The organism is Blautia sp. MSK17_66 (assembly GCF_020538025.1).
In the GTDB taxonomy this organism is placed as follows: Bacteria; Bacillota; Clostridia; order Lachnospirales; family Lachnospiraceae; genus Blautia_A.
Map to the genome: position 1 here is coordinate 1 of NZ_JAJBNQ010000011.1, position 57,671 is coordinate 57,671.

Here is a 57,671-nt window from a genome sequence, read left to right on the forward strand (position 1 = left end):
TTAAGAATTTTCGAGAATCGTATGTGTTTCACTGTTTAGTTATCAAGGTTCTTTGTTTCGCCATCTCTCGACAGCTTATTTATTTTATCACGTTCATTTTGTCTTGTCAAGAACTTTTTTAAGTTTTTTCAAAACTTTTTAATGAACTTTTGTGTAATTCGTTGCTCATCAGCAACTCGTTTATTCTATCGCATTCTCATTTGAATGTCAAGAACTTTTTTATTTTTTTCTGATTTTATTTTACATTCAATTCAATGAATCCCAGAAAAAAATCCGCCTCATCTCGAAGCGGATTTAAGTATATCATCGTTATTTTTATTCGTCAAGAGTTTTTTAGAAGATTTTTGTAAAAATTTGGATTAAGGGATCATATTGATATATCACACTCAATAAGCTGTCCTTCTCAATCAGTTCCAGTGATGTCTTACCAATCTCTGTACTGCACAATACCGTCAGGATCAGGAACAATATCCATATAAATACCAGACCCTTCACAAACCCAACCAGCCCTCCGGTCAGTTTATTTGCCGTTTTCAGAATCGGGAGTCCTGCGATCAGATTCAGTATATAGACCACTATCCTGATTCCAATGGTTGCCAATATATATGCCAGCACATAGGAAAGCCCGTTTACAATCGTTCTTGCAAGATACCCTGAGACATATTCCGTCAGAGTATTCACCGAGAGCTCGGCATAATTCTCTGTATTGTTATTTTTTTCGATATTCTTTCTCAGAATCTCCGGAAGATTAAGTCCATCAATAAACTGCGAGGAACTTTCCATTTCATTTTCCAGATCACTGCTCTGCTTCTGTACAAAATCCGTACACGTTTCCTGAATCGTACTGTAAACAGGAGTTTCGCTTATAAGGAAATCATTTATATATGGATTGATTGCCCACGCAAGCGACAATGACAGAAATACAAAGAAAAACGAAACAATTTCTCTGATAAATCCTCGTCTGTATCCCATCCATATAAATAAAATCAATATAAGTAAAATTACTATTCCAAACCAAGTCAGTTTCATCTGCTGCCCCTTACTTAAATTTTATCACATTGACGCCGTTGTCCAGCACAAGCATGTATTTGTTCCAGCCAATCTTAAAGAAGTTATTGATAGTACCGTCAATCGTTCCATTATAGCGCTCTGATCCGCGACTGTTCATCACACAGAGCTGAGAGCTGTTGTACATAAGGATACAGCCATCACTCATCTTGATCGTTGTATAAGGAACATTAAATTCCTTCTCAAACCGAAGAGTTCCATCAATACCATACACCTGCATGGTATATTGTTTATCTTTCTTTCCGCTCTTAAACACAAGTCCGATCGTATTTTCATCAAAAAATGTACTTACGATCTCTTTCTTGACTTCTACAGTTGTACCTTCCTTCGGAATCTGTGTCCCCGAATAGATGGTAAATCCATTATCCTTAAGAGCTGCCGACCTGGTACTGTCAAGATATTCTATCTGAGGGATCACAACACCCTCATAAGTATAACCGCTTACAATACGGTCGTCCTCACTCTGACCTATATCACCGAAATTATAAAAAGCCACATAGCTGGTTGTCTGGCTGCCCTCGACAAACTGGTACGTCACCATCATAATATCACTGTTATCAGATATTGCAACATCCATAGGATATCCTGGATCCGCTACATGCGTCTGATTTTCTGCGATCAGAGAACCATCCGGACCATAAAAATTAATCCATGTTGCGTCACCGCCATCCAGGATCGCAGCCACCATTCCCTGCGATGAAACCCTCGCCTTGATTATATTATAGGATGTTGTTATACTGCCCGTCTCTCCATCCTTATCAAAAATCTCGATCAAAGTCCCATCCTGATCTGCCACAACAGCTCTGTCTCCCTTAATGTCTGCAACAGGATTTTTCATTTCATACAGAACACTCCAGTACGCTTCCATACTGCTGTTTACAAGAGAGGCACCGTCCGGACTATATCGCAAAATCCCGTTCGCCATCTCATCATAACCGGTAGAAACCACATCTTCCTGTTCACTCGTCTGAAGGATCTCATAGTCATGATAACTTCGTTTCTCTACATAAAAATAAATCAATATCGCAACAGCCGCGACCGCGCCGACCATGATCACTGTTTTTTGCGGTATGATTGATTTTTTCCTTTTTCGTTTTCTTCTTAGATTCTTTAGGATATTCGCCATTTTAACCCTTACCTTATGTAATCATCTATTTTTTGTTACATGCAGATTATAGCAAACTTTTTAAGGCAATACAATTATTTGTCCCGGATAAATGATCTCATCCTCGGAAATCCCATTTGCCCGGCAAATCTCCGTGACTTTATCCATAGTCCCATATTTTTCAATGCTTATCTGGTACAGGGTATCCCCCGGACGAATCGTATAGGACTTCTGTGTCTGTGCCGCTGCTGTCTCTGTTTCCGTATTCTTCCTGCTATTTTCAATTCTTCTTCTCGCTTTTCTGGCATCGGCTTCCTCCTTATATATCTGTTCTTCTTTCTCTGAAATACCGACTGTCGGAACAGCTGTCGGATCTGCCGTAGGTGTTGGTTTTGGAGTTTCAGTCGGTGTCATTTTGTCTGCAGATACAGTGTTTTTTGGCACTACTGTCAAAGCCGGCGTAACCTTTATTTCCTGTCTGAGATTCGCTGAAGCCGTCTGTATCTCTTCCTCCGGCTTCTGTCCCGCCTGATGATTCCGGTAAAAACGTGCCCCTGCTACCACAAGCGTCAATGCCAGACATGCAACCGCGGCATAAGAAAAAACAGAAGTTTTCTCTTCTGTTTCTTCCGTATCTTCTTTCTTCTTTTTCTGAATAAGTGAACGAAATGCCTTGACAGCATCATCCTGAACCGTTTCCTGCTCTTCTTTCTGTAATTGTGGATTTTTTTCCAGCATATAGTTCTGCATCTGGATATTTTTTTCGTAATAAATGTAGTATCCGCTCTGTCTTACGAGGAAATTATTTTCATAACGAAAGAAAGCTTCCTCCTGTTCTGCCGTATCCAGAAGCATCACTATCTTTTCTGCTCCAAACTGTTTCCTGTGTACTTTCTGGATCAGTTCCGAGGCCTCCATAGAAAGCGACTGACATGCCAGAAACCAGCCCACAATCTCCTGTCCTTCAAAATATTTTTCCTGTTCTTCATGAATTGTCTGCCACATATTCTGCGTGATCTCAATATGCTCTTCGCTGATCTCTTCCCCTTCCGTCAAAAGAGCTCCTCTGATAAATACCACGCCATTTCCAGACCGCCACCGGGCTTCACCGAGCAGAATCGCCAGACAGCTCCCATTTTCTTCGTCACGGCCCTTCGTCTGTGCAGCCCTGTGCAGGAAGGTATATACATAGTCCTCAATATAGATTCTGTAATCCCCGCTGACAAGTCCTATCTGACGTATATTCTTAGGCAGTTCCCATTCTGTGGTTCCATCTTTCATCTCCTGCTTTTCATCTTTATAGATGACCTCTATCATATCCAATCACCCCTTCAGGCATCAGAATAGCATATCCACACCGCAGATTTTATCGTAATATAAAACCTTTTCCCCAAAATTTAACGACATATTCTGCACCTGCATAATTCTTCGCAGACACGGATACAATGAAACAGAACGTTACCGCAAACCAGACAAGAGGAATCCTTATGACTTTTTATATTAATGCCAGGCAGACCGACTCTGTCTGTAAAATCTCCGGCTCTCTCAGGCAGTGCATTCTCCATTATCGGAATAACTGGTCAGAACTTGTCTTTCTCTGTATAGGAACCGACCGTGTCACAGGAGACTGTCTCGGTCCCTTTGTCGGGCAAAAACTCAGTAGTTATTCCGGAACAGTTTTTTCTGTCTATGGGACACTGTTCCAGCCTGTTCATGCCTTAAATCTTACAGATATATACCAGCACATCCAGACGCACCATCCAAATGCTCTGATTATCGCCATAGATGCTTCTCTTGGCGAAAAAAAGCACCTGGGCTATGTGACCATTGCAAATGGTGCACTTCACCCAGGTGCTGCAATTCATAAACAGCTTCCGTCTGTAGGCCATATTCATATTACCGGAATCGTCAATGTCTCAGGCGTGCTTGAGCAGCTTACACTGCAGACAACCCGTCTGTCCACTGTAATCTTCCTTGCAGATAAAATCGTACAGGGAATTCTGGAGTCGATTCCTTTATCCAAAACAGATTTTAAACAAATTCTTTAACCTGTTTGTAGATGCCTTCTCCATCCAAGCCGTATTTCTCAAGAAGAGCCACAGCCGGTCCGGATTCACCGAATCTGTCATTTACACCAATACGTTTTACCGGTACAGGAGCTTTCTCTGCAAGACACTCGCATACAGCACCGCCAAGTCCGCCAATAATAGAATGCTCCTCTACTGTGACAACTTTTCCGGTTTCTTTTGCTGCTGCAACGATCAGTTCCTCATCAAGTGGTTTGATGGTATGGATGTTGATAACCTTTGCCTCAATTCCATCTGCTGCAAGTTTCTCTGCCGCTTCAAGAGAAGCTGCCACGCAAAGACCATTTGCAACGATAGTAACATCCTTACCCTCTCGAAGAACGATACCTTTACCCATTTCAAATTTATAATCAGGATTATCATTGATCACCGGCACTGCCAGACGACCAAATCTCATATAAACTGGTCCCTCATGCTCATAAGCAGCTTTGACCATAGCCTTTGCTTCAATGTCATCTGCCGGAGACATAACAACCATTCCAGGAACAACTCTCATAAGTGCAAAATCTTCGCAGCACTGATGAGTTGCACCATCTTCACCAACAGAAATTCCGCCATGAGTTGCACCGATCTTAACATTAAGATGCGGATATCCTACAGAGTTACGAATCTGCTCATAAGCACGTCCTGCTGCAAACATGGCAAATGTGCTGGCAAAAGGAACCTTACCGGTAGCTGCAAGTCCGGCTGCGATTCCTACCATATTACATTCTGCGATACCGCAGTCGATATGGCGTTCCGGAAATTCCTTTTTAAACATTCCGGTCTGAGTAGCTGCAGCAAGGTCAGCATCCAGAACAACAAGATTCTCATGTTCTTTTCCAAGTTCCACCAGAGCCGCACCATAGCTTGCTCTTGTAGCAATTTTCTTTACTTCTGACATAATGCTTCACCTACTTTCTCCAGATCTTCCATTGCCTGCGCATACTGCTCATCATTCGGAGCCTTGCCATGCCATCCGGCCTGGTTTTCCATGAAGGATACACCTTTACCCTTAACTGTCTTCATAATGATTGCTGTAGGCATTCCCTTGACTGTTCTTGTCTCGTCAAATGCAGCCTTGAGCTGATCCATATCATTTCCGTCTTCAACATTGATCACATGGAAATTAAATGCCTCAAATTTCTTATCGATCGGATACGGAGAGCAGACTTCATCAATTTTACCATCAATCTGAAGTCCGTTATTGTCCACAATCACTACCAGGTTGTCCAGTTTACGGAAGCCTGCAAACATAGCCGCCTCCCATACCTGACCTTCCTGAATCTCACCATCTCCCAGGAGAGTATATACTCTGTAAGCTTCATCGCTGAGTTTTGCAGAAAGTGCCATACCTACTGCTGCGGAGATTCCCTGTCCCAGAGAACCACTCGTCATATCAACACCCGGGATATGTTTCATATCCGGATGTCCCTGCAGATAAGATCCAAGATGACGAAGTGTCTTCAGATCTTCTTTCGGGAAATATCCTCTCTCAGCCAGTGCAGAGTAAAGTCCTGGTGCTGTATGTCCTTTGGAAAGTACAAAACGGTCTCTGTCTGCTTTCTTAGGATCTTTCGGGTCAATGTTCATTTCCTGAAAATACAGGTATGTGAATAAATCTGCTGCTGATAAAGATCCGCCCGGATGGCCGGCTTTTGCAGCATGAACTGCGGTCACGATGTCTTTGCGGACTTCGTTCGCAATTTTCTGAAGTTCTAATTTCTCCATGATCTAATTCTCCTTTTATTAGTTTACGACAGACTCATGCTACAACCAATCTCAGCATTCGTCAAGCAATATATATCATCGCCAGTATTTTAGGGATATTACCTATTAACAGTTACTCACCAAATACTGCTTTGTAGTCTTTCTGGAATTTCTCGATTCCTGCATCTGTCAGAGGATGTTTGGTCATCTGCTCAAGAACCTTGTATGGTACTGTTGCGATATCAGCGCCTGCCAGAGCACATTCTGTTACATGGATCGGGTGACGAACACTTGCACAGATGATCTGTGTTGTGATTCCGGCTACCTCGAACATTTCAACGATCTGACGAATCAGCGGAAGTCCATCTGTAGAAATATCATCAAGTCTTCCAAGGAATGGGGATACATATGTAGCACCTGCTCTTGCAGCAAGTAAAGCCTGATTTGCAGTAAAGATAAGTGTTACGTTTGTTTTGATTCCTTCTTTGGAAAGAACTTTAACTGCTTTCAGACCTTCTACTGTCATAGGAATCTTAACTACCATGTTTGGATGGATTTTGGCGATCTCACGTCCTTCTGCGATCATTCCCTCTGCATCTGTTGTGGTAGCTTTTACTTCACCGCTGATCGGTCCATCTACGATTTCTGTAATTTCTTTGATTACTTCATTGAAATCTCTTCCCTCTTTGGCGATCAGGGACGGATTTGTGGTAACGCCACAGATAATTCCCATATCATTTGCTTTACGGATATCCTCTACATTTGCTGTGTCAATAAAAAATCTCATGATTATATTCCCTCCTGAATTCTGCGTTTTTGCTAACATCGCTTTGATGATTTCATTATAACAGATAGTTTTTTCAGGTCAAGGATGGGCAAAATTATTAATAATTTTTCTATTAATAATTTTACTTTTTATTAATACTTTTCCGCGGAAATCCCGTGCTTTTTGTATAAATCTATGCACAGTTTACGGTTTTTTCACGCTTTCCACAGCTGCAAGCCAAAAATTATTAATAATAATTTTATTCAGTATATTTATTTTTTCTTATTTTACTGGCTTTGAAATACCGGAGGTTTTTGCATAAGTTGTCGTTTTGCGGGCGATCAGCTTCGGTGTGTATTCAATATTATAAAGGCTTGTCGGCTGAAGCCCCGTGTAAAACTGATCATTTGTAGTAATCTTTCTTATGATGATATCACAGGCATCTCTGCCCTTAAGTGCGACAAAATGATCGATCGTCGTCAGGGAAAGTCTCCGGATACTGGAATAAAAAATATCATCACATCCGATTACAGAGACATCCTTTGGAACACGTATTCTGGACTTCTCCAGTGCATCAATAGCGCCTATTGCCATCATATCATTCTGTCCGGCAATCGCGGTGAACTGCTTCTGTTCCCTGAGAAGCTCCATCGTAAGCTGATATCCCATGGAATATTCCGAATCCATTCGCGGCATCCTCCGGTCTATCGACTCATCTGCTGCCTTGATCAAAACATGACCGCCAAGTCCTTCTTTTTCGTATTCTTTTACAAAACCATCGATTCTTCTGGATCGCTGCCACTGCCTTCTGGTCAGCGGTGGTGTGATAAATGCCACATCTCTGTGTCCCAGATCCAGAAGATGTCTCGCCATCAGTCTTCCCACCATTGTGTTATCCTGATTGATCGCATCCACGGTTGTTGTCTTTTCTTTGTTGCTGATGATGACCAGTGGAATTCTTCTTGCCAGTTCTTCTACTTTTTGCTGGAAATCCGGATGAGGATTGCAGGCATAAATGATCCCCTGCGGTTCTATATTTCCGATCATCCTCAGATATCGCTCTTCCAGTCTGGCATCTCGCTGCGTATTGCAGATAAAGACGCCATATCCCTTTTCGTTTGCCACGGACTCGATTCCCTGAAGCAGTAGAACATAATATGGACTGGTAAGGGTCGGACAAAAAACAACGATCAGTTTTTCTTTTTTGCTGTTGTTCTTATGTTTTCGATGTGGCAGTTCATATCCCAGTTCTCTGGCAGCACGTTCTACCTTCTCAATGGTTTCTTCTGAAAAAGAAACATTATTTCTGCGATTAAGAATCATGGATACCGTAGCCTGAGAAACCCCGGCTTTTTCTGCCACCTGGGAGGAAGTCACCTTTTTTTTCGCCAAAGTTCATCCCCTCTTTCTGTTATCAAAGCTGCACTCTGCCCTCCAGTGCGCGGAGCAGTGTCACTTCATCAATGTATTCCAGATCTCCGCCCACCGGTACGCCACTGGCGATCCTGGTAACTTTGATTCCTGTAGGTTTGATCAGCTTGCTTATATACATTGCTGTCGTTTCGCCCTCCAGACTGGAGTTTGTCGCAATGATCACTTCTTTTATATCGTCCTTCTGCAACCTCTGCATCAGTTCCCTGAGGCGGATATCATCTGGCCCGATTCCAAGCATCGGTGAGATTGCACCGTGAAGCACATGATATACTCCATCATACTTGCCGGTCTTCTCATACGCAGCCAGATCCCTTGTATTCTCCACTACCATAATCGTGCCGGAATCCCTCTTCGGATTGCTGCAGATCGGGCAAAGCTCCTGATCTGTCAGCGTGCAGCAGTTCTTGCAGTAGCAGACCTTCTCTCTGGCTTCCGTGATGGAAGACGCCAGCTGTCCCACCTGGTCCTTCGGCATATTCATGATATGAAAAGCCAGCCGCTGTGCAGACTTCGGTCCAATCCCCGGCAGATGGGAAAGCTGTTCTATCAGCTTATTGATATGTGTGCTGTAATATTCCATCAGAACGGAAGGCCTCCGCCAAGGCCTCCAAGGCCTCCTGTCAGTTTTGACATTACTGCTGCGGATTCCTCCTCTACTTTACGAAGCGCCTCGTTTGTAGCAGCCACGATTAAATCTTCCAGCATTTCGATATCGTCCGGGTCTACAACTTCTTCATCAAGCTTAACTTTGGTAACCTCACGTTTACCGGAAATTGTCACCTCTACAGCTCCACCGCCCGCAGTTGCTGTGAATTCTTTTTCTTCCAGTGCCTTCTGATTCTCTTCCATCTGGCGCTGCATTTTCTGAGCCTGTTTCATTAAATTGTTCATGTTGCCAGGCATACCCATGCCCGGAAATCCTCCACGTTTTGCCATAACTTTTATTCCTCCATATCATTTTATTTTAGTCTTCCAGGTGTGAACCCGGTTCTTCTTCTATCTGAACATCCATATGGATATTTTCGCGGATCGCCTGATCCACTGTAATCTGAGACAGATTTGTCTGCTGATGATCTTCTGCCACAAGCATATGCAGTTCAATGCTTTTACCCAATTGTTTCTCTATGATTTCCTGTAATTCCTTCTTCGCATCAGAATCATCCGGATACAGCCGTCCTAACGGAGTCTGAAATTCCACATACAGCACCGGTTCACCGGTTTCCCCATTGTACTTTGGCACAGACTGCAGAAGTGCCTGCTTGAATGCTGCCGTTGTCTGACCAACGATCACCTTCCATCCTGCCACGATCTTCTGCAGATCCTCCGGTGCCGCTTTCTGAGGTGGTACTACCGGTTCCTTCCGCATTTCTGTCACGGACTCATCGCCGCTTCGGACAACCACCTGCTGAACCGGCCGCTCATCAATTCTCTGCTCCAGTACCCGAATACGATCCAAAACAGAATCAAGATTTGTCTCCATCGCCGGCCGGCAGAGTTTGATCAGAGCAATTTCTACCAGAACACGTTTCTGTGTGGCAAATCGAATCTGATTTGAGAGTTCAGAAAAAACACGGATATACCGCATAAGTGTATCAATGTCCGTCATCTCACTCTCCTCTTTAAGAAGTCTGAGATTCTCAGACGAAACATCAATTGCTTCCTCCGGATTGTCGGAAGTTTTGACCAGAAGAAGATTTCGCATATACCATGTAAAATCTCCTACAAACTGGCTCAGCTCCCTTCCTCCTACGATAAGCTCCTCCAGAATACGGATCGCCGCGGTTACATCACCGGTCAGAACCTTCCTTAAAAGCTTACTGAACACTTCGGTGTCTACAGCTCCCAGAACCTCCAGAACTTTATCATAAGTCAGTGTCTGGCCCAGATAGAAAGCAATACACTGGTCCAGAAGACTCAGGGCATCTCGCATGGAACCATCACCGGCCTTCGCCACATAGCGAACCGCCTTTTCTTCTGCTTCCACTCCTTCTGCATGAAGAAGTTCCGTCAGTCTGTCTGCGATTGTATCGATTGAAATCCTGTGAAAATCATATCTCTGGCATCTGGAAAGAATCGTGATCGGAATCTTATGCGCCTCCGTCGTAGCCAGTATAAAAATTACATAGGAAGGTGGTTCCTCCAGTGTCTTAAGCAGGGCATTAAAGGCTCCCGTAGAAAGCATATGCACCTCATCGATGATATACACCTTATAATTCCCCTCTGTAGGACGATAAGTCACTTCCTCACGGATCTCACGGATATTATCCACGCCATTGTTGGATGCGGCATCGATCTCAATCACATTCATGGAAGTTCCTGCCTGGATTGCTCTGCACATCTCACATTCGTTGCAGGGACTTCCATTGACAGGATGCTGACAGTTCACTGCCTTCGCCAGAATCTTCGCCACCGTTGTCTTACCGGTACCTCTCGTCCCGCAGAACAGATAGGCATGTCCGATACGGCTGGCATTGATCTGATTTGTCAACGTTGTCACAATGTGATCCTGCCCTTTGACATCAGCAAAATTATCAGGTCGGAACTTTCGGTACAGGGCAGTATAACTCATAAATAACTACACTCCTTTTCCAGCCTGGCATATTCTTTTACCACCGTTTATCCAGGCATTAAACCGCCGCAGGAAAACTCCCGCGGCGGCAGTTATTCGTTACTGTTTACTCTTTGTCCGGCAGTGATCAGTCTCCAAAGCTGATACCGATCTGCTTGGCAGCTTTAACGATCTGATCCTTAGGAGAAACCATCTTGAGCTTGCCTGCACATTCTGCAAGTGGGATTCTCTTGATCTTGCCATTGATGATGCCAACCATAATGCCATATTCCTCATCCAGGATAGCTTCTGCCGCACCTGCGCCGATTCTTGTAGAAAGAACTCGGTCATACGGACACGGCTCACCACCACGCTGAATGTGACCCGGAACTGTTACACGGACTTCACTTCCGATAACCTTGTTGATCTGATCTGCGATCTCATAAGAAACGGACGGATATTTCTTCGCTCTTTCTTCGAGTTTCTCTTTGTATTTCTTCTTCGGAAGTTCTGCATCCTCCCTGGAGATCGCACCTTCTGCTACTGCAAGGATCGTGAAGCGTTTGCCTTCCTTATTACGTTTGTCAATTGCAGCACATACCTTCTTGATATCATACGGAATTTCAGGAATCAGGATAATATCTGCACCACCTGCGATACCTGCATGAAGGGTCAGGCTTCCAACCTTATGACCCATAATCTCCACAATAAATACACGGCCATGAGAAGTTGCTGTTGTATGGATACAGTCAATTGCGTTTGTGGCAATATTTACTGCGCTCTGGAATCCAAATGTCATATCTGTACCATAGATGTCATTATCAATGGTCTTTGGAAGATGAATGATATTCAATCCCTCTTCTCGTAACAGATTGGCTGTTTTCTGTGTTCCGTTTCCTCCAAGGATGACAAGACAGTCCAGGCAGAGCTTATAGTAAGTCTGCTTCATAGCCTCAACCTTATCCAGACCTTTCTCATCCGGCACACGCATCAGCTTAAACGGCTGACGGGAAGTGCCAAGAATAGTTCCTCCTCTTGTCAGAATACCGGAGAAATCTTTTGCAGTCAACATACGGTACTTGCCGTAGATCAGTCCTTTGTATCCATCGTCAAAGCCGTAAACCTCCAGGTCATCCACTGTATTAGACAGAGCCTTCACAACACCTCTCATTGTGGCATTTAAAGCCTGGCAGTCACCGCCACTTGTTAACATTCCGATTCTTTTGATCATAGAACAGTTCCTCCTCATAGCGCATGATTTTTTATCTAAAGTAGATTTTACAGTTATTTATGGAATCAGTCCAAAAAAGCATCTGCAATCTGTTTTCTATTATATAATACTTTGCCCCCTCTTGACAAGTATACAAAAATCGTCTATACTTAAGTTCCGCGCAGCCGGGGAGATAGCGGTGCCCTGTACCTGCAATCCGCTACAGCAGGGGTGATGCCAATCTGAGGCTTGTCTCCTGTGGGGCTGCCCTTTATAAGTGGCGTTGACGTTTGGGTCTCACGCAACAGGACTCTGTGAACCGTGTCAGGGCAGGAATGCAGCAGCACTAAGCAGAACCTCTTGTGTGCCGTGAGGGTGCCTGGGCCGAGTTAACTGTAGAGGTAACGTCCATGGGAACATTTCGAAGTGCGGCGCGCGGAAAAGAGAGAATTTTTTATACTCCGGAGACAGATTGTCCCCGGAGTATTTTTTTACTGGCAGATTTCTGCTACCACCTGATTGATAAGTTTGCCGTCTGCCTTACCTTTAAGGTCACCCATGACAGCTTTCATGATCTGTCCTTTGTTCTTTGTTGCAAGAACTTCTGCAAATTTTTCTTCGAGATATGTCCTGATTTCTTCTGCACTCATCTGCTGCGGCGCATATTTCTCGATTACATCATATCTTGCCTGATATTCCGCACGGAGATCGTCACGGTTTTCCGGACAGGTATCGAGCTGTTCCTTAACTGTTTTTAATTCTTTGAGGATCACACGGTCAACCAGTGCTTCAGGCACATCCTCGCGGCACCCTTCATCAATAGCAGCCTTCTTAACTGCTGAGATCAGAGAAGATACTGCATCCTTTGTTGTTTTGTCCTTTGCCTTCATGGCTGCAACCATGTCTTTTCTTAATGCTTCTACTGTCATTTTCATTTCCTCCTCGTTTATTACATGATATGACCGCCATCCGGCACACTGCCCCGGCGCTCACTCTCTGTTTTATCATAGCACGATTTCCGCAAAAAACAAGTTCTACTGTTTGCGGCTCTGTATCTGCTGTATCTCCTGTTTCGCAAGCATTTTACGCTGTTTTTTCTTTTCACGGAGTTCTTTAAAAAAATCAGACAGCATTGCAGAGCACTCTTCCTGAAGTACACCTCTGGTCGTCTTTACCTGATGATTAAATCCCTCCACTTCCAGAAGATTCAGAACAGAACCTGCACATCCCGCTTTGGGATTCATGCTCCCGATCACCACTTCATCAATCCTTGACTGTACAAGTGCACCCGCACACATCTGGCATGGTTCCAGCGTTACATACATGGTGCAGCCTTCCAGCCGCCAGTCACCGAGCTTCCTGCTCGCTTTGCGGATCGCATTCAGTTCTGCATGAGATAATGTATTTTTGTCCGTATTTCTCCGATTATATCCCCTTGCAATAATTTTCCCCTCAGACACGATCACACAGCCGATCGGAACTTCTTCCAGTGCTCTCGCTTTCTTTGCCTGACGGATTGCTTCTTTCATAAATTTCTCCTGCTCTGTCAACACCTTCTCCTCCTTTTTCCGTTATCAGTATAAAGAAATCCCCTTGCAAAATCAACGTCAAATCACTAGAATAAATTATCAGAGTTCTGAATCGGAAACGGTCTCATTTTTAAAATGCCAGAAGTTCTGATTCCAAAATTATCATCTCAGAAAGAAGAGAAAATTATGCCACATATACATGGTCTGAACAAAACTACCCTGCTTGATTATCCCGGCCGGGTCGCCGCAACCATATTTCTTGGCGGCTGCAATTTCCGGTGTCCCTTCTGCCAGAACAGCCCGCTTGTCCTGCACCCTTCTACCGAACCGGAAATTTCCGAAGAAGAAGTTTTAAATTTCCTGCAGAAGCGAACCGGTATTCTGGAAGGAGTCTGCATCTCCGGAGGAGAGCCCACACTCAGTGCAGATCTGGAGCCCTTTGTACGCAAAATCCACGAAATGGGATATTCTGTCAAACTGGATACCAATGGATCCCATCCTGAAGTTCTGAAAAATCTTGCCGAGAAAAATCTTATCCAGATGGCTGCCGTGGATATCAAAGCCTGCCCCCAAAATTACCCTTCCCTGACAGGTCTTCTTCACCCTGACCTGGATTCTGTACAGCAGACAGTTGACTTCCTGCTGCACGGAAATCTGGACTACGAATTCCGCACCACGGTTGTCCGTGAACTGCACAGCGAAGATGATTTTTATAAAATCGGAACCTGGCTGAAGGGTGCCAGAGCCTACTATCTCCAGGCTTACAAAGACTCCGATGAAGTTCTGCAGCCTGGATTCAGCAGCTATTCTCTGGAAGAACTGGAACATTTCCGCAGCATTCTTCTACAAACCATCTCAAGAGTTGAAATTCGGGGCATCGACTGACCGGTACCAGTAGCCTCCCTTTCCTTTTGGGACCTGGATATCTCGGCTCTCTTTGAAATAAGAAAAGCCAAACATATTTGCCATAAAACCTTCCTGCTGATCATATGCTCCCGGAACACCAAGCATCCACTGACCGTCGCGAGTACAGCATAAAAGCAGATGACCGAAATTATGATAGCCATACTGCAGAAAACGATTGTTTCGAAGCATGCAGACACGGCGTCCAAGACGGCAGAGTTCATCTATAGTAATCCTGCGGCATTCTGTCATCTCGCCATCACCAAACGCCTCACAAGGTACACCAACAGGTGCGGGCTCCGGACGGCCCGGTTCCGGCTTGTGCGGCGGATATTTTTGCGGTTTCAAAGGCTCCGGACACTCTGTCATCTCAGATTCCTGCACAGACTGTGTATGAACCTGTTCATCCTCCTTTGCAGGCTCTGTTTTCTGTTCCGCCTCTTCCGTCATCTCCTGGAAATCCTCCGGCCGGATCGGTCGGTCATCCCACTCCGTTCCAAAAAATCCGCCACTATCCAGAATGAGGATCATCCCGTTCATATCACCAAGCGGTATCTTTCCATGCCCGACTGCCATTGTCTGTGTTTCCAGAAGACAATCCATTCTGCCGGCTTCTGTTCGGAATTTTCCGATTCTGCTCCCTTCCAGCAGTCCCTTTCTTCTCACAAATCCATAGACAGTACACTCCATACCCGCGATCAGGCCTGGGCATCTCAGATGAACCTCCATCAGGCACACTTGTTCCCTGGCTTCTACTTTTATGAAGCCACAGTTATTTCCTTTTTTTCCTTTCTGATACTCATATACATACGCCACAAAGCGCTGGTATTTTGCCAAACCAGAACCTCCCGGATTTGCTCATCACTTATGTATATGAGCTTACAGCTCCCAATATACCCTTCTCACTTTCCCCCGATGATCCGTCTTTCAGTCCACTGTGCATACGCTGCATAAATCCAGTTTCTGAGAGCCTTCTTCATATTCATACGCAGCATTTCCTGATTTTCTCCGTATCCGATGCATCCTGGAAATTCCGGATAAAACCCCGTATAACCTTTCACCGGATCTTTTCGCACCTCATAGGGATCCTCCCACAGATTTTCTGTCACCATCTCCAGATCTATTTCTCCATATTCCACCATCTCATACAGGCCATCCAGAACATAATCATACGGTTTCCTGGAATCTGGATCCTTTCCCTGTTTTCCGATTCTGTTCAGTTCTCTGCCTATATCTCCGTTTCGTATCCACTCTGCATAAAGTCCATCAAACTGTTTTTCTTCAAGCTCATACTCTTCTTTCATCAAATCCAGATAATGTATGGCATCTTTATGCGAAATTTTTCCACTCTGGATCATCCCACATAAATATGATAATTCGTTCTCTTTTTCTGTCCCCATACCGTCCTTCACTTCCTCCATCAGCTCAGTTGTATCGTTTTATATGCTATATTTTTTCTACTTCAGGATAAACAATAAATGTTTCTCTATTACGAAACATTATAAAAGAATTCCTCATTATCATCAATACACAGATATTTCTTTATTGCGAAATATTATCTATGAGGAAAACAAAATGCAGAAAATAAGACCCGACCTGGACATCGGCAGAAACATCCAGCAGGTGCGTTATCTTAATGGATTCACGCAGGATCAGGTAATTGCCCGTCTGAATCTCATGGGAATTCCCATCTCCAAGAGCACTTACGCCAAGCTAGAAACAAACCGGATGAACATCAAAGTCAGTGAACTCCTTGCACTCGCACAGATTTTTCACTGTGATGTTGGTGAATTTTTCAAAAATCTTTTATAATTCTTCTGTTTATTCCTCATATAGACTTTCTTTTTTCTCAGCCCATTTCGTGCTGTTCTCTCGCAATATTTTTCCATTATTACAAAAAACTAACGTGCTTATTCCACTGACATCTAATCGTATCTCTGCAAAGCGTTTTTGCTTTATTGATACATCATGAAACACTTTCATTCCAAATACAAAAAGGAACCTCTTATTCAAGAGATTCCCTGGATAAACAAAGAAAAAACACCGAAAACTCTATTTCAAAAGTTTTCGGTGCCCCTGCCAAGTAGTCGAAGTGACAGGATTTGAACCTGCGACCTCTGCGTCCCGAACGCAGCGCTCTACCAAACTGAGCCACACTTCGTTATTTATTTTTCCTACGTCGCTCAACGCAAGACATATTATATTATATGGTTTTTGAATTGTCAACAGTTTTTTGAAAAAAAATAAAAAATTTCTATTTTCCAATTTCTTGCAAGAATTTCCGATATACGCTATATTATAGATAACAGGTTCACTGTAACATTCACTCACAAAAACCAGAAGAACCCGCCCACTTATGGCGGACGGAAAGAGGATCCACTATGATAGATGTAAAAAGTATCAGCACTCACTGCTCAAGAACAGAATTTGTCGGAACTGCTGTCCTTGACACGATTGGTCTGGTCATCTCAGGAATCGATGATACCTTATTAAAAGAAATGAATATAGGAACGAAATATCATACCCTCGGACTTTTTAGTTCCCGAACCGGTGCGGCCGGACAGATCACTGCAATTGACGATGCCGTAAAAGCAACCAATACAGAAGTCCTGTCCATAGAATTTCCAAGAGATACCAAGGGCTGGGGCGGTCACGGCAACTATATCGTGATCGGCGGCAATGATGTTTCCGATGTGCGTCACGCAATCGAACTCGGCCTTGAACTCACTAAGAAAAACGCCGGTGAGCTTTATATCAGTGATTCCGGTCATCTGGAGTTTACATTTTCTGCCAGTGCCGGTGCAGCTTTGCAGAAAGCTTTCCACGCCATTCCCGGGGAAGCCTTTGGCTTCATGGCCGGATCTCCGGCTGCTATCGGCCTTGTAATGGCTGATACCGCAATGAAAGCGTCCGCAGTAAGCATCACCTGCTACATGACTCCAAGCATCGGAACCAGCCATTCCAACGAAGTTATTCTTGGAATTTCGGGTGATGCAAGTGCTGTCAAGGCAGCTGTCCTTGAAGCGCGTCAGGTCGGTCTGGAACTGCTCATCGGAATGGGAAGCTATCCGGAAATCCCCGGAGTGCCATATCTTTAATACAGACCCCAAAATCTTTCTGACTGAATATAAAGAAAAAAGCCTGTGCCCTGAGATCTACTTGTCCAATCGTCAAGTAGTCCCGGAGTACAGGCTTTCTTATTGTAAATTCATATTAGTTCAGCTGGTAAACATCCGCATACTGTAATCCAAAGCTCAGAGCTTCGCTGTGACTGCTGCAGTAGATATCTACATGGCCATACGGAGTTCCAAGATCCTCTACCGTATAAACATTTCCGTTGATAAGGAGCTTTGTTCCAAACGGTACACCTGCCATGGCTACAGTACGTCCTGCCACCGGCATAGTTCCACTTGCTGTTGCATTTCCTGCTGTTCCGCAGCAGGTTGCACAGTTACAGTAAGCTGTAAGCTTAAAGTTTCCAAGATAAGTTCCCTGACTGGAGTCAGATGAAGCAGAATCAGATGAACTGCTGTCAGATGAAGAATCATCGCTGGAATCAGAGGAATCCTCTGTAGAAGAATCATCGCTGGATGTATCCTCAGATGCGTCTGTGTACTGACTGTCATCATCAATAGTTCCTGCTTCTTCATCATCAGAATAGCTGTCATCAGAGCTTTCGGAATCAGAATCATTCTCTGTATAGGAAGCATCAGAAGACTCGTCCTCGGTATAAGATTCATCACTGGAAGTATCTTCGTCGGGTTCGGAAGAATCTTCACTATAAGACTCCTCTTCGCTTGCCGCTTCCTCAGCTGCTGCCTGTGCTGCAGCTTCTGCTGCCGCCTCTTCTGCTGCTCTCTCCTGCTCAGCCTGCTCCATCAGAACTGCGATATCGTTATCAGCGCTGCTCACCTGAGCCATAAGAACCTCTGCCTCTTCCTGGTTTGCACTGATCTGGTTTACGTAGGAACTGATGTTATCACTTGTTGTTGCAACAAGATTCTGAACTTCCTGCTGCTTGGAGCCTTTCTCTGCAAGCATCGTGTTAATGGAAGCAGATTCATCCTCAACCTTCTTCTGCTGCTCGGCAATATTCTTCTGAGTTGCTTCGTATTTCTCAAGCATATTTCTGTCATATTTGGAAAGCTCGGAAATGCTGTTGGCCTGATTCAGGAGTTCAGAAAGACTTCCTGCAGAGATCAGTGCCTCAAACATTGTTGTACCGCCCTTCTCATATATGTACTGAATACGGTCAGACATTGCTTCCTTCTGCTTGATCGCTGCCTTCTGTGCACTGGCAAGGGCAACCTTGACTTTATTCAGCTCATCTTCTTTCTCAGCGGCCTGTGTGCTTAACTGAGAAATACTTTCTGTCAGTTCATTATATTGTGAATTCAGTTCTGACAGGTAGGATTCGAGTTCCTGTTTCTTACTCTCCAGACCACTGATGTTTGCCTGAGTCTGATCAAGTCCTGCCTGTGCTTCCTGCTTCTGAGCCTGTGCTGCGGCTATCTGATCTTCTGTAGAAGCGAATACGGTTGTCCCCATAGAAGCAGTCATTGCACATGTTATCAGCAGTGAAAGAACTTTCTTACTTTTCATATAAACACCTCGTAATTTTTTTGTACACTCAGTATAACACATTTTTTCATAAAATCAACACTTTTATTTAATCTTTGTAACATTCATGTAACATTTTCAATAAAAGGTCGCGATTTTACCACATATCTACTATATGTATTACAAAAAAATTACGCTGACTTGAAATTCATCTTCAGACAATGCCACCGTGTTTATTCTGCGACAGCTTCCTCTACTTCCTCTGCCTCTTCTGCTGCCAGAAGTTCCTGGTATTTCTCCAGAATCAGACCCTGGATGCGATCCCTTGTCTGTGAGTTGATCGGATGAGCGATGTCACGATACTCTCCGTCCGTTGCCTTGCGGCTCGGCATTGCGATAAAAAGGCCCTTCTCTCCCTCGATCACCTTAATATCATGTACCACAAACTCATCATCTATTGTGATCGATACGACCGCTTTCATCTTTCCTTCTTTTGCAATCTTTCTCACACGTACATCTGTAATATTCATTGTATTGCTGCCCCTTTCACCTTTCATACGCACGCATTGCCTTATATTTTGTATTTATTTTATAATGCGTACCTTTCATTCTTTTCTACAACGATTCTGACCTTTCCGTCTTCTGCGCTGTAGCAGGAATCTGCCTTGATCGTATCGCGGCTTTCCACGATACAATTCTCCAGCCGCACGTTATCTCCCAGATAAACGTTGTTAAGAATCACAGAATTCCTGATCACACAGTTGTTGCCGACATAGACATCCTTGAACAGTACAGAATTCTCGACCGTACCATTAACAATGCATCCACTCGCAACAAGACTGTTCTTTACGACCGCTCCCGGATTATATTTTGCCGGTGGCAGATCGTCGATCTTTGTCTTGATCGACGGTTCCTGTCTGAAGAAGTAATTCCGAATCTCCGGCTGCAGAAATGCCATATTGGTTCGATAATATGCCTCTGCGGTAGAAATATTGCTCCAGTAGGAATCTATCTTATAGCCGTAAATTCGTTTGAGGTTTTTGTAACGAATAAGAATATCGTTTACAAAATCATGTCTGCCTTCCTGGGCAGCCCGCTCCAGCAGTTCGATCAACTGTCTTCTCCGGATAACATAAATACCGGTTGAGATCGTATTATAATTGGATACGATCGGTTTCTCTTCAAATTCTTCAATCCTGAAGTCGTCATTCATGCGGACTACACCAAAGCGTTCCACTTCACTCTGATCTCTGCAGGTTGTGCAGACAACTGTAATATCCGCACGTTTGGAAATATGGAAATCCAGGACTTTGTTGTAATCCATCTTATAAATACAGTCACCGGATGCAATGACTACATACGGCTCATGGCTGTTTCTGAGGAAAGTAAGATTCTGGTAAATAGCATCTGCCGTTCCCTGATACCACAGACTGTTGTCCTTGGTGATCGTAGGTGTAAATACAAACAGACCTCCCTGCTTACGTCCAAAATCCCACCATTTGGATGAACTCAGATGTTCATTCAGAGACCTTGCATTATACTGAGTCAGAACGGCAACCTTCTGTATATGCGAATTTGCCATATTGCTCAGTGCGAAATCTATACTGCGGTAACTTCCGGCTACCGGCATTGCTGCGATTGCTCTCTTGTCCGACAATTCCCGCATGCGGCTGTTATTGCCTCCTGCAAGGATAATCCCGATTGCCTTCATGACTGCTCACCATCCTTTGCTCTGATCACCTGTCCACTCTCAAGAATTCCTTCCGGATAATCCTCTGCTGTAGTAATTCCTGAAATTGCAGTGTTTCTTCCTATCTTAACATTGTCCGGTATGACACTCTGTTCTCCGATCGTAGCAAGTCCAAATGCGTAAACAGCAGGTTTAAATACATTCTTTGCTTCTTCTCCGCATCCAACAACAGTATTATTGCCAATCGTAACGTCCTCTGCTATGATTGCCCTGTCCAGAACAGAGTTCTCTCCGATCACAGAATTCCGCATGATAATGGAATCTCTTACTACCGTTCCCTTTCCGATCACAACATTCGGTCCGATCACGGAATGATATACTTCACCATAAATCTCCGTTCCCTCTCCGATCAGACAGCAGTCCGTCACTGCATCTTCTGCAATGTACTGCGGCGGAATGATATCTCCCCTTGTATAAATCCTCCAGTATTCTTCATACAGGTTAAACTCCGGAACAATGTCGATCAGTTCCATATTCGCTTCCCAGTAGGAACCCAGAGTTCCTACATCCTTCCAGTAGCCATTATACTCGTAGGCAAAAAGTCTCTGCCCTTTGTCTTTACAGTAAGGAAGGATATGCTTACCAAAATCACAGTTACTCTGTGCTTTCAGTGCCAGCAGAGCTTCCTTCAATACCGGCCAGCTGAATATGTAAATTCCCATGGAAGCCAGATTACTGCTCGGCTTCTCCGGTTTCTCCTCGAATTCCCTCACACGTCCCTTCTCATCCGTCACCATAATCCCGAATCGGCTTGCTTCTTCCATCGGAACAGGCATACATGCAATCGTAATATCCGCTTTATTTGCCTTATGGAAATTCAGCATTATCTCATAGTCCATCTTATAGATGTGATCCCCGGAAAGGATCAGCACATAATCCGGATTGTACTGTTCCATGTAATCAAGATTCTGGAAGATTGCATTCGCTGTTCCGGTATACCATTCACTGTTGTCACTCCGCTCATACGGAGGAAGCACAGTCACACCGCCTTCATTTCGATCCAGATCCCACGGGATTCCAATTCCGATATGTGTGTTCAGACGCAGTGGCTGATACTGAGTCAGAACTCCCACTGTATCAATGCCTGAATTAATACAGTTACTCAGCGGAAAATCTATGATACGATATTTTCCCCCAAAGGCGACCGCTGGTTTTGCTACTTTAGCTGTCAATACTCCAAGTCTGCTGCCCTGACCGCCCGCCAGAAGCATGGCAATCATTTCTTTCTTGATCATGCACTCACCTCTTGTTATATTTGATTTCCTAATTATATCATATCTCCCCAGATTAGTGAACATTATTTACAATTTTCTTGTATTAATTTTATTTTTTTTATATTTATTGCACACCTTTTCTTTATTTTCCGAACCATCTCTCATTTTTCCATGTGAATTATGCACAATTTCTCAATTTTTACGCCGTATTTTTTCTATCATCAAAACTTGGACTTTTCATTTTTATCTACAAGAGGTATAATATTTAAAAATAAGAAGTAACTCTTCAGCAAAAATAAGGAGATTTTTATTATGTATCAGATAGACTTTCACAAACCAATCGCCGTCCATTTTATTGGTATTGGCGGAATCAGCATGAGCGGACTGGCCGAAGTTCTCCTGGAGGAGGGCTTTACCATCTCCGGTTCCGACTCTAAAAAAAGCCCGCTGACCACCCTTCTTGAAAGCAAGGGTGCAACTCTCTACTATGGACAGCGTGCTTCCAACATTAAGGATTCTGTTGATGTCGTTGTCTATACAGCAGCAATCCATCCGGACAACCCTGAATTTTCCTGTGCAAAGGAAAAAGGAATCCCAATGCTCACCAGGGCACAGCTTCTCGGACAGATCATGCGCAACTACGATACCCCGATCGCTGTATCCGGAACTCACGGAAAGACTACCACCACTTCCATGATCTCTCATATTCTTCTTAAAGGAGACTGTGATCCTACCATCAGTGTCGGCGGTATCCTTCCGGCAATCGGAGGAAACATCCGTGTCGGTAATTCAGAGACCTTCCTTACCGAAGCATGCGAATACACCAACAGCTTCTTAAGCTTTTTCCCAAAGATCAGTATTATCCTCAATATAGATGCTGATCATCTGGATTTCTTTAAGGATATTGATGACATCCGTCATTCTTTCCGCAGATTTGCTGAGCTTCTTCCGGCAGACGGCGCACTGATCATCAATGCCGACACTCCGAAATACGAGGAGATCATAAAGGAGCTTCCATGTAAGGTCATCACCTACAGTCTGGAGAAAGAAGCAGATTACACTGCCGACAATATCACTTATGATGAATTCGGACACGCTTCCTTCCGTGTGCTCCATAACGGCTGTCCAATCGGAACCTGCTCTCTCAAAGTTCCGGGAATCCACAATGTTTCCAACGCACTGGCCTCCATTGCCTGCGGACAGCTCCTTGCTCTTTCTGATGATGTTATTTTTGAGGGACTTAAGAGCTTTACCGGAACAGACCGAAGATTCCAGTACAAGGGACAGATCGGCGGAGTCACGATCATTGATGATTATGCACATCATCCGACTGAAATCGAGGCAACTCTCCACGCTGCAAAGAATTATCCACATAAAAAAATCTGGTGTGTATTCCAGCCGCATACTTATACCCGTACCAAGGCTCTCCTTCCTGAATTTGCCAAAGCTCTTTCCCTGGCAGACCATGTTGTCCTTGCGGACATCTATGCAGCCAGAGAAACGGATAACCTTGGGATTTCCTCCGCTGATCTCCAGAAACTGATTGCGGATCTTGGTACTCCATGTGAATATTTCCCAACCTTCGATGAAATCGAGAACTTTTTACTCGAGAATTGTACACAGGGTGACCTGTTGATAACTATGGGGGCCGGAGACGTTGTAAATATTGGAGAACAGCTTCTCGGAAAGTAAGTTATCCACATTATCCACATGCTTATGCACATTTTTAATGCCACATAGCATGTGGATTTTTATTACTCTTTGTCGTTTACATAAGTGTATATGTAGCCAGTTCAAAATCCTTTATTTTATGCGTTTTTTCGACATTTATCCTGGTTGCAGATAATTTTATTACTGTTTTTCTTTCCACATTATCCACATTATCCACATTTTATTGTGGAAATCTTTCGCAGCAAAATACCCTATTCTCATTTGAAAAAGGTTGTGCTATAATCCAATTGTTCCAATCTGCCGTTGTTTTGACGGCATATAACCGGAATTTTCTTAGAAAGTGAGCGATATTTCATGGCAACGATCACATTACAGAACTCCTCCCTTATGGAGGTCACGATTTTATCGAACACATTTATTGACAATTATATGCCGGAGGCAAATGGAGAGTTCGTCAAAGTATATATCTACCTTTTACGTTCACTCTCCAATGCTCCGGTTTCTTTCAGTCTGGAGCAGATGGCAGATCGTCTGTTGTGTACCGAGAGAGATATTCTCCGTGCACTGAAATACTGGGCAAAGCAGGAGTTGATCGCCCTTGATTTCACAGACAGCAATAAACTCTGCGGTATCGTGTTGCTCTCTCCCGACGGACAGAAGCAGACAGTTTCTTCTGTTTCCGCCTCCCGGGAAACTGCTTCCGCAGCAGAACAGCCGGCAGTTTCACCAGCGTCAGTGTCAGTTTCCGCTCCTGAAACTTCCACAGACGAAGCCTCTGTTAAGCAGAAGCAGGAACTGACGCCTGACCGGATCCGTGAACTGAAACAGAATGAAGAGATCATTCAGATTCTTTACATTGCCGAACAGTATCTTGGCAAGACCCTGACTCCTACCGAAAGCCAGAAGCTGCTTTTCTTTTATGACGGACTGGGGCTGAGTGCAGATCTTATCGAGTATCTCCTTGAGTACTGCGTCAGTCATAATCATAAGAGCATCCGTTATATTGAGAAAGTTGCCATTGCCTGGGCAGAAAACGGAGTCACCACCGTTGAGCAGGCAAAACAATCCTGCTCCCGCTATAGCCGGGAATACTTCGCTATTCTTAAAGCACTGGGGATCACTAACCGTAATCCTGTTGAGACAGAGGTTACACTTATGGATACCTGGCTTAAAACCTACGGTTTTTCCATGGAGATCATTCAGGAGGCATGCAGCCGCACTGTACTCCAGACCGGCCAGGCGAGTTTCCAGTATACAGACAAGATTCTTGAGGGATGGAAGAAAAAAGAGGTCAGAACTCTCGATGATATCCGCTCTCTGGACAGTGAACATCAGAAACGCCGCCAGAACAAGAAAAATGCCAGGAAACCGGCCGCACCTGCTTCTAATAACCGTTTCAACAATTTTCAGCAGCGAGAGTATGATTTTGATGAATACGAAAAGCATCTGCTGAATCAATAGACAGAACGTAACTGTTCACTCCGTTCACAGTAACGACAGTACTTATCTGATTTTCAAAGGAGATAACGTGGCTTTACAGAATTTTCAATATGATACCATCATGAGAGAATACAGCCGTCGTCAGTCTGAGGTACAGCGTGCCCTGGAGGAACGGCGCAGGGAAGCATATTCCAAAGTTCCAAGACTTTTGGAGATCGACCAGGAAGTGGCATCTTTGAGTGCCCGCAAGGCTCGTGCCCTGCTGCTCGGACAGCCTGCTTCGATCGAAGAACTGCGTCAGGAAGTCGCCGCACTTGCCAAAGAGCGGATCTCTCTTCTTAAGGCAAACGGCTTTCCTGCCGATTACCTGCGACCGCATTATTTCTGCCGCGAATGCCAGGATACCGGCTATACTGACGGACACCGCAAGTGTTCCTGTTTCAAAAAAGCCGAGATCGAGCTTCTTTATACACAGTCCAATCTCACAGAGATTCTCAAAAAAGAAAATTTTGAACACTTTTCTTTTGACTGGTATTCTGATACAATAAAAAATGAAGCAACAGGATTAACCGCCCGCCAGACAGCACAGCGGGCCTATGACACCGCCTGGAATTTTGTGCAGGACTTTGATTCCCGTTTCCAGAATCTGTTTTTTTACGGCAGCACCGGCGTCGGGAAAACCTTTCTTTCCCACTGCATCGCCAATGCACTTCTGGAAAGTTCTCACTGCGTTTTGTATTTTTCTGCGTTTGACCTGTTTGACAGCATGGCTCAGACGGCTTTTTCCAGAAAATCCGAGACAACTCCGGGCGAGAATTTCATCCTTGACTGTGATCTGTTGATCATTGATGATCTGGGCACAGAGCTTACCAACAGCTTTGTATCCTCTCAGTTATTTTTATGCATCAACGAGCGTATTGCTCGACGTAAATCAACGGTCATTTCAACCAATCTGACACTGGAGGATTTTTCATCCACCTATTCCGAGAGAACTTTTTCCCGGATTGCAAGTAACTATCAGATGGTGAAGCTGATCGGCAAAGACATCCGAATACAGAAAATATTTTTAGGAGGAAAATAAAGATGGCACAGTTAAACAACAAGGAGCTGACTACACTTCCGGTGGGAAGACTGGGACTCATCCCTCTGGAAAGTTGTCGCCCCCTTGGCGAAAAGGTCAATGAATGGCTTGTAAAATGGAGAAACGAAAGAGAACATGAAGAGATGAGATCTTTCGCATTTGAAGGATATCAGCGCGATTCCTATATTGTCAATGCCAAAACACCTCGTTTTGGTTCCGGTGAAGGTAAAGGTGAAGTCAACGAATCTGTTCGTGGTGATGATATCTATCTTATGGTGGATGTAACAAACTACAGCCTGACCTACCGCATCAGCGGATTCACTAACCTGATGTCACCAGATGACCACTTCCAGGATCTGAAGCGTGTGATTGCAGCTATCGGCGGTAAGGCACGCCGTATCAACGTTATCATGCCATACCTTTATGAGAGCCGCCAGAGCAAGCGTACCGGCCGTGAATCCCTGGACTGTGCTTCTGCACTTCAGGAACTGACCGGCATGGGCGTAGAAAACATCATCACCTTTGATGCACACGATGCCCGTGTACAGAACGCTACACCTCTTCACGGTTTTGAGACCATCCAGCCTGCTTACCAGTTTATCAAGGCTCTTCTCAAACATGAGGAAGGACTCCATATCGACAACGAACATTTCATGATCATCAGCCCGGATGAGGGAAGCATGAGAAGAGCGATCTATCTTGCCAACGTCCTTGGTGTGGACATGGGTATGTACTACAGACGACTGGATTACACACGCAAGGTAAACGGACGTCACCCGATTGCCGCTTACGAATTCCTCGGACCAAAGCTTGAAGGCAAGGATGTCATCCTTATTGACGACATGATCTCCTCCGGCTACAGTATTCTTGAGATTGCATCTCTGCTCAAGAAACGTGGTGCAGGAAGAATCTACATCTGTTCAACCTTCGGTTTCTTCACAGATGGCCTTGAGAAATTTGATGATGCGGCAAGAAACGGAATTTTTGATAAGCTTCTTACTACCAACCTTATCTATCAGACTCCGGAACTCCTGGCAAAACCATACTATATCAGCTGTGATATGAGTAAATACATCGCACTGATCATTGACACTCTGAATCATGATATGTCTATCAGTCATCTGTTGAACCCTGCTGACCGAATCAAACGCTGTGTTGCAAATTATATGGCTCAGAGCGAAGAAAAATAATTACCACTTATTTTTCCTGCTATAAAGCGAAAAAACTCCCCATAGAAAAGATGCATAAAACATCTTTCCTATGGGGAGTTTTATTGTTATGCTCCTGCCTCATCCTGCCGCTCATTCGACTGTTTCTTATCAGCAAGCTCCTGAATTACAGACATTGCCAGATTCAGGGAATCTATTTCTATCTCCTCTGCAATCGGAAGATATGTATAATCCTCAATTTCCTGATATTCTTCCATACGGTTTGACAGAAGCGTTTCTTTTTCTCTGATCTCGTCATCGAGATTCTCTTTGCCTGTCTGCAGGCGGTCATGCCGGTCAAGGAACCTCTTCTTGACTCTCCTGCACTTCTCAAGTTCACGGATCGTTTTCATGTAGAAAAACATCTCCAGAAGGAAAAGACAGATTCCTCCGGCTGCAGTTACAGCTGCCAGCATAGTTTCTTTAAAATGAATTCCAAAAATCAATGCACCTGCCAGGAACAGGATAATTGTCATACAGATTCCTGCGTTCTGTATCTGATTCTTACGCTCAAGGGTATGGATATGTTCCTCTGTCAGTCCTTCTCCATGAACTCCCTCCAGTTTTCGAAGAGAATCCTCCTTTACACGCATCTCCGTTCTCTGCTCTTCCAGTTCATGGATTTCTCTGTTCAGCTGTTCAATGGAACGACGCAGCTTTTGTTTTTCGGCAAGATCTTCTTTATTGCGACGCTCCACCTGCACCTGATATCCCTTACGTGACATCTTGAGCATCTGCAGGATCCGTCCAAGGTCTTTCTGCTGTGCATCCTGCATCACTCTTCCATTTACAAGAACAGATGCATTCAAAAGTGCCTGAAGGCCATGATACAGTGCCTTCCCCTCTGCCACAGGTCTGTGTCCAGGGTCTTTGAATCTTTCAATGTAATCACCGATCAGGGTTCCTCTGTACTGTTCCTTCAATTTCTCGATATCATATGCCGGACGGGATTCATCCAGAACCTCCACAATGTTTCCCATTGTTTTGAGACGTTCTGCCAGAAGAAGGCTTCCCGGAGAACGCGTTCCCTGTATGATAACATGGTATATATTCTTTCCACCGCGCTTCATGATCTCATTACGCAGCATTTCTTCCAGAGTATACTGTGTGACACCCTCTTTGACCGTCAGATAAAGGTTCTGATAAGAACGAGAAGCAAATGGTACAAAACGTGTTCTGACGGTACCCTGATCATAGGTTCCTTCTATATAACCATGTTCTCCCAGATCGTTTCTGTCAACAGGCTCCAGCGCACCCGGATACAGGCACCAGTCCTTAAACAGATTCTGATGCTGATGTCGGTGCCCCAGTGCAATATAGTCAAATCCACCCTCTGCCAGTTTACGGGAATCCAATGGTATATGCTGCTCATCTCCTCCATGAGCCATCAGAACATGAAATCCTCTTTTGTCAGATTTTTTCCAGTCATCATACAGTGCTTCATGAATCTCCCGATGTTCATAGCTCAGTCCATATACATAGATATTCTGATCCGGAATTTCAATGCAGGTTCGATTTTCTTCCTTAAAAAAAGATACATTCTGATTCCATTGAAAGGTCCGATAAAAAGAATTTTCCCTGATGTAGTCATTGTCTCCTGCCATAAGAAAAATTCTGGTATTCGGAATCGTGGCAAAAAGGTCATTTATCTCTCTCAGCTCACTCAAAAGCGGCTGTCGGTGAAAGAGATCTCCGGCTATAAATAGCAAATCCACCGGGCTTTTGCGTATTGCTGCAATTACCCGGCGGAATGTTTCCCAGATTTCTTCTTCCCGCTCGCGACTCCACGGACAGCCTCTGTCAGGCACTGCTCCAAGGTGTACATCTGCAAGATGAATAAATCTTATCATTTAATTATTACTCCTTATAAATCACAATTATTTACAGTTCTCGGGAACGGAATCACATCACGGATGTTGCCCATTCCTGTCAGATACATTACACAACGCTCAAATCCAAGGCCATATCCGGAATGACGGGTAGAACCATATTTGCGAAGATCCATATAGAACTGATACTCCTCAGCTTTGAGTCCAAGCTCTTCCATACGGGTTCTGAGTTTCTCATAGTCGTCCTCTCTCTGGCTTCCTCCGATGATCTCACCGATTCCCGGAACGAGGCAGTCCATAGCAGCAACTGTCTTGCCGTCTTCGTTCTGCTTCATGTAGAAGGCCTTGATCTCCTTCGGATAATCTGTGACAAATACCGGTTTCTTAAAGATCTGCTCTGTCAGATAACGCTCATGCTCTGTCTGAAGATCGCATCCCCAGAATACCTTATAATCAAATTTGTCGTTGTTTTTCTCCAGAATCTCGATTGCTTCTGTGTAAGTTACGTGTCCGAATTCTGAGTTTACCACATGGTTCAGACGATCCAGAAGACCCTTGTCAACGAAGGAATTGAAGAAATTCATTTCCTCCGGAGCATTCTCAAGTACATAACGGATCACATATTTGAGCATTTCCTCTGCAAGATCCATGTTGTCATTCAAATCTGCGAATGCACACTCCGGCTCGATCATCCAGAACTCAGCTGCATGACGTGTGGTATTGGAATTCTCTGCTCGGAAAGTCGGTCCAAATGTATAAATATTGCGGAATGCCTGTGCATAGGTCTCACCATTGAGCTGTCCGCTTACGGTAAGGTTTGTCTCTTTGCCGAAGAAGTCCTGGCTGTAATCTACGGTACCATCCTCGTTCAGAGGCGGGTTCTTCATATCCAGTGTAGTTACCTGGAACATCTCACCTGCACCCTCACAGTCGCTTCCTGTGATCAGTGGTGTGTGTACATAGACAAATCCCTTCTCCTGGAAGAATTTGTGGATCGCATAAGCACACAGAGAACGTACACGGAATACTGCCTGGAAGGTGTTGGTTCTCGGTCTTAAATGTGTCATTGTTCTTAAGTATTCCAGAGTGTGGCGTTTCTTCTGAAGCGGATAATCCGGAGCAGATGCACCCTCTACCTGTACTTCCTCTGCCTGAATCTCAAACGGCTGCTTTGCCTCCGGTGTCGGAACCAGAGTTCCCTTAACGATGATGGCTGCACCGACATTTAATTTACTGATCTCAGCAAAGTTTGCCATTGTATCATGATATACAATCTGAAGTGTCTCAAAATAGCTTCCATCATGAAGGACAATAAATCCAAATACCTTGGAACCACGGACGCTGCGAACCCAGCCTCCTACTGTCACTTCCTGATTCATATATTCTTCTCTGTTCTTGTAAATTTCTCTTACAGTTGTAAGCTTCATAATCTGTTACCTCTCTGTTTTTTTCAATTCTCATCCAATTGATTTCTAGTATAGACTATTCACCAGATTACTGCAAGAAGTAAATACGAGAGATCACGGGTTTTTATTTCCATGCAAGCATATTCTGAAGTTTATATCCGTCTGTCATATCATAAGAACTGATTCCATTCTCTGTGACAAGATAAAAAGTATCACTGATATAAACACCTCGCAGAGATCGGTACTCACTGGTACTGAGCGTATCATCAAACAGTCCGCTCAGTGCAGGATTCAGATATGCATCCGGCTCAAATCCCTCCTCCTCACTGTAGGAAAGCAGTCCGTAATAATACTGTTTATCTGTATCATAATAATCTCCTGCAGCGGAGTTTTTATACATTCCATATGCAAAACCAAACAGATTCCTGCCCGGTGATACAAGGATTGCACGATAATTCGAGAGTGCGTCGCAGACAGATACATTTTTGAGAACGATTCTGTCTATTTCTTTTACATCCGAAGGATCTGAGATATCAAACATAGAACATTTCAGCCCTTCTGTGCTGCCTGTATCCGGATCTGTCTCCCATCCAATGCCAAGCAGTCTGTTTTCCCCATAGAAATGCAGGTACTCAGAGAAACCTGTGATCTTGAGTTCACCGAGAATTTTGGGACTTTCCGGATCAGAGAGATCGGCAGAAAACAGAGGATCTGTATTTTCATATGTGACAAAATATCCTGTTTTTCCCATAAAACGAGCCGATTTAATCTCCTCATTTTCTGCAAGATTTTCAATCTTTCCAACGGTTTTCATATCTTTATCAAGGACGTAAAGGCCGTTCGTCCTGTGATATTCACTGTAGTCCTTGTTCCATCCTGCTGTTGTTGTCACTACCCGGAGATGTCCGTCATATTCATCCATAGAGAAATTATTATTAAGTTCTCCGGAAACGGAACCTGTACCTCCCTCTGTAAACACTCCGTCCTCATAACCGATGCGGATAATTTCTGTCTGCAGACTGCTGTCGTCCGATATATTCCAGCCGGGAACCGCAGAATAAATATTGTTTTCACTTACATAAAAAGTATCCGCACCGCTGATAACTGCCATGCTGTCTGAAACCTGATCTGGCTTCTCGTCCGCCACAGAAGAAACCACCAGATAATTTTTGCCATTGTAGGTATAATCCGTTGTATCTTCCGGCACCGGCAGATAGATGTGATCATACGCTATATAATCATCACCAATTCTTGGAATATACTTCACTTTTGCATCTGCACCTTCCGTGGTATCCGGTGCATATGAGGTGAACAGATAGAGATTGTTTCCGTTTCTTCTGGATGAGAGATAGCTTCCATCCTGCTGGCAGCTTCCAGTCTTCTTCGGATTCTCACGATCAGAAAGATCATAAGTATCAACGGAAACCGTCGTCACCGGTACACTGTAGCTGGCACGTACCGCGTCATCCGAAGAAAGCTTTACCGTTCCCCTGTATGTGATATAAGTCTCCTGCTGATGGATTACCTGAAGGCTGTCACCATTCAGATACATCTCCATATAATCCGCATTTCTGTCACCGGTAATCTCACTGACCAGTTTCATGGAAGCAGCATCAACAATACGAATATCTCCTTTGCTGTCCATTGCATAAATATAAGTTCCATCTGTCTTGACAATATCTGCCTCGTCCACATTTTCTTCCTGTGTATTGGTAGAAGAATGATCAGCGGCATCCATTTCGTCATATGTGTATCCAGGATCCATATTTCCGGTATCTTTGGAAGCCTCATTAGCAGCTACAGAACCTGTTGTACTGTCACTGACTGCCTCTGCATCATATTCCACAAGATCGCCATCTGTGGATAGGATCCGTGCACCATCAGAAGCAGACCAGTCTGAATTCTCACTCTGCCATTTATGCAGAATATTATACAGAGATTCATAACTCTCAATATGTGCAAGACCGGCAACCGGAGGTATCTCCTTCTTCTCTGATGCTGTACTTTCTGTGCTTTCTTCACCTGCATCCTGCTTCGAGGAAGTAGTATCTTCTGAAGTATCTTTTGGCTCTGTCATATTCTCTGGAGATGCTGTCTCTTCGCTTTCCTTCTCAGAAGGATTTTCTGTTTTTGTATCTGCACTGTCCTTCTCTGCTTTCTCTGTCTGTTTTTTTGCCCCTGTCCCCTGGTTTATAAGCATTGGCGTCACACCAAATGCCACCGCGCCGACCACAATAATCGCCGCCGCTGCCGCTATCGTTTTCTTATGCTTCATTATTTGGTGTTCCGGCTCCGCTTTCTCCGTTAGTGGTTCTTTTCGGATCGAGCTTTTCCACTCCGGAATTTCTTCTTCATGAGAGTTATTCACCGGGGGCTTTTCCCCTGTGCTGTGCTCTGTGGATTTCTTCCGTATGTTTTTCCACTTCCTGTCTTCTGCCATTTATTCTGCTCCTTTCTGATATATTTCCCTTATATGATACGTTTACTTTGTTTCATTTATTTTACCATATCTTTCCTGCCCGTCTGTAAAATTTGTTACGAACAAAGTATTATTTCCAGGCAAAAAGGACTCCGGCCTGTTCTAAGCCGAAGTCCCTCTTTCTAAGATCATTTGTAACTGTTCAATATCCTCACAGTTATGATCATTTATTATTATAATGTTTCAATGAATCGCATAAATGCATTTCTGCCTTCCTGCGTGCATTTGTATACACCGGCATCTTCAAGAACATGTGTAAAGACAATTCCTACTTCTTTCTGAAGGATTTCATGGATATTATCCTTGTTGATATCCTTGTACTTCGGCAGAAATTCTGTTGCCCAGGCAGCATGTTTCTCAATCTTTTCGTTGGAAGCGATATCCCTGCCCTCAAGAATATATTCTTCCAGAAGTTCCAGTTCTTCTTTCAGTCTTGCCGGAAGAACCGCAAGTCCCATAACCTCGATCAGACCAATGTTTTCTTTCTTGATATGATGATACTGTGCATGCGGATGATAAACGCCAAGCGGATGCTCGCTGGTTGTGATATTGTTTCTCAGTGTCAGATCAAGCTCATACATATCACCAACTTTACGTGCGATCGGCGTGATCGTGTTGTGCGGTTCTCCATCTGTCTCAGCAAAGATAAATGCCGCCTCATCTGTGTACCCTCTCCATACCTCCAGCACATGAGCTGCCAGATCTACCAGACGTTCTGAATCTTTGTGGCGGATACGAAGTACAGATAATGGCCATTTAACAATTCCTGCCTCCACGTCTTCAAATCCCGGAATGGTCACATGCTTCTCGATCGGTGCTTTTGCCATAGCAAACGTATAATGTCCGCCCTGGAAGTGATCATGACTCAGAATAGAACCTCCAACGATTGGAAGATCTGCGTTGGAACCAAGGAAATAATGTGGAAAGAGCTTTACAAAATCAAACAGCTTGATAAATGTATTTCTCTCAATCTTCATTGGAGTATGCTTACTGTTAAATACGATGCAGTGTTCATTGTAATATACATACGGCGAATACTGGAATCCCCATGGTGTGTCATTGACAGTGATCGGAATGATTCTGTGATTCTGTCTTGCCGGATGATTGACACGACCTGCATATCCTTCGTTTTCCGGACAGAGAAGACATTTCGGATAGCTGCTTGTCCTTGCATTCTTGGCCGCAGCGATCGCTTTAGGATCTTTTTCCGGTTTGGAAAGATTAATGGTAATATCGATATCTCCGTACGGACTTTCTACTTTCCATTTCTGGTCTTTTTTTACTCGATAACGGCGGATATAGTTACTGTCCTGACTCAGTTTATAGAAATAATCTGTGGCCTCCTCCGGGTTTTTCTCATACTTATCCCAGAATTCCTTCTGAACCTGTGCCGGGCGCGGCATCAGGCAGTTCATCAGTCTTGTATCAAAAAGATCACGGTAGACAACGCTGTCTTCTGTCAGATTCCTCTTTACCGCTTCATCCAGAAGCTCATTCAGAGTTTCTTCCAGATCTACATCAGTCGGTTTTTCTTCCGGCTCTGTAAATTCATCCTCGTGAAAAACATCAAGAAGAAGATTGATCGTGTAACTGCGCTCACACTCCGGTGTGAGTCCTGATTCAATTCCATACTGCACAAGTTTTGCAATACTGTTACTTAACATATGGTTGTCCCCCTGTCATTTTATATTTTTTTATAACTGTTCAGTACTCTCACAGTTACCACCTTCTGAACAGCTACATTTTTCGTATGACTTTCCGTTTATTTTTGCTCAAGATAAGTGATAAACATGTTTCCCGCATTCTTGAACAACGCAGTACTGTCGTTCATTCCATACGGCTTCACCTCTCCTGTAGACGGATCAAGTAAATAAGTATTGTACTGATCATATCCGACGATCACAACACTGGAATCTGATCCTGTTCTGGCTATCACAGCACGCTGTGCGCTTACCTCATAGAGTACATTTTCCAGAGAACATCCGGTCAGATCAGTAACTTTGGCACTGTCACCCAGACCATTCTGAAGATTCTGAACATCCAGAGACGCGGTACGGATGATCTCCGGAATATCTGTTGTGTTCAAGGTGATCTGTGTCTTCATATTTCCGCGCTCCCAGACATACTGCTGTGCACGGTTCAGTACAACTCCTGTCTGTTTATCAGCACGCTGAACTGCCTTTGCCGGATCGGTCCAGACGCTGTCCAGTCCACCTCCTGCATATACATAATAGACTTCCTCGACCGAGCTCTTGTCCACCTGAATATCTACTACCTTTTCTCCTGCGTTCCTTACCTTGGCATAAAGGATAAGAGGTTCCTCCGAAGACGGTGAATCTTCAAAGGTAAGCCGCACTATAACCCCCTGACGGCTTGAACTTGTCTGTTCCACACTGGTCTTATCTGTCGCAGCAGTGCTGTTATTCATAATATTGTCTTTTTTGACACCTTTATAAATATCACCGGACTTCTGCACAAGAGTAAATTCCATCAGAGTAGTACCAACGGTCACTCCTGCTACATACAACCCATCCTGATGATACTCTTTTTTTACTGTACCGTCAAAACCTTCTATCCTGAACGTAGTGATTCCGTCAATCATATATCCGGTTGCGTTCGGCAGTGTGTCGCCGTCCAGAACGATTCCATAAATCAGATCCTCATTCATGAAACCAAGAAGATCCAGTTTCTGAGATGCTTCCGGAGCAATTCTGCGTCTTTCCATCGTGTCAAAATCAATAAACTCAATCTGTCCGGCATAATCTCCGCTTTCAGATTTCCATGCCGCATGTGCATTCGTAACAGAAACACCAAAATCATCACTGTCAATATGATCTGCCAGAACTTCATAGGTATTTTCATCAATATTGATCTGATAAAGATTTCCTGCGATCATGATAAACAGCTGTCCGCTCTGATTTACATAAGACAGAGTTCCAAGGTCTTCCTGCAGAAACTCAAAGGACTCTGTGCATGGAATAAATACCTGTTCTTCTATTGCGCCCTGATCATTGTTATAATGATAAATTCCAACACCACTGTAACCTTCATGTGCACCACGATTCATGTAGCCATAAACCATAAAGTCCACATCTCCATTGTTCTCCACACTCAGAAGCTTGATATCATGCTCAACTCTCGCATCCCGGAAATCACTCTCTGTATCCCTGCGGAATGTAAATATTTCTACAAACTTACCTGTATCCGGTACATAACTCCAGAGATCTCCATTCTGCGTAAACGCTGTCACGCTTCCGTCTTCATTTGTAAGATAATCTACATCTTTGCTTCGAACTCCCAGAAGAAGTCCACTGTTGCTGATCACAGAAAGAGATGGATCAAAAATCTCGGATGCAGACCGCTTAAAATCAAGCAGTCGGATTCTTGTCTCGTCATAACGCATTCTGTAAAAATCTGTCACAAGATAGTACTCTGTATTTCCATTTTCATTCTGTGCAGATATTTCATATTCTATGGAAATGCTCGCAGTCGTTTCATTGATATCCTTGATGACCGGAATCCCTGCTTTGGACAACTGCGGATTTAAATTTCCCCAGCTGATATCTGCCAGTGGAGAGTTGATATTTAATCCGGCGAAATTTCTGCTGGAAGCACTGTCGGATGTCTCCAGATAAGCAGCCAGATTGTCCGCCTGTGTCTTGTCCAGACTCATCTGCACAAAATCATCTGCAAATTTCGCATACTGTTCTGTATAAGTAGCTGATCTTGAGACCACTCTTGTATAATAATAGGCATCGCCATGATTAGTTGAAAGTGTGATCTGAAGAGAATACTCCTGATTCATCAGAAGTCCGGATGAAATTTCTATTTCTGTTCTCAGATATCCGTCAGAACCCGTCTCCAGACTTTTGATCGTGCGGTTCTCCATAACCTTGCTTCCGTCAGAAGTTCGAATTTCATAGGAAAGATTCCTGACCTTCGTGACATATGGATTTACCACAAGCGTTAATTTCTTTGTTGTATCCAGAGGTGTCACACTGTCCCTGACAAAATCTGCCTCCATCGGCTGTCTGTATCCGTACATACGGTTTGTGAGAACATCTCCAAACTGTACCATTACCTCCGGCAGAACAGCATCATTCATGTCCGAGCGGTCATCGGTTGTCTCATTATTCATAAGAAATGCGGTTCCGGCCACTCCCAGGATAAACACAACAAGAAGGACCAAAAACCTTTTGAAAAAATTTTTCATGGTTCTGGTACTCCTTTCTCCCGCTCAAGTCCCTGCGGATAAAGCAGCTTCTCCAGTGTCAGATCTGCATGAAGTGCTTCTGTCATCCTGGAAAGTTCATCTACTGACTTCTTCTTTCCGGTTTTGACCGCACGGATCATAAGATTCTTCGGTGTATGCTCCATATCGATAAACTCAAGGATCTGCGTGCGATATCCCCTGGATTCCAGAAGTTCTGCACGGATTTCGTCAGTCAGAAGTGCAGACAGACGTTCCTTAAGTATTCCATAACTGAGTACTGGTTTTAACAGCTCATTCTGTATTTTATCATTTAGTTCATGCTGGCAGCACGGTACAGAAAGAATAACCTCTGCCCCCCATTCGACTGCCTTTGCAAGTGCATAATCCGTTGCCCTGTCACACGCATGCAAAGTCACAACCATATCTACCTTCTGAACCCCATCATAGTCCGCAATATCGCCCTGCAGGAAATGTAGCTTCTCATAACCGTATTTCTGAGCAAGTCTGCTACATTTACTAATCACATCTGTCTTGAGATCCAGACCAATGATGTTCATATCATATCCCTTAAGTTCTCTCAGATAATAATACATGGCAAACGTAAGATAAGATTTACCGCAGCCAAAATCCAGAATGGTGATCTCCCGCTCCCTTGAAAGTGCCGGAAGTATATCCTCAATAAATTCCAGAAAACGATTGATCTGTTTAAATTTATCATAAGAGGACTGATGCACCTTACCCTGCTCACTCATGACTCCAAGATCCACCAGAAACGGAACCGGTATTCCCTCTTGGAGAATATACTGTTTCACTCTGTTGTGAGCCATGATTTTCACCGGCTCCATCGGCGGATGCTGCTTTGTTTTCATAGTCTGCCTGCCTTTTTTGCTGATCAGGACAGACGCATCTCTATGCTGACCCTGAATCTGAAGCTGGGAAAAACCATTCTCAAGACAATCCCTGACATAAATGATAACCTCTTCCAGAGTATAGTTCTTGTGAATTGCCTTCTGACCGACTGCTGCCGTAGCCTGATAGCAGACAGTACCTCTGATCTCCACAGGACGTATACGCACCTTTGACGGAATGTCATCACCTTTTTGCCTCTGTCCGCTCAAAACCGCCAACATCATTTCCTGGTCAAACTGTTCCTCCAAAAATTCCTGTAATGTTTTCATATTTTATTATAAATTCTTTCTATTCTGTATGCTCCATAACTGTTACTGTTCACAATACCACTTCAGACCGAATACACATAAAAGTCTCCATTTCATCACTTGTAGAAGTGAATGTCTTCCCTGCTGAGATAATATCTGTGCCGTCTGCATCGTCTTCGACAGATCTCCTGACAGAGGAGAACCTGGATAAGCTCATCGAGAAACCCATCCGGAACACCCTGAGCCTTCATTTCACTCTCCACCTGTGCACGAATCTGCCGACATAACTGATACAGCATAAATTTATCCGGATATTCATCATAGAGTCTGCTTCCCTCATAGTCCAGAAGCCGACATTCTTTTTCTACTTTTTCCCGAATCCTGTCTGCTGCCTCCGGATAATAGGACTGCATCAGTGCAAACTCCTGTTCCTGTATCTGCTCTCCGCCATAAAAAGCGGGATTGGCATACGCTGTATAGAATGGAAAAAATCTGTCATCGTACATAAATTTCTCCTGTTTTTCCCATCATCTATAATAGTCTATGCCCCGCAGTCTATAGTGTGCAATTTCGGCTGAAAATCTGGCAGTATCAATCCTTAATCTGGTTCAGGATACGAAGTGTCATCTTTACGCAATGTTCCACTGCCAATGCCTCAAATGTCGGATAATCTACCTCTGCACTTCCGTCCGCCTTGTCAGAAATCGCACGCACTACAAGGAACGGAACATTGTTAAGGTAGGCAGCCTGTGCGATTGCTGCACCTTCCATCTCTACTGCACAGGCGTCAAAGTTCTTTATAATCTCATCCTTGACACCCTGATCTGCTACAAACTGATCTCCGGAGGCAATGCGTCCCTCATAAACTTCAATGTCAGGATTTACATCTCTGCATGCCTGTACTGCCAGCTTACGCAGATTCTCATCACTTCTGAATGAAAAAGCTTCCATCTGCGGAATCTGTCCCACCGGATATCCAAATGCAACTGCATTCATATCATGATGTACAAGATCTGTTGAGATCACAAGATCCCCAATGTTAATATCTGCATTCAGGCTTCCTGCAATACCGGTATTGATCACAGCCTCTGCCTCAAATTCATCGATCAGAATCTGTGTACACACTGCCGCATTTACCTTTCCAATACCAGAACGTACTACAACTACATTTTTGCCTTCAAGAGTTCCTGCATAAAATTCCATGGAAGCCCTGCGTGTAATCTCGACATTTTCCATGCGTGCTTTAAGCTTCTCAACTTCTACTTCCATTGCTCCGATAATTCCAATACGTCTCATAATATATGTTCTCCTCTATATAAAAGATAAAATAAAAAATTTTCATAGTTAAAATCGTTTCAACTTTCATTATAACAAAAGTTCAGATTATATGGAAACCTTTTTTACTTTCTGTTATAATATTAAAAATAACTAAGGAGGAATTTTTTATGGTATATAAGACATCTGGCGTCTGTGCCAGCGCTATTTCTTTTGATATCGACGATGCCGGCAAGGTTCGCGATGTGAAATTCCAGGGTGGATGCTCCGGAAATACACAGGGTGTTGCCCGCCTGGTAGAGGGCATGGATGCCAAAGAAGCAATCAGCCGACTGGAAGGAATCCGTTGTGGTTTCAAGCCAACTTCCTGTCCGGATCAGCTTGCAAAAGCATTAAAACAGAAATTAGGAGAGGCATAAAGCCTCTCCTAATTTATTAAGAAATAAATCTCAGATATCATTTCTGTCCCACTTATCACACAGCGACTGAATATCTCTGGTAAAACGATCCAGATCCTTGTTTGGAATGCCTTCGTTTTTGCGGATAACAGACATAAGTCTCTGTCCCATCGCAACCAGCTTCTGGAATGCCCTTGCCGCTTTGGTTGCCTTCGGAGATACAGAAGCTTTCGTAATGCGGATACCCTGAGCTTCATAAATACAGCTGTTCGCCCTGAGATCATAGATCGTGCCGCTGAAAGGAGCCATGGAATCCAGTCCCAGTTCTTCATTCAGACGACGGGCAAAAATCTCCGTCACCTCGTCATCCCCGTGAGTTACAAATACTTTCTTCGGTTTTCCCCCGAAAGCTTTGATCCAGTCTATCAGACCATTCACATCCGCATGACCACTGATTCCCGGCATCTGACAGATTTCTGCACTCACATGAACGGTTTCTCCAAAGAGCTTCACATCCTCAGCTCCCTCGATCAGAGATCTTCCAAGCGTTCCGATTGCCTGATATCCCACAAAAAGTATCGTATTCTTCTCATTCCATAAGTTATGTTTCAGATGATGCTTGATTCGACCTGCATCACACATACCGCTGGCAGAAATGATCACCTTGCAGTCTTCATCATAGTTGATGGCCCTGGAGTCATCACTTGTGATCGATGTACGAAGTCCTGGAAACATCAGCGGGTTGATTCCCTTCTGTACCAGTGCGATTGCTTCCTCATCAAAACAGTCATACTGATGCTCATTAAAAATCGTTGTCGCTTCATTTGCCAGAGGACTGTCAACATAAACCTTAAAGTTATCATGCCCTTTGATACGATTTTCTTCCTTGATCTGGCGGATAAAATACAGCATTTCCTGTGTACGGCCGACTGCAAAGGAAGGAATTATGACATTTCCACCCCTGTCAAAGGTTCTCTGTATCACTTCCGAAAGAATCGCAACATAATCCGGGCGTTCTCCGTGGCTTCTGTCACCATAGGTAGACTCCATCACAACATAATCCGCATCATGAAGATAAGTCGGATCCTTGATCAGAGGCTGATGGAGATTTCCGATATCACCGGAAAAAACAATCTTTTTTTCTTCTCCGTCTTCCTGAATCGTCAGCTCAATGCTGGCAGACCCCAGAAGATGCCCCGCATCTACAAATCGTACAGAAATTCCCGGTGCCGGAGTGATTATTTTTTCATAGGGGCATGGTACAAAATTCTGTATAACGCCCATGGCATCTTCCATTGTATAAGCAGGCACAAATTCCGGTTTACCCTGCCGGCGTCCCTTACGGTTACGCCATTCCGCCTCGAACATCTGAATATGTGCACTGTCTCGAAGCATAATATCACAGAGATGGCAGGTCGCCTGCGTTGCATAGATCGGTCCCATAAAGCCCTTCGCATAAACAGCCGGCAGGTTTCCGGAATGATCCATGTGTGCATGTGTCAGAAGTGCAAAATCCAGATCCCCCGGATTGACCGGAATCTCCTGATTCTGATAGTAGTCCGGTCCCTGTTCCATGCCACAGTCTACCAGAAACTTCTTTCCTGCTGCTTCCAGATAATAACAGCTGCCAGTCACTTCGTGTGTCGCCCCAATAAAGGTAATTTTCATATGAGAACCCCCTTTTTCTGACAATTTTGCCAATACATTTTAGTTGTAATTATTATACACGATACAGCAGCTTTTTAACAGTCTCCACACACAAAAACGAGATGAAATTTTTATAAATTCCATCCCGTTTCTGTGTGTGTTGTGTGTGTATATTGTTTTTATCGAGTCGAATATTTTCCCATATATTCTCGACGACTGCAAGCACTTCGCGCCAGTTGAAAGGTAACGGATGTTTACTACGGCTTATTTTATGTTTCTGTCATCCCCCTGGAACGCACCCATGCTTCGCTATTCAGTTGTAATGGTACTGCTTAATGTTTTTCTTTTTCTGCTGTCGGCAGAAAGATTATTTCACCATGATGCCACTTGTTAATGTGGATGTGGATTCTTTCAGGCCTCCGTTACTTGCCGCATGGTAGCCGCGTACCCGGTAATAAGTACCGCTTGGAACTGCAACATCAAGAGTTTTGCTTAAGCTTGTCACATTATTAGCAGTAAAATTCCAGTACTTATAAGTTCCATAACTGCCATTCACTTTTCGCTCTAAATAAATAGACAGATATACCTTGCTGCATTTCTTATGACATTGAGTTAACCCATAGATTCCAATTTCATTACTTGCCAGTTTCTTGATTTTCATGCTGCCTAAATTTAAATTTGTTCCTCTAAGCAGGCTATAACTGGTGTCTTCTGCGAAATCTTCTGTTGTCTCTTCAGAGGTAATTTCATCCGCACCTTCTTCCTCATCCAGAATCGCATCTATCAGACTGTCAGACTGTGCAAATACCGACTGAGAGCTGCTAGCCATAAGTAACCCGGTGGTCAAACCAGCTGCCAATATTTGTTTCCACTTCTTTGCCATTCTCACTTCCCTTCTGTCGTAAACAACCCTTACACTATTAATACGACAGAAAAAAGCAAAAATCACGCTAAAATTTCATTTCTTCAATAATTTTTTTTAATTCTTTAATATCCATTCTTCCAGAAAGACAATACATTACTGAATCTTTTGTCCATTCTGCTGAATAACTCTCCTTTTCATCCACATCTTCTATCTTACTGATTAAAACTTGTATTCCCTCCTTATTCACTACTACTGTTCCTGAGTCATCGCCATGCCTACTGTTCATTTTACTCTCAGAACTCTCATTTTGCTTATCAATATATAATATAATTATATTATCGTTATATTTATATTCTATTCTGGCTATTTCTAATATTTCTTTAGTCTCATAATTTTTAAATTGCATTCCCTGCGGCCTGTAATAAAACCGCGGCATTTCTATCCCCAGTTTCTCTTCTATATCCGTAATTGCCTTATCCTCATCTATATTTACTCTCTCATTTTCCTCATCATTGTCCACAACCGTCTTCGTATCATCCCCGCTCCAGATCCTCATACTATTCACCAGATACCTCCGGTTCGCCTCACTGGTCATGCTCGCAGCAAATATACATGCCAAAGCAACCGCCGCCATTCCTGCAGCTTTTCCAAGCCGATGCCACCTGACTCCTGTTTTTCTGCTTTTGATCTCAATGATTTTCGAATCTGAAGCTTCATGCTCTGCATTTTCCTTTTTTTTCTCTCTCAAACCGACGCAGCAGTTCCTGATAAGAATCCTTGACTTCTTCATCTGTGAACACCAGATTTTCTACATCTTTGTCCGCAAAAAGTGCTTCTTCTATCTGCTTTTCTCTCTCTATAAATTCTTCCCTGAGTATCTTCTGAAACATTTCATCATCTATATCATCCCGCAGATCCGGGTTATTTCCCAATGCGTTTTTTTTGTTATTTTCAAACTCTTTTTTCATAAGTAATTCTCCAGCCAATGGGATATCCTGATAAATCGTTTCTGTAAACAGAGTTACTGAGCAGTTACCTATCATAACTGTTCACAGTAACTACTTATCCTCTTATACTGTATCTTTCCTTGACAATTCTGCCCTTGTGGTTCATAGTTATTGATAATAAAAAAGATTTTTCAGGAGGATTTCCCATGAAGCATATTATTCTTACCGGCGGTGGTACTGCCGGACATGTCACCCCAAACATAGCCCTGATCCCGACACTTAAAGAAGCCGGATATCAGATATCTTATATCGGTTCCTATAATGGAATCGAACGTAAACTGATTGAAGAACTCGGAATTCCATATTACGGGATTTCTTCTGGTAAACTGAGACGTTACTTTGACCCTAAGAACTTCTCCGATCCGTTCCGTGTTCTCAAAGGATTTCATGAAGCCAGAAAGCTTCTCAAACAACTGAAACCCGATGTTGTATTTTCAAAGGGAGGTTTCGTTACCGTCCCTGTTGTTATCGCTGCAAAGCGTTGTAAAATCCCAGCAATCATCCACGAGTCTGATATGACTCCCGGACTTGCCAACAAACTGTGTATTCCATCCGCCGTCAAAGTGTGCTGTAACTTTCCTGAAACAGTCAGCTCTCTGCCAAAGGACAAGGCTGTTCTCACCGGTACTCCGATCCGTCAGGAATTATTAAATGGTAATAAGGAAGCCGGCCGTCAGTTCTGTGGTTTCACTGCTGATAAACCAGTCCTTATGATCATCGGCGGCAGTCTTGGTGCTGCCTCGGTTAATGACCATGTCCGCAAGATCCTTCCAGAACTTCTGAAGGATTTCCAGGTGATCCATCTGTGCGGTAAGGGAAAAATGGACGAAAAACTGACCGGTACTGCCGGATATGTTCAATACGAATATATCAAAGACGAACTGCCGGATCTCTTTGCCCTGGCAGACGTTGTGATTTCCCGTGCAGGAGCTAATGCAATCTGTGAGATCAGTGCTCTCCATAAACCAAATCTCCTGATCCCGCTGTCCGCCAATGCAAGCCGTGGTGACCAGATCCTGAATGCCCGTTCCTTCGAAAAACAGGGATACAGCATGGTTCTTGAAGAGGAGGAGATTACCGATCAGAAGCTTCTTGACACCATTCATCAGCTTTATGATAACCGCCTTTCCTTCGAAGAAGCCATGGCAAAAAGCAAACAGATGGATTCTATCCATCACATCGTTTCTCTTATTGAAGGATGTGTCCCATCAAAATAAACGACAGATATTTTACGCAGACTGCCCACTTTAGGGTTGTCTGCGTATTTTTTTAAGTTTCTCTTTCATCCACGCCTTCGCCCTGAAGTTACGATTATTAACCGCATTTCTACTGATTCCATACTCCTTCGCTACCACATCCGGTGGTTCTCCATAAACTTGTGTCCTGAGCAGGATTTCGTAACTTACAGGATTCTCTCTCCGGAGCATTTCCAGCGCACGATTCCTGTCCGCCTTATCTTCTAATTCGAGGATAACAGCTTCCGGATTAGCCTTCTCATCTATAATCTCCTCACCGTTATCCTCATCGTCAATAATACACATTTCATGTCTGTTACAGGAACGTTTCAGATAATCAAGACATACCTTTCTAGTTTTATTATGAACCTTGGCTCTTAAACATTCTTCATCAGAATAATCCAGTTTGTCCTCTTCTTTCAGAAAGTACATAAATACCTCCTGTGCAATATCCTTGGATATGTTCTTTTCCTTTACGATCCTGTAGGCAATGTTTGCTGAGAATTCAAATAAAGTATCATAGAAATCTGTAAAATTCTCAACCATATCTTTTGCATCATCCTGACATTTTTATTTTACTTTTGCCAGAATTTCCTCTTTCTCTTCATCTGTCAGTTTTCCCGGTTTCCAGGTAATTCCAACATTATCTCCCTCATATCTTGGAATCAGATGCATATGAAAATGAAATACGGTCTGACCTGCGATTTCTCCGTTATTCTGTACAATATTAAAACCATCACAGTTCAGTCCGTCTCTGAGTCTGGCTGCCATATGTTTTGCAAGAATCATTGCCTTTCCTGCTGTTTCGTCCGGAAGTTCATAAATATCAGCTGCGTGAGCCTTCGGAAGAATCAGGGCATGTCCCTTGCTTGCCGGTCCCAGATCCAGGATCACCCGGAAATCTTCGTCCTCATATAAAGTAGCTGACGGAATCTCTCCATTTGCGATTTTACAAAAAATACAATTTTCCATGATCAATTTCTCCTTTATTTTATAGTGTTTTCTAGCTCTATTGTGACGTATTTTGACGATTTTTTCAATACGAAATTTGTTGCCGCCTGCATTTTACAATGCTACACTTGAGATGAGGTGACAGATTATGAAAGAAAAAATCGATTCCGCAAAACATACAGAACAAATTAAAATCCTGTTTTCCAGGTTTTCGCATGAACTGAGAAATCCACTGGCACTTCTCTCCAGTGAACTGCAGCTTCTCGCTTCCTCCCACCCTCAACTCTCCAACGATGAACAGTGGGAAAACATACTCGAAAATCTGGAATATATCCATGCACTGCTGGATGACATGTCGCGATACCAGAATGCAGGACAGCTTTCTCTTGTTTTAACTGACTTAAGTCCCTGCTTAAACGAAATATCAAGGTCTTTTCGCCCTGTTCTGAAATATCTGGAAATCGAATTTAAAACGGACATCCCCGATAATCTCCCAAAATTATCTCTGGATCCCCTGAAAATCCGACAGGTATTTCTAAATCTTCTTCGCAACGCTCAGGAATCCATCAGCCATACACATGGAAGCATCTGTTTTCGTGCCGAATCCACTGCTCAATATGTACATATTTCTGTTCAGGATAACGGATGCGGCATGACCCCATCTCAAAAATCGCGGATATTTGAACCTTTCATAACCTATAAGTCCGGCGGCACAGGCCTCGGACTTTCTGTCGCCAGACAGATTATTAAAGCACATCACGGTTCCATAAAAGTTGAAAGTGCTCCCGGTACCGGAAGCACTTTTCATGTATATATTCCTCTGGATCCTGAAGGATGCCAGAACAGGACTGCCAGTACAAAACCTGCAAGCAGACCACCTATATGAGCGGCATTGTCCACGCCTGAACTGGTGAAGCCAAAATAGAGGGAAAATGCTGCCATCACCAGGATCTGTCTCATGGACAGATCACCCAGCCATCCTTTATTTCGGATCACTATATAGATCATGGCACCCATTACTGCAAAAACTGCACCGGACGCACCGGCAGATACAGAAAACTCCTGCGTCTTTAATTCCAGAAGCAATGATACCACGTTTCCTGCTATTCCGCCCAGCAGATAGATCAGAAGGAAACGTATTTTGCCAATCACCCGTTCCAGACGGCTGCCAAGCACAAACAATACCAGCATATTATTGACAAGATGTTCAATTCCAAAATGAAGAAACATAGAAGTAAACAGACGATAGACCTCTCCATTTTGTATGATATATGGAGTATAAGCAGCTCCATATTCCAGTACATGCCAGGCATCCTGAGATGTCCCGGTAAACTCTACTGCAATAAAGACCAGAACATTGATCAGGATCAATGCCATCGTTGCAGGTTCTTTTCGGATCTCTTCCAAATTCTTCACTCCATTCTGTAACATTCCAAGACTCAACATTTTATGTTGTTCCGTATATTCTAACAGATGGATCTCCATATAGCAAGAACTCCATAGCCCGGCATATTTCTATTTTATGAACACATATCTCGCTTCTGCAAAATCTACTTCATCTTCATCCTGAAGCTGATACTCTTCATTTGCCCTGAGCAATCTTCCATTTACAGAAGTTCCGTTTCTGGAATTCAGATCGGCCAGAAAATAGCCTTCCTCCTCTTTACGTATCCGGGCATGGACACGGCTTACAGTAGCCCGTGGAATTACTGCATCTGCCGCATTTTCCAGTTTTCCTATAACGGTGAGGTCCTGTTCCAGAAAAATTGTTGCAAGTTCACCAGGCTCTCTGCTTACCAGGCTGGCAGGCCCTTTGACCGAGCCGGAGGATAACAGCATCGTTTCACCATAATTCTCTTCTTCTCTCTTTTCGCTTCCTGTATAAAGGTTTTTCCCGAATCCAAAGCTTTCATCTGACGATTCAAATTTATGATACTCATGTGGTTTTGTATCCTGGTTCACGTTCTTACAACTGCTCTGAAAATTCTCGAGTTTCTCAGATTTTCCGGCAATTTCCTTTTTGACTTTCTGTCTCCATTCCAGAGTTTCGTTCTTTTTTTTCTGGTTTTTCTTACTGAGCCAGGAGCCCAAAGCCCCAATCCCCAGCAAAACAATTGCTGCCAGCAGCACAGCTTCTATCGGAACTTCCGGAAGATATCCAAGATAACACGCTACAGCAACGCCCAGCAGAAGAAACACTCCCAGAGCGCAGCCTCCAATCCACAGAAGTCTGCCGTCTATTGTTTTTCTCTTGTTTTTTTCCTTTTTTTCTGCCCTTTTTTCACCGGGATCCGGTACTTTTTCTTCCGGCAGCACCAGGCATTCCGGAGGCTCTTCCACAGGCTTTGTTTCTTCATCTCTTCTCTCGGATGTCTCCGGCACATTCTGATAAATGATTTCTTTGATCATTTCCAGACAGATGCCATTTTCCAGTGCCTTTCGATAAATACCATATCCCATTGTCACTGCAGATGCTTCTTCGTGGTCGAGCTTTGGAAGAAAATATTCTGTCATCTCCCGAAACTGTTCACTGATTGTTTTGGGCTCACCCGGAAGACAGCAGAAATACATCTTCTGCTTCTCAACATCCAGATACATATATTCCGGCGAAAGCAGAAGCTGATCCGGATTCAGAAGAAACTCCATCATCTCTTCCATAATCTTTACAACTCCGCCAAAGATAAGTCGGATATCAGAAACCTGAAGTTTCTTCTGTTCATAGAATGAAGCCAGTGACTGTCTTGAAGTAATATCATAATAAAACAGGAAATTTCCATCCAGTCCCTGAATACGACATTTCAGAATAGAAGGCACTGCATTTCCTGTCAGCATCCTCACCTGATAAGAAGAAGTGTCTACCGGATTTTCTCCATGCAGGATCAGATAATTATGGCTCATATCACGTTTATATTCCGCATACATTTTTTATTCTCCCATCTCTTCTATTACTTCAGACGCTGCTTTGATCTTCCGGATCCATGCCGCCGGACGGATGATCAAAGAACTTCCTTCTGCCATAAGTTCCCATTTCAGACCACCAAATCCGGAAATGGTATCAGCAGTATAAGTCACCTTGATCTTTTTTCCGCCCTGCACCTGTCCCATCAGATTTTCTGCTCCAAAAAAACCAACATTTCCAAGCTCTCTGCATCTGATCTCTGCCGCCTGCTCTGCCTGTCCGTCTTTTCTTATTCCTTCTATGCTTCCGGTGAGCGCCGATTCACAGGCGGCAGCCGTCAACCATGCCCGGTTATGCACAAAAAAAGTCAGATATAAAACACCCATCAATACCAGAAGTACCAGTGACATTACACAGGCCGCCTCGATCGTAAAGCTTCCCTTTCTTAAATATTCTCTTTTCATAGCAGCACAGCTCCTATATATCCTGCCAGCAGAAACGGAACCAGCGGTATCTCTGTTTTTCTGCTCTTTCCAAACACTGCAAGAAGAACACCTGACCATCCTGCCGCAAAAAACAGACCCATACAGAGCATCTGAACATAGATTTCGGTACTCAAAAGCGTTCCCAGCGCAGCCAGTATCCAGCCATCTCCAACTCCGACTGTTCCACAACTCAAAAATCCGGCTGCAAGAAACATCATTCCAATTCCCGCCGGAATCAGTATATCTCCAATTGGTCTGCCTGTAAAAATACTGTACATAATCCCGCTTATCCCATAGATTCCTGCCAGAACCAATGAAATCTCTCTTGACCTGAAATCCAGCCAGCTGTTTGCCGCCAGAAAAAGTACTGTATATAGTTCTTTCAAAATATTCTCCCTTCTTATCCGCAACTGCTGCAGGCATGCATATCCTCTACCTGTGACAGCTTCACCAGTCTTATTGTTCGCTTCAGCCCACTGCAGGTTTCCTGATTATGATAACGATTCCCTGTCGAGGTAACATAAACGCAGCCTGCCGGACTCTGATTACGGCTGCACGACTCACAGGGATAATATTTTGCGCCATAAGTATTTCTCATGGAAGCAATTCTGGAACCGGCTACCTGCTGAAGTGATACCCTGAGATATCTGCACCCTGGATTCCTGTGATAAACCGTGCCAGATTCTGTTACATACACCATCTCTTCCGGCGAAGCTTCAGAACCGACATCCGTCTTCTCTTCTGCTCCAGTCCAGGCATGAACCGTTATCGTATTCTGCATCCAGACCTTTGAGAGTGGAATCAGCCCTCCCACCGGTGTATACGAATATGCATCAGGCAAAGTTATCTTCTCCGGCCCTTTTTCGTCCAATGCATATGCGTACATTCCTGCCTCTTTTGTTCTCTCGCAAAGTTTCTGAAGATGTACCGTCTGAAGCTGATAAATATCCATGAAAGAGATCATCGTCACCATACCAAGAAAGAAAAGGGGAAGTACCAGTGCTGTTTCAACTGCAAGACTTGCTTTTCGCAGCCTTCCCCAAAAGGCACAGAAAGATACCTTTTCAGAAAGCTTCTGATACTCTCCGTTCATCGGGGGAAACTGGAGAACTGATTTTTTAAGAGAGCGTTTCCTTTCTTTTTTCTTTCTGTCTATCTTTTTTAAATACCCATCACTTATTACTTTCTGAAAAAGCATCTTTCTGCACCTCTTTTTTTGCCGGGCGGTTATCCTTCGAAACCGCCCTTATTTTCAGATATAACTATACTGCCGTGTTACGTTAAATACTTTCTTTCTGCCGGAACTGACATCCACAGAAGCTTCTATCGCCTCAATACAGCAGTCCAGCCGAAAACTGTCCCTTCCCTTTTTTTCACGGATGCTGACTTCGATCATATCCATTCCCCGTTCCAGTTTTTCTTTTTTTGATTTTGTCATAAGAAGCACCTGAAGATAATCTTCATAGGACATTCCATTTTCATTGGTTTTTCTCTGACTGTCCAGATTTTCAAGAAGATGAGGAATACTTTCCAATGATACCTGCCAGGTTGCCGCACTCTTTACAATCGGCACTTTACCGCCATGAAACAGTTCTCTGACATCCAGAACACTCTCTGCAAAAGCCCAGCATAAAAGAAGTGCTCCTTCAATAATAAATGCTGCCGGCGGAACTAGAAAGGCGGATGCTATTCCAAGTGCCAGTGCATGCATCTGTGCTCGTTTTGCAGGATCTGACATCAGATATGCCGCATTGATCCCTTCTCTGATCATGATCAGTCGATTCGCCACAATACGGAGATTTGCTCTGTCATTGTCACCCGCACCAAGAATATACTCCTGCTGATACTGAAGTCCTGATGATGCCGGTTTCTGGTAATTTCCCAGTCTGTCTGTCAGATATTTCTGAAACAGAAGCTGCGAAGACTGTGAAGAATCTTCTGTCGCTTCTCCCGGCATGGACATTCCCTTCTGGATGTTTCTCTTTGATACAAAATCTTTTGTCGAAATCTGTACATCCGATATTCCTTTTGCCGGTGGCACAACCAGGTCCAGAATACTCATGGTTCGAATTTTCTTTATGGCTGGAATCGGATTCTTCGCATCATTGGATTCTCCGTCTGAAAATTCATCTTCTGCATCTCCACTTTCAAAATCTGCTCCATTATTTCCGTCATCTTTTTTGGTTTCTTCCGTTTTTGCATTCTCTTCTGCTTCCTTACTCTTATTAAAGGCATTATTCATTTCCGAATCATAATTTTTCAGCGTTTCGCCATTTTCTGTTGATTTTCCGTCTTCTTCTGCCTTCTTTGTTTTTTCTTCTTTTTCTTTCATGCGTTTCAGAAGTACCTGTACACCCTGGCTTCCCAATGTATCCTTCATATAGGACACCGCCTGATGATAAAAAACTTCTCCATTCTGATCCGTTGCCAGCCTGTATCCCGTAAATCCTCCCTGTTTAATCCGAAGCTTCCGGCCATTCTGCTTCAATACAGGTTTTATATAGGATTCCAGATTGTCATAAACAGCCGCCAGGTTTAATTCCGTTCCTCCCTGAGTTCCATCCAGAAAAAACAGATCATAATCCCGAAGAAGAGAACGGTCATACTGCCCAAACAAAGAGTACAGTCCTATATCCATTCCATTCAGAATCTGAGTTCTTGTCGCTGCTGCCTGCACTGACTGAAGACTGGCACTGACAAGCGACAATAGAATACTGAGTATCAGAGCCAGAAAAACCGTAATGCTGCCTTTTTTCTCCATAGGCACTTCTCCGGATCAGATAGAATTACTCTGTTTTGTAATCTTACTTAAAATAGACTCTACCAGACTTGTGAGCTGATCCTTAAAAATAATTACCAGGCTGATCAGTACTACCAGGATCAGAATGATTTCAACAACACCGACTGCCTCTTCTTCTCTTGCAAACGCTTTAACTGTATCCACAAAATCTCTCATGTACATACCTCCCGATACTGTTTCCTGTCAATAACTGCTATTTTTGGATATTTCCATAGGTTTTTATAGCACCTTCTGAATAGTTACTTACTGTCCATAAAATGAAAGAAATGCCGGAATCATAATGATCGCCATAACTACGATAAGCATCATGATCATTGGTATCAAAAGTTTCGTAGCTGCCGCTTCTCCCAGAACCCTTGCCTTTCTTTTTCGTTCATCCCACGCTTCCATTGCCTCCTGCTCCAGAAGATCTGCCATATGTCTGCTTCCTTTTTGAAGATTCTGGATCAGGATCGTTGAAAAAGTCTTATATTTCATCTGACCGCACCGTTCGCCAAAACGACGATAAGCCTCCAGTTCTGCCACACCACTGTCCATCTCCCGACAGGCCAGTACTATCATTTCATATGCAAAATGTCCTTTTACCGGTTTTGACCTCATATAATCCGATGCCATCTTCTGAAATGCCCGCCTTGCCGTCATACCTGCCTGGATAAGAAGTGTAAATTTCAGGATCAGAGGCGGATAATCCATCAGAAGCTGCTCCGCACGCTTCGCTGATGCCTCCTGCTCTTCTCTCGTTTTTTTGAGCATAAGTACAAAAGCTGCAAACAAACTTAAAGCTGCGATCAGTGTTCCTGTGGTATCACCCGGTTTCTGCCATTCCAGTTTCTGTCCCTTCCAGTCTTTTGGAAGGTAATAATAATCAGGATCCTTTTTGATTTCATTGTACTTCTCAATCGCTTCTCTTAGTTCTTTCTTTCTGGATTCTTCCGGACTCTCTTCTTTCTCTGTCTTTTCTGCTGCCTGTCCTTCTTCACTTTCTTTCTCCGGGATCTGCACATCAATCTTTTCTGCATCCTGTCCGTCTACAGAAACCTCAAATTCTTCTGTATATGCACCGGTCGTTTCTTTTTCAAGGCGATACCCATCTGTATAAATTTCTCTTACACCGCTGGTCATCGTCAGAGCCATTCCAAGACAGTTTCCACAGACTGCCACGATCAGAAATAACCGGATACTTTCCCTGTCTGCAAATCCATCCAGGCGGAGCCATCCTGCTTTCCAGGCGATGCCGATTCCGGCAGTGGCCATAAATATTACAACATGTACCCACATATCACACCTCTATATCTACAATTCTTCTTCCGAGCCAGTAAGAAAAGCTGTATATCCCAAGACATATCGTCATAGCACAGATACCAAAGGGATTTCCATACAGCACTCCCAGAAATCCCGGAGAGGTCAGTTTCAAATAAATAATGATTCCCACCGGCATCAGACTCATAACCATCTGTTCTGCTTTTTTTGCTGCCAGAGTCGTCTCGATCTCTTTCTTGACATCAATCTTATCCCCCAGCATTCTCGCAGATGTCTGGATGATTTTTGACATATCACCTCCGGTCCGCTTCGCTGTGTAAAAGACTGTCGCAAAATTCTCCATATCTTCAATTCCACAGCGCTCACCAAGACTGCGAAACAGTTCTTCTACCGGAACACTGACCTTAAGCTGGCTTTCCATATATCGGAATTCTTTTACTATATCTGCATCCTTCGGATACATGCGCTCCAGATCTCTGGCACACGCTGAGACTGCATTTTCTACAGAATAACCCGCCTGTACTGCCACACTCAACGCATTCAGTGCATCCTTAAACTGATAATTCAGATTTTTCCTCCGTTCCCGGATAAGCTGCTTCTTCCGTACCTTTAAAAATATGACAGACACCGGTATTGCCAGTATCATCAGCCATTTATTTTGATAAAAAAGATAATCCAGTGCTCCACAGAGCAGAATGCTCTGTATCAGATATTTCACGATCTCCTTTCCGGTAAAATGATATTCTCTGTAATCCTGCTTCATAATTCCACTCCTGCCCGGACCAGTTTTTCTCTGTTCAGAAGTTGTGCTGTCTGTACAAGCCCCTTTCCCTCCTGCCATCTGTAAAGTGTCCTGGTCTTTATTTCATGATTTTCGAATCCACAAACCTCTGTTATCTCCAGTACTTTACGACTCTTATCTCTCATACGTCCAAGATGAACCAGAATATCCACTCCGGAGGCGATCTGTCTTCGAATTGCTTCCAGCGGAAGATCTACTCCCATCAGAGTCATTGTTTCCAGACGTGAAAGCATATCTTCTGCCGAATTTGCATGTGCCGTACTTAAGCTTCCTTCATGCCCGGTGTTTATCGCCTTTATATGGACTCCCTATGTTCCCATCATGCAGAAATACAATATCTGTACTTAATATACACTGTATATAACGTTATTATCTTGCCATTCCACAGTTGCAAAAAGAAAAGAGAGCCTTTCACAGCCCTCTTTCATATTGACTTTCTCATTCATTTGTCATACTTAACAGTTTGGCAACCAATGTCTCTAAACTTTTTCCCCAAAATGGGACAAAGTCTGGTATTGCACCAAATGCCATCCCAATTATTATCATTCGCCCACATTCTCTTGCAGATTCCAATGCAAATCCATAACTCAAAACACCTGTCAGAATAAATATAATTGATAAAAAGTAAAGCAAAATATTTCCCAACATCATCGGAATTTTTAATAACCAGCGAATCAATGTCATTACTGCAAGAATTAAATATAAAAACACTTTTATTATGTACTTAACCAACATTTTTAATCCCTCACTTTTTTGTCTTTCCGGACAGCAAGAATCTTGCCATCCGGACTTCCTTTTTTTTGCTATCCGGACTTCCACTTTTTTGCTATCCGGGCTGCAAAATTCTTGCTATCCAATGCAGTTCATTATCCTTTTGTGTATATCATTTCCGTCAAAATCATCTCTTCTGCATCATGACAAATGACATTCATCCTCCTTGTCCATTCCATGTTGTCCTGCCTTTTTAATTTCTCTGTAATTCCTTGTTTCTCCATCATCTGTTTTACTAATTGTTCTTCCCTATCCCTTGCTTCTGCATCAATCTGATTCAAATGCTCGACAAGTTTTCCTTGTAACAACAATATTTGATATTTTGCCTTTCTGTGTTCCTGTAAATAGCTTTTACGAAGCATCCCATATTTCCCATAAGTTGGTTCGATATCTGTAAGTGCCAATTCCGGCAAATAATAATCTCCACATAACATATAAGTAAGTCCATTTTTCTCATCATAAATTTCGTTCTGCATAAAATATTCTCCTTTTCTTCCTATAATTGGTCGTACATCTTCAACAGTGTTCCCTTTTTCATTTGACTATATTTCACCTGTAATTCTTCATATTTTTTCTGAAGACTTTCATATTCGTTTTTCGGAACACTATCGGATAGTTTCTGTTCTAAACTCTTAATCCGTGCTTCCTGTGCTTTTGCAATAGCAGCGCTTTTAGGATTTTGCAATATCATTCCCTGTTGTTTTTCCTTCAATTCCATCATGACCTGTTTCACATTCGGATTATTATAGAAAAAACCTCTGGAAAGTCCTGTTAGTTTTGTAAGTTCAGCAACTGAAATTTTTATATTTTTTCTATACATTGTTTCAATAGCTGTTATTGCTGTTTCCGTCATTTCCGCACTTTTTTCTTTTGCCAGTGCTACCATTTTATCGTGTTTCTGCATTTTCCTTTTCCCTCCTGTATTGTGCTAATAATTCATTCATTTCATCTCGTACAGCCTTTGTATCCTCCGCTAATGCTTCGTTTCTTAACCGCCGATAATGTGGTATGGTTCGTGTATCCTTATGCCCCAACAGCCTTGCAATGCTATCATCATCTAATTTCATTTCTGTAAGTTTTACTCCAAAAGTATGTCTAAAACGATGTGTACGAAACTCAAAATAATTTCCCTTATCATCCCTGATATCATTTTCATAAATCATGATATTTACATGATATTTCAGCATTGAATCTGTATACAATTTTCCATTATCTTGCAGAAAAATATATTCTGAATCTGGATGCTCCTTTTCTGAAACTTCTATTGCTTTTCTAATCAATTCTACCAGCTGATCGCTAACTGGTCTTTTGTATTTCCTTGTTTTCTGCTGGATAATAGTTATAAAATAATGTCCAGATTTCTCAGATAAGCAATCTCTTCGCAAAGTCAACGTATCCTCTATTCTTGTACCTAGCATCTGATGTATTATTAAACATCTGCCTAACTGGGGCTTTAATTTTGTTAATGCACAATTAAATCTCCTGATTTCTGCATCTGAATACGCTTCTGGTAAAGCGTTATCATATGCTCTGCAATCACTGGACAGAAAAAGGTTGCATATATTTTCTATTTCCAGTTCACGCCCTATTTCATCCAACAGATTATCCAAAACCGACAGCTCTGTCGTGTAACTGACTGATGTAAGACCGGTATCCGTTTTTATATAAACCAGATAATCTTCTATCATATCCCTGCTAATTTCTGTAAAATGCTTTACTTCTGGAAACCGATCATACATGAAGCTAGCAAACCGACGGAATCCACGCAATTCACCTTTTATACTACCCATTGCTTTTGTCTGGCAGTGGCTATACAATATTCTCTTTATTATCTCTTTAAATTCTTTCTGCCTGATCTCACGAAAATCTAATCTATATCTTCCACGAATCGGATTACTCCTTGGCACAATATCCAACTTTCTCATATCCCATACATCTTTTTCATTTTCTGGAATATCAGCTGTTTTACACTTCACAACATACTCATAATACATTTTCAGAAAAGAAACCTGAGCGCTACTTTGTTGCTCAACATTCCGCCTATCCGGTCTATTTCTTCTAACGTACAGCGCTAATCCTTTTTTATATAAAAATGCTTTATAGCTTCTCTCCAGTTCTTCCCATTTTTTATCAGTGATGCTACTACAACTTGTACACTTCTCATTCAGAAATTCTTTCAACAGATCAAATCTGTAAATATCATTTACTGCTGTTGATAATGATAAACGTCTACATCTATCATCAATATACCCATAAATCTCATCCTGTATCTTTTCATTATGAATCTCTGATACATAGTACACCCTGTTTTCCTTCCATTTCAGACTAGCCAACTGTTTTTCTGTAGCTTGTTGATAACAGTCATAAGAAATCAAATTAATATTACCTTTCATCATCTTCTACTCCTTTCAATTTAAATGACTGATTTTTTGAAAAATATTTATCTTCAGCCGATACAATACGTTCCGGCATGAAATCAATGTACTGTTTTGTCATATTCTCACTTGAATGTCCTAGATAATCTCGTACTCCTTGTATAGAAACTCCATTTCCGTACATTGAGGTTGCAAGGTTATGTCTGTAATCGTGTGCTCTAAAGATATAATCTCCGCAGGCAATCCCACGGGCCTTACACTCCCGAATCATCTGATTTGAAAATGTCTGTCCATTAAATGCACCACCCTTTTTATTTTTGAATAAATACTCCCCATTTTTTATTCCGTACTTTTTTTCATAATCGTTCACCAGTCCAACCAATAAACTGGGAACAGGAATGACTTTTTCCCTCCGCATTTTGCTTTGATATATGCGCATCCAATTCTCATTGCCTTGTGAATAAAAGGCTCCCGATTTTATTGTACAAACCTCGCTTTTCCTAATTCCTGTGCAAAACAAAATCAAATACATCAACTGTAAATGCTCTGGGAAT

General features: G+C 43.3%; 58 protein-coding genes, 1 tRNA gene, 1 other RNA gene and 1 pseudogene (1 of these 61 running past the window's edge). 12 read left to right on the forward strand and 49 right to left on the reverse strand.

Annotated elements, in window-relative coordinates:
- Positions 1-333: 333 nt before the first annotated feature.
- The 3 genes from LIR34_RS07195 to LIR34_RS07205 are packed head-to-tail and all read right to left on the reverse strand — an operon-like array spanning position 334 to position 3,490.
- Complete coding sequence (locus LIR34_RS07195; RefSeq protein WP_161284679.1) at positions 334-1,029, reverse strand: CvpA family protein; 696 nt, start codon at positions 1,027-1,029, stop codon at positions 334-336.
- A 10-nt stretch (positions 1,030-1,039) separates the two neighbouring features.
- Positions 1,040-2,194: a DUF5711 family protein gene (locus LIR34_RS07200; RefSeq protein WP_173902387.1), complete on the reverse strand. Its 1,155-nt coding sequence runs from the start codon at positions 2,192-2,194 to the stop codon at positions 1,040-1,042.
- A 60-nt stretch (positions 2,195-2,254) separates the two neighbouring features.
- The gene (locus LIR34_RS07205; RefSeq protein ID WP_173902388.1) at positions 2,255-3,490 is read right to left on the reverse strand and encodes a LysM peptidoglycan-binding domain-containing protein; all 1,236 of its coding nucleotides are present in this window, start codon (positions 3,488-3,490) and stop codon (positions 2,255-2,257) included.
- A gap of 128 nt (positions 3,491-3,618) precedes the next feature.
- Here LIR34_RS07205 and yyaC point away from each other — a divergent pair, with 128 nt between their 5' ends.
- Positions 3,619-4,221, forward strand: coding sequence for a spore protease YyaC (gene yyaC / locus LIR34_RS07210; RefSeq protein ID WP_227239580.1), 603 nt, complete (start codon positions 3,619-3,621; stop codon positions 4,219-4,221).
- Here yyaC and LIR34_RS07215 read toward each other — a convergent pair.
- From LIR34_RS07215 to LIR34_RS07250, 8 genes are all read right to left on the reverse strand, one after another.
- Positions 4,205-5,143 (reverse strand): transketolase family protein, encoded by a 939-nt coding sequence (locus LIR34_RS07215; RefSeq protein ID WP_173902389.1) that lies wholly within the window; start codon positions 5,141-5,143, stop codon positions 4,205-4,207. The genes yyaC and LIR34_RS07215 overlap by 17 nt on opposite strands.
- Positions 5,131-5,970 carry a transketolase gene (locus tag LIR34_RS07220; protein ID WP_173902390.1) on the reverse strand — a complete coding sequence of 280 codons (840 nt, stop codon included), beginning with the start codon at positions 5,968-5,970 and terminating at the stop codon, positions 5,131-5,133. The genes LIR34_RS07215 and LIR34_RS07220 overlap by 13 nt, the downstream gene beginning before the upstream one ends.
- A gap of 112 nt (positions 5,971-6,082) precedes the next feature.
- Entirely contained in the window at positions 6,083-6,736 is a 654-nt protein-coding gene (fsa, locus tag LIR34_RS07225; RefSeq protein WP_161284674.1) for a fructose-6-phosphate aldolase, read from the reverse strand.
- Between the two features lie 261 nt (positions 6,737-6,997).
- Positions 6,998-8,107, reverse strand: a complete 1,110-nt coding sequence (locus LIR34_RS07230) for a LacI family DNA-binding transcriptional regulator (protein WP_173902391.1) — start codon at positions 8,105-8,107, stop codon at positions 6,998-7,000.
- A gap of 22 nt (positions 8,108-8,129) precedes the next feature.
- Positions 8,130-8,729, reverse strand: a complete 600-nt coding sequence (recR, locus tag LIR34_RS07235) for a recombination mediator RecR (protein WP_161284672.1) — start codon at positions 8,727-8,729, stop codon at positions 8,130-8,132.
- Positions 8,729-9,085, reverse strand: a complete 357-nt coding sequence (locus LIR34_RS07240) for a YbaB/EbfC family nucleoid-associated protein (RefSeq protein ID WP_161284671.1) — start codon at positions 9,083-9,085, stop codon at positions 8,729-8,731. Before LIR34_RS07240 ends, recR begins: the two co-directional genes overlap by 1 nt.
- A gap of 28 nt (positions 9,086-9,113) precedes the next feature.
- On the reverse strand, positions 9,114-10,718 hold the full coding sequence (gene dnaX / locus LIR34_RS07245; protein ID WP_161284670.1) for a DNA polymerase III subunit gamma/tau: 1,605 nt from the start codon (positions 10,716-10,718) through the stop codon (positions 9,114-9,116).
- A gap of 127 nt (positions 10,719-10,845) precedes the next feature.
- A complete protein-coding gene (locus LIR34_RS07250) occupies positions 10,846-11,928 on the reverse strand; it encodes a 6-phosphofructokinase (protein WP_161284669.1) in 1,083 nt (360 codons plus the stop codon).
- 156 nt (positions 11,929-12,084) lie between these two features.
- Here LIR34_RS07250 and ffs point away from each other — a divergent pair.
- An RNA gene (ffs, locus tag LIR34_RS07255) (signal recognition particle sRNA large type) lies at positions 12,085-12,346 on the forward strand.
- A 52-nt stretch (positions 12,347-12,398) separates the two neighbouring features.
- Here ffs and LIR34_RS07260 read toward each other — a convergent pair.
- Together LIR34_RS07260 and tadA are read right to left on the reverse strand one after the other, a co-directional pair.
- Positions 12,399-12,836, reverse strand: a complete 438-nt coding sequence (locus tag LIR34_RS07260; protein WP_173902392.1) for a GatB/YqeY domain-containing protein — start codon at positions 12,834-12,836, stop codon at positions 12,399-12,401.
- A 105-nt stretch (positions 12,837-12,941) separates the two neighbouring features.
- The gene (tadA, locus tag LIR34_RS07265; RefSeq protein WP_173902393.1) at positions 12,942-13,457 is read right to left on the reverse strand and encodes a tRNA adenosine(34) deaminase TadA; all 516 of its coding nucleotides are present in this window, start codon (positions 13,455-13,457) and stop codon (positions 12,942-12,944) included.
- A gap of 165 nt (positions 13,458-13,622) precedes the next feature.
- Between tadA and LIR34_RS07270 the strand changes: the two genes are divergently transcribed.
- Complete coding sequence (locus LIR34_RS07270) at positions 13,623-14,321, forward strand: anaerobic ribonucleoside-triphosphate reductase activating protein (protein ID WP_173902394.1); 699 nt, start codon at positions 13,623-13,625, stop codon at positions 14,319-14,321.
- Here the strand turns inward: LIR34_RS07270 and LIR34_RS07275 are convergent.
- Together LIR34_RS07275 and LIR34_RS07280 are read right to left on the reverse strand one after the other, a co-directional pair.
- On the reverse strand, positions 14,292-15,176 hold the full coding sequence (locus tag LIR34_RS07275; RefSeq protein ID WP_173902395.1) for a DUF6128 domain-containing protein: 885 nt from the start codon (positions 15,174-15,176) through the stop codon (positions 14,292-14,294). The two genes, LIR34_RS07270 and LIR34_RS07275, sit on opposite strands and share 30 nt — an antisense overlap.
- A 65-nt stretch (positions 15,177-15,241) precedes the next feature.
- Complete coding sequence (locus tag LIR34_RS07280; protein ID WP_173902396.1) at positions 15,242-15,760, reverse strand: type II toxin-antitoxin system HicB family antitoxin; 519 nt, start codon at positions 15,758-15,760, stop codon at positions 15,242-15,244.
- Between the two features lie 154 nt (positions 15,761-15,914).
- Between LIR34_RS07280 and LIR34_RS07285 the strand changes: the two genes are divergently transcribed.
- A complete protein-coding gene (locus LIR34_RS07285; protein ID WP_173902397.1) occupies positions 15,915-16,151 on the forward strand; it encodes a helix-turn-helix domain-containing protein in 237 nt (78 codons plus the stop codon).
- 275 nt (positions 16,152-16,426) lie between these two features.
- Here LIR34_RS07285 and LIR34_RS07290 read toward each other — a convergent pair.
- Positions 16,427-16,500, reverse strand: a tRNA-Pro gene (locus tag LIR34_RS07290).
- Between the two features lie 220 nt (positions 16,501-16,720).
- Here LIR34_RS07290 and pduB point away from each other — a divergent pair.
- The gene (pduB, locus tag LIR34_RS07295; RefSeq protein WP_161284661.1) at positions 16,721-17,437 is read left to right on the forward strand and encodes a microcompartment protein PduB; all 717 of its coding nucleotides are present in this window, start codon (positions 16,721-16,723) and stop codon (positions 17,435-17,437) included.
- Positions 17,438-17,552: 115 nt separating this feature from the next.
- Here pduB and LIR34_RS07300 read toward each other — a convergent pair whose 3' ends face one another.
- The 4 genes from LIR34_RS07300 to LIR34_RS07315 form a co-directional block, all read right to left on the reverse strand.
- Positions 17,553-18,941: a PcsB-like coiled-coil domain-containing protein gene (locus LIR34_RS07300; protein WP_173902398.1), complete on the reverse strand. Its 1,389-nt coding sequence runs from the start codon at positions 18,939-18,941 to the stop codon at positions 17,553-17,555.
- A 191-nt stretch (positions 18,942-19,132) separates the two neighbouring features.
- Entirely contained in the window at positions 19,133-19,429 is a 297-nt protein-coding gene (spoVG, locus tag LIR34_RS07305; RefSeq protein WP_173902399.1) for a septation regulator SpoVG, read from the reverse strand.
- 59 nt (positions 19,430-19,488) lie between these two features.
- Complete coding sequence (glgD, locus tag LIR34_RS07310; RefSeq protein WP_173902400.1) at positions 19,489-20,610, reverse strand: glucose-1-phosphate adenylyltransferase subunit GlgD; 1,122 nt, start codon at positions 20,608-20,610, stop codon at positions 19,489-19,491.
- A complete protein-coding gene (locus LIR34_RS07315) occupies positions 20,607-21,884 on the reverse strand; it encodes a glucose-1-phosphate adenylyltransferase (RefSeq protein ID WP_161284657.1) in 1,278 nt (425 codons plus the stop codon). Before LIR34_RS07315 ends, glgD begins: the two co-directional genes overlap by 4 nt.
- Before the next feature lie 291 nt (positions 21,885-22,175).
- On the opposite strand from LIR34_RS07315, the gene murC reads away from it, so the two are divergent.
- From murC to LIR34_RS07335, 4 genes are all read left to right on the forward strand, one after another.
- Positions 22,176-23,555, forward strand: a complete 1,380-nt coding sequence (gene murC / locus LIR34_RS07320; protein WP_173902401.1) for a UDP-N-acetylmuramate--L-alanine ligase — start codon at positions 22,176-22,178, stop codon at positions 23,553-23,555.
- A 366-nt stretch (positions 23,556-23,921) separates the two neighbouring features.
- Complete coding sequence (locus LIR34_RS07325; RefSeq protein WP_320442964.1) at positions 23,922-24,995, forward strand: DnaD domain protein; 1,074 nt, start codon at positions 23,922-23,924, stop codon at positions 24,993-24,995.
- A 67-nt stretch (positions 24,996-25,062) separates the two neighbouring features.
- Positions 25,063-26,055 (forward strand): ATP-binding protein, encoded by a 993-nt coding sequence (locus LIR34_RS07330; protein WP_173902403.1) that lies wholly within the window; start codon positions 25,063-25,065, stop codon positions 26,053-26,055.
- A gap of 2 nt (positions 26,056-26,057) precedes the next feature.
- A complete protein-coding gene (locus LIR34_RS07335) occupies positions 26,058-27,245 on the forward strand; it encodes a ribose-phosphate pyrophosphokinase (RefSeq protein ID WP_161284653.1) in 1,188 nt (395 codons plus the stop codon).
- 86 nt (positions 27,246-27,331) lie between these two features.
- Here the strand turns inward: LIR34_RS07335 and LIR34_RS07340 are convergent, their stop codons facing one another.
- The 8 genes from LIR34_RS07340 to LIR34_RS07375 all read right to left on the reverse strand — a co-directional run bounded on the left by LIR34_RS07340 (position 27,332) and on the right by LIR34_RS07375 (position 39,643).
- Positions 27,332-29,113, reverse strand: a complete 1,782-nt coding sequence (locus LIR34_RS07340; protein ID WP_161284652.1) for a metallophosphoesterase family protein — start codon at positions 29,111-29,113, stop codon at positions 27,332-27,334.
- Positions 29,114-29,127: 14 nt separating this feature from the next.
- Positions 29,128-30,519, reverse strand: coding sequence for an asparagine--tRNA ligase (asnS, locus tag LIR34_RS07345; protein ID WP_173902404.1), 1,392 nt, complete (start codon positions 30,517-30,519; stop codon positions 29,128-29,130).
- Positions 30,520-30,622: 103 nt separating this feature from the next.
- On the reverse strand, positions 30,623-32,938 hold the full coding sequence (locus LIR34_RS07350; protein ID WP_244092265.1) for a beta-propeller domain-containing protein: 2,316 nt from the start codon (positions 32,936-32,938) through the stop codon (positions 30,623-30,625).
- A 212-nt stretch (positions 32,939-33,150) separates the two neighbouring features.
- A complete protein-coding gene (galT, locus tag LIR34_RS07355; protein ID WP_173902405.1) occupies positions 33,151-34,641 on the reverse strand; it encodes a UDP-glucose--hexose-1-phosphate uridylyltransferase in 1,491 nt (496 codons plus the stop codon).
- A gap of 98 nt (positions 34,642-34,739) precedes the next feature.
- Complete coding sequence (locus tag LIR34_RS07360; RefSeq protein ID WP_173902406.1) at positions 34,740-37,190, reverse strand: hypothetical protein; 2,451 nt, start codon at positions 37,188-37,190, stop codon at positions 34,740-34,742.
- Entirely contained in the window at positions 37,187-38,368 is a 1,182-nt protein-coding gene (locus tag LIR34_RS07365; RefSeq protein WP_173902407.1) for a class I SAM-dependent methyltransferase, read from the reverse strand. Before LIR34_RS07365 ends, LIR34_RS07360 begins: the two co-directional genes overlap by 4 nt.
- 95 nt (positions 38,369-38,463) lie before the next feature.
- Positions 38,464-38,853, reverse strand: a complete 390-nt coding sequence (locus LIR34_RS07370; RefSeq protein WP_173902408.1) for a hypothetical protein — start codon at positions 38,851-38,853, stop codon at positions 38,464-38,466.
- An 85-nt stretch (positions 38,854-38,938) separates the two neighbouring features.
- Complete coding sequence (locus tag LIR34_RS07375) at positions 38,939-39,643, reverse strand: 5'-methylthioadenosine/adenosylhomocysteine nucleosidase (protein WP_173902409.1); 705 nt, start codon at positions 39,641-39,643, stop codon at positions 38,939-38,941.
- Positions 39,644-39,792: 149 nt separating this feature from the next.
- Between LIR34_RS07375 and LIR34_RS07380 the strand changes: the two genes are divergently transcribed.
- Positions 39,793-40,041 carry a TIGR03905 family TSCPD domain-containing protein gene (locus tag LIR34_RS07380; protein ID WP_173902410.1) on the forward strand — a complete coding sequence of 83 codons (249 nt, stop codon included), beginning with the start codon at positions 39,793-39,795 and terminating at the stop codon, positions 40,039-40,041.
- Between the two features lie 30 nt (positions 40,042-40,071).
- Here LIR34_RS07380 and LIR34_RS07385 read toward each other — a convergent pair whose 3' ends face one another.
- The 4 genes from LIR34_RS07385 to LIR34_RS07400 form a co-directional block, all read right to left on the reverse strand.
- Positions 40,072-41,688 (reverse strand): MBL fold metallo-hydrolase RNA specificity domain-containing protein, encoded by a 1,617-nt coding sequence (locus LIR34_RS07385; protein ID WP_161284644.1) that lies wholly within the window; start codon positions 41,686-41,688, stop codon positions 40,072-40,074.
- A gap of 346 nt (positions 41,689-42,034) precedes the next feature.
- A complete protein-coding gene (locus tag LIR34_RS07390) occupies positions 42,035-42,550 on the reverse strand; it encodes a DUF6147 family protein (RefSeq protein WP_244092266.1) in 516 nt (171 codons plus the stop codon).
- A 67-nt stretch (positions 42,551-42,617) separates the two neighbouring features.
- On the reverse strand, positions 42,618-43,280 hold the full coding sequence (locus tag LIR34_RS07395) for a DUF4367 domain-containing protein (protein ID WP_173902411.1): 663 nt from the start codon (positions 43,278-43,280) through the stop codon (positions 42,618-42,620).
- On the reverse strand, positions 43,246-43,575 hold the full coding sequence (locus LIR34_RS07400) for a hypothetical protein (protein ID WP_265107716.1): 330 nt from the start codon (positions 43,573-43,575) through the stop codon (positions 43,246-43,248). Before LIR34_RS07400 ends, LIR34_RS07395 begins: the two co-directional genes overlap by 35 nt.
- A 110-nt stretch (positions 43,576-43,685) precedes the next feature.
- Between LIR34_RS07400 and LIR34_RS07405 the strand changes: the two genes are divergently transcribed.
- Positions 43,686-44,756, forward strand: a complete 1,071-nt coding sequence (locus LIR34_RS07405; RefSeq protein WP_173902413.1) for an undecaprenyldiphospho-muramoylpentapeptide beta-N-acetylglucosaminyltransferase — start codon at positions 43,686-43,688, stop codon at positions 44,754-44,756.
- A gap of 30 nt (positions 44,757-44,786) precedes the next feature.
- On the opposite strand, the gene LIR34_RS07410 is transcribed toward LIR34_RS07405, so the two are convergent.
- Together LIR34_RS07410 and LIR34_RS07415 are read right to left on the reverse strand one after the other, a co-directional pair.
- Positions 44,787-45,320, reverse strand: a complete 534-nt coding sequence (locus tag LIR34_RS07410; protein WP_173902414.1) for an RNA polymerase sigma factor — start codon at positions 45,318-45,320, stop codon at positions 44,787-44,789.
- 24 nt (positions 45,321-45,344) lie between these two features.
- On the reverse strand, positions 45,345-45,746 hold the full coding sequence (locus LIR34_RS07415; protein WP_161284639.1) for an HIT family protein: 402 nt from the start codon (positions 45,744-45,746) through the stop codon (positions 45,345-45,347).
- Positions 45,747-45,873: 127 nt separating this feature from the next.
- On the opposite strand from LIR34_RS07415, the gene LIR34_RS07420 reads away from it, so the two are divergent.
- Positions 45,874-46,611: a sensor histidine kinase gene (locus tag LIR34_RS07420; RefSeq protein WP_173902415.1), complete on the forward strand. Its 738-nt coding sequence runs from the start codon at positions 45,874-45,876 to the stop codon at positions 46,609-46,611.
- On the opposite strand, the gene LIR34_RS07425 is transcribed toward LIR34_RS07420, so the two are convergent.
- The 15 genes and pseudogenes from LIR34_RS07425 to LIR34_RS07495 form a co-directional block, all read right to left on the reverse strand.
- Positions 46,530-47,210 (reverse strand): rhomboid family intramembrane serine protease, encoded by a 681-nt coding sequence (locus LIR34_RS07425; RefSeq protein ID WP_320442965.1) that lies wholly within the window; start codon positions 47,208-47,210, stop codon positions 46,530-46,532. The genes LIR34_RS07420 and LIR34_RS07425 overlap by 82 nt on opposite strands.
- Positions 47,211-47,240: 30 nt before the next feature.
- The gene (locus tag LIR34_RS07430) at positions 47,241-48,647 is read right to left on the reverse strand and encodes a DUF6382 domain-containing protein (RefSeq protein ID WP_173902416.1); all 1,407 of its coding nucleotides are present in this window, start codon (positions 48,645-48,647) and stop codon (positions 47,241-47,243) included.
- A 3-nt stretch (positions 48,648-48,650) separates the two neighbouring features.
- Positions 48,651-49,088 (reverse strand): TadE/TadG family type IV pilus assembly protein, encoded by a 438-nt coding sequence (locus LIR34_RS07435; protein ID WP_173902417.1) that lies wholly within the window; start codon positions 49,086-49,088, stop codon positions 48,651-48,653.
- A complete protein-coding gene (locus LIR34_RS07440; protein WP_173902418.1) occupies positions 49,085-49,495 on the reverse strand; it encodes a prepilin peptidase in 411 nt (136 codons plus the stop codon). Before LIR34_RS07440 ends, LIR34_RS07435 begins: the two co-directional genes overlap by 4 nt.
- 14 nt (positions 49,496-49,509) lie before the next feature.
- A complete protein-coding gene (locus LIR34_RS07445) occupies positions 49,510-50,307 on the reverse strand; it encodes a TadE/TadG family type IV pilus assembly protein (RefSeq protein ID WP_161284634.1) in 798 nt (265 codons plus the stop codon).
- Between the two features lie 54 nt (positions 50,308-50,361).
- A complete protein-coding gene (locus tag LIR34_RS07450; protein WP_173902419.1) occupies positions 50,362-51,870 on the reverse strand; it encodes a DUF5702 domain-containing protein in 1,509 nt (502 codons plus the stop codon).
- Between the two features lie 15 nt (positions 51,871-51,885).
- The gene (locus LIR34_RS07455; RefSeq protein ID WP_173902420.1) at positions 51,886-52,065 is read right to left on the reverse strand and encodes a Flp1 family type IVb pilin; all 180 of its coding nucleotides are present in this window, start codon (positions 52,063-52,065) and stop codon (positions 51,886-51,888) included.
- An 87-nt stretch (positions 52,066-52,152) separates the two neighbouring features.
- A complete protein-coding gene (locus LIR34_RS07460) occupies positions 52,153-53,187 on the reverse strand; it encodes a type II secretion system F family protein (RefSeq protein ID WP_161284632.1) in 1,035 nt (344 codons plus the stop codon).
- A 1-nt stretch (position 53,188) separates the two neighbouring features.
- Positions 53,189-53,932, reverse strand: a complete 744-nt coding sequence (locus LIR34_RS07465; protein ID WP_173902421.1) for a type II secretion system F family protein — start codon at positions 53,930-53,932, stop codon at positions 53,189-53,191.
- Positions 53,929-54,270 (reverse strand): annotated as a pseudogene (locus LIR34_RS07470) (ATPase, T2SS/T4P/T4SS family); the annotation flags it as partial. The pseudogene LIR34_RS07470 and the gene LIR34_RS07465, both read right to left, overlap by 4 nt.
- 139 nt (positions 54,271-54,409) lie before the next feature.
- Positions 54,410-54,706: a hypothetical protein gene (locus tag LIR34_RS07475; RefSeq protein WP_173686191.1), complete on the reverse strand. Its 297-nt coding sequence runs from the start codon at positions 54,704-54,706 to the stop codon at positions 54,410-54,412.
- Between the two features lie 131 nt (positions 54,707-54,837).
- Positions 54,838-55,218 carry a TnpV protein gene (locus tag LIR34_RS07480; RefSeq protein ID WP_173722327.1) on the reverse strand — a complete coding sequence of 127 codons (381 nt, stop codon included), beginning with the start codon at positions 55,216-55,218 and terminating at the stop codon, positions 54,838-54,840.
- A 20-nt stretch (positions 55,219-55,238) separates the two neighbouring features.
- Complete coding sequence (locus LIR34_RS07485; RefSeq protein ID WP_173722328.1) at positions 55,239-55,646, reverse strand: DUF6262 family protein; 408 nt, start codon at positions 55,644-55,646, stop codon at positions 55,239-55,241.
- On the reverse strand, positions 55,630-57,138 hold the full coding sequence (locus tag LIR34_RS07490; RefSeq protein WP_242849348.1) for a tyrosine-type recombinase/integrase: 1,509 nt from the start codon (positions 57,136-57,138) through the stop codon (positions 55,630-55,632). The genes LIR34_RS07485 and LIR34_RS07490 overlap by 17 nt, the downstream gene beginning before the upstream one ends.
- Positions 57,125-57,671 carry the 3' end of a tyrosine-type recombinase/integrase gene (locus LIR34_RS07495; RefSeq protein WP_055181485.1) on the reverse strand. Its footprint extends 1,184 nt past the window's final position, so only the last 547 of its 1,731 coding nucleotides appear in the window; its start codon lies beyond the right edge, outside the window; its stop codon occupies positions 57,125-57,127. The genes LIR34_RS07490 and LIR34_RS07495 overlap by 14 nt, the downstream gene beginning before the upstream one ends.

Coding starts and splice junctions, on each gene's coding strand:
- LIR34_RS07195 (WP_161284679.1), bottom strand. CDS start 1,029: ATGAAACTGACTTGGTTTGGAATAGTAATTTTACTTATATTGATTTTA.
- LIR34_RS07200 (WP_173902387.1), bottom strand. CDS start 2,194: ATGGCGAATATCCTAAAGAATCTAAGAAGAAAACGAAAAAGGAAAAAA.
- LIR34_RS07205 (WP_173902388.1), bottom strand. CDS start 3,490: ATGATAGAGGTCATCTATAAAGATGAAAAGCAGGAGATGAAAGATGGA.
- yyaC (WP_227239580.1), top strand. CDS start 3,619: ATGAAACAGAACGTTACCGCAAACCAGACAAGAGGAATCCTTATGACT.
- LIR34_RS07215 (WP_173902389.1), bottom strand. CDS start 5,143: ATGTCAGAAGTAAAGAAAATTGCTACAAGAGCAAGCTATGGTGCGGCT.
- LIR34_RS07220 (WP_173902390.1), bottom strand. CDS start 5,970: ATGGAGAAATTAGAACTTCAGAAAATTGCGAACGAAGTCCGCAAAGAC.
- fsa (WP_161284674.1), bottom strand. CDS start 6,736: ATGAGATTTTTTATTGACACAGCAAATGTAGAGGATATCCGTAAAGCA.
- recR (WP_161284672.1), bottom strand. CDS start 8,729: ATGGAATATTACAGCACACATATCAATAAGCTGATAGAACAGCTTTCC.
- LIR34_RS07240 (WP_161284671.1), bottom strand. CDS start 9,085: ATGGCAAAACGTGGAGGATTTCCGGGCATGGGTATGCCTGGCAACATG.
- dnaX (WP_161284670.1), bottom strand. CDS start 10,718: ATGAGTTATACTGCCCTGTACCGAAAGTTCCGACCTGATAATTTTGCT.
- LIR34_RS07250 (WP_161284669.1), bottom strand. CDS start 11,928: ATGATCAAAAGAATCGGAATGTTAACAAGTGGCGGTGACTGCCAGGCT.
- LIR34_RS07260 (WP_173902392.1), bottom strand. CDS start 12,836: ATGACAGTAGAAGCATTAAGAAAAGACATGGTTGCAGCCATGAAGGCA.
- LIR34_RS07270 (WP_173902394.1), top strand. CDS start 13,623: ATGCCACATATACATGGTCTGAACAAAACTACCCTGCTTGATTATCCC.
- LIR34_RS07280 (WP_173902396.1), bottom strand. CDS start 15,760: ATGGAGGAAGTGAAGGACGGTATGGGGACAGAAAAAGAGAACGAATTA.
- LIR34_RS07285 (WP_173902397.1), top strand. CDS start 15,915: ATGCAGAAAATAAGACCCGACCTGGACATCGGCAGAAACATCCAGCAG.
- pduB (WP_161284661.1), top strand. CDS start 16,721: ATGATAGATGTAAAAAGTATCAGCACTCACTGCTCAAGAACAGAATTT.
- LIR34_RS07300 (WP_173902398.1), bottom strand. CDS start 18,941: ATGAAAAGTAAGAAAGTTCTTTCACTGCTGATAACATGTGCAATGACT.
- spoVG (WP_173902399.1), bottom strand. CDS start 19,429: ATGAATATTACAGATGTACGTGTGAGAAAGATTGCAAAAGAAGGAAAG.
- glgD (WP_173902400.1), bottom strand. CDS start 20,610: ATGAAGGCAATCGGGATTATCCTTGCAGGAGGCAATAACAGCCGCATG.
- LIR34_RS07315 (WP_161284657.1), bottom strand. CDS start 21,884: ATGATCAAGAAAGAAATGATTGCCATGCTTCTGGCGGGCGGTCAGGGC.
- murC (WP_173902401.1), top strand. CDS start 22,176: ATGTATCAGATAGACTTTCACAAACCAATCGCCGTCCATTTTATTGGT.
- LIR34_RS07325 (WP_320442964.1), top strand. CDS start 23,922: ATGGAGGTCACGATTTTATCGAACACATTTATTGACAATTATATGCCG.
- LIR34_RS07335 (WP_161284653.1), top strand. CDS start 26,058: ATGGCACAGTTAAACAACAAGGAGCTGACTACACTTCCGGTGGGAAGA.
- LIR34_RS07340 (WP_161284652.1), bottom strand. CDS start 29,113: ATGATAAGATTTATTCATCTTGCAGATGTACACCTTGGAGCAGTGCCT.
- asnS (WP_173902404.1), bottom strand. CDS start 30,519: ATGAAGCTTACAACTGTAAGAGAAATTTACAAGAACAGAGAAGAATAT.
- LIR34_RS07350 (WP_244092265.1), bottom strand. CDS start 32,938: ATGGCAGAAGACAGGAAGTGGAAAAACATACGGAAGAAATCCACAGAG.
- galT (WP_173902405.1), bottom strand. CDS start 34,641: ATGTTAAGTAACAGTATTGCAAAACTTGTGCAGTATGGAATTGAATCA.
- LIR34_RS07360 (WP_173902406.1), bottom strand. CDS start 37,190: ATGAAAAATTTTTTCAAAAGGTTTTTGGTCCTTCTTGTTGTGTTTATC.
- LIR34_RS07365 (WP_173902407.1), bottom strand. CDS start 38,368: ATGAAAACATTACAGGAATTTTTGGAGGAACAGTTTGACCAGGAAATG.
- LIR34_RS07370 (WP_173902408.1), bottom strand. CDS start 38,853: ATGTACGATGACAGATTTTTTCCATTCTATACAGCGTATGCCAATCCC.
- LIR34_RS07375 (WP_173902409.1), bottom strand. CDS start 39,643: ATGAGACGTATTGGAATTATCGGAGCAATGGAAGTAGAAGTTGAGAAG.
- LIR34_RS07380 (WP_173902410.1), top strand. CDS start 39,793: ATGGTATATAAGACATCTGGCGTCTGTGCCAGCGCTATTTCTTTTGAT.
- LIR34_RS07385 (WP_161284644.1), bottom strand. CDS start 41,688: ATGAAAATTACCTTTATTGGGGCGACACACGAAGTGACTGGCAGCTGT.
- LIR34_RS07390 (WP_244092266.1), bottom strand. CDS start 42,550: ATGGCAAAGAAGTGGAAACAAATATTGGCAGCTGGTTTGACCACCGGG.
- LIR34_RS07400 (WP_265107716.1), bottom strand. CDS start 43,575: ATGATAGGTAACTGCTCAGTAACTCTGTTTACAGAAACGATTTATCAG.
- LIR34_RS07405 (WP_173902413.1), top strand. CDS start 43,686: ATGAAGCATATTATTCTTACCGGCGGTGGTACTGCCGGACATGTCACC.
- LIR34_RS07410 (WP_173902414.1), bottom strand. CDS start 45,320: ATGGTTGAGAATTTTACAGATTTCTATGATACTTTATTTGAATTCTCA.
- LIR34_RS07415 (WP_161284639.1), bottom strand. CDS start 45,746: ATGGAAAATTGTATTTTTTGTAAAATCGCAAATGGAGAGATTCCGTCA.
- LIR34_RS07420 (WP_173902415.1), top strand. CDS start 45,874: ATGAAAGAAAAAATCGATTCCGCAAAACATACAGAACAAATTAAAATC.
- LIR34_RS07425 (WP_320442965.1), bottom strand. CDS start 47,210: ATGGAGATCCATCTGTTAGAATATACGGAACAACATAAAATGTTGAGT.
- LIR34_RS07430 (WP_173902416.1), bottom strand. CDS start 48,647: ATGTATGCGGAATATAAACGTGATATGAGCCATAATTATCTGATCCTG.
- LIR34_RS07435 (WP_173902417.1), bottom strand. CDS start 49,088: ATGAAAAGAGAATATTTAAGAAAGGGAAGCTTTACGATCGAGGCGGCC.
- LIR34_RS07445 (WP_161284634.1), bottom strand. CDS start 50,307: ATGCTTTTTCAGAAAGTAATAAGTGATGGGTATTTAAAAAAGATAGAC.
- LIR34_RS07450 (WP_173902419.1), bottom strand. CDS start 51,870: ATGGAGAAAAAAGGCAGCATTACGGTTTTTCTGGCTCTGATACTCAGT.
- LIR34_RS07455 (WP_173902420.1), bottom strand. CDS start 52,065: ATGAGAGATTTTGTGGATACAGTTAAAGCGTTTGCAAGAGAAGAAGAG.
- LIR34_RS07460 (WP_161284632.1), bottom strand. CDS start 53,187: ATGTGGGTACATGTTGTAATATTTATGGCCACTGCCGGAATCGGCATC.
- LIR34_RS07465 (WP_173902421.1), bottom strand. CDS start 53,932: ATGAAGCAGGATTACAGAGAATATCATTTTACCGGAAAGGAGATCGTG.
- LIR34_RS07475 (WP_173686191.1), bottom strand. CDS start 54,706: ATGTTGGTTAAGTACATAATAAAAGTGTTTTTATATTTAATTCTTGCA.
- LIR34_RS07480 (WP_173722327.1), bottom strand. CDS start 55,218: ATGCAGAACGAAATTTATGATGAGAAAAATGGACTTACTTATATGTTA.
- LIR34_RS07485 (WP_173722328.1), bottom strand. CDS start 55,646: ATGCAGAAACACGATAAAATGGTAGCACTGGCAAAAGAAAAAAGTGCG.
- LIR34_RS07490 (WP_242849348.1), bottom strand. CDS start 57,138: ATGATGAAAGGTAATATTAATTTGATTTCTTATGACTGTTATCAACAA.